The sequence below is a fragment of the Streptomyces sp. JJ38 genome, assembly GCF_019303475.1.
Classification (GTDB): domain Bacteria; phylum Actinomycetota; class Actinomycetes; order Streptomycetales; family Streptomycetaceae; genus Streptomyces.
On sequence record NZ_JABLSI010000026.1, the window covers coordinates 1 to 57,671 of the forward strand.

The 57,671-nt window shown below is 72.3% G+C and carries 47 protein-coding genes, 2 tRNA genes and 1 pseudogene (1 of these 50 running past the window's edge); 30 read left to right on the forward strand and 20 right to left on the reverse strand.

Annotated features, from left to right (window positions below; translation table 11 throughout):
* Nucleotides 1–308: 308 nt before the first annotated feature.
* The 5 genes from HPT28_RS15790 to HPT28_RS15810 form a co-directional block, all read right to left on the reverse strand.
* Nucleotides 309–2,840, reverse strand: coding sequence for a serine/threonine-protein kinase (locus HPT28_RS15790; RefSeq protein ID WP_219091727.1), 2,532 nt, complete (start codon nt 2,838–2,840; stop codon nt 309–311).
* On the reverse strand, nt 2,837–4,225 hold the full coding sequence (locus HPT28_RS15795; RefSeq protein WP_257578706.1) for a hypothetical protein: 1,389 nt from the start codon (nt 4,223–4,225) through the stop codon (nt 2,837–2,839). The genes HPT28_RS15790 and HPT28_RS15795 overlap by 4 nt, the downstream gene beginning before the upstream one ends.
* Before the next feature lie 84 nt (nt 4,226–4,309).
* Nucleotides 4,310–5,437, reverse strand: a complete 1,128-nt coding sequence (locus HPT28_RS15800) for a glutamate ABC transporter substrate-binding protein (protein WP_219091728.1) — start codon at nt 5,435–5,437, stop codon at nt 4,310–4,312.
* Nucleotides 5,438–5,454: 17 nt separating this feature from the next.
* Nucleotides 5,455–6,903, reverse strand: a complete 1,449-nt coding sequence (locus HPT28_RS15805) for a hypothetical protein (protein ID WP_308119289.1) — start codon at nt 6,901–6,903, stop codon at nt 5,455–5,457.
* A gap of 171 nt (nt 6,904–7,074) precedes the next feature.
* Entirely contained in the window at nt 7,075–7,614 is a 540-nt protein-coding gene (locus tag HPT28_RS15810) for an HNH endonuclease (RefSeq protein ID WP_219091729.1), read from the reverse strand.
* Between the two features lie 208 nt (nt 7,615–7,822).
* Between HPT28_RS15810 and HPT28_RS15815 the strand changes: the two genes are divergently transcribed.
* From HPT28_RS15815 to HPT28_RS15855, 9 genes and pseudogenes are all read left to right on the forward strand, one after another.
* A complete protein-coding gene (locus tag HPT28_RS15815; RefSeq protein WP_219091774.1) occupies nt 7,823–8,785 on the forward strand; it encodes a mechanosensitive ion channel family protein in 963 nt (320 codons plus the stop codon).
* Nucleotides 8,786–8,902: 117 nt separating this feature from the next.
* Nucleotides 8,903–10,198 (forward strand): 6-phospho-beta-glucosidase, encoded by a 1,296-nt coding sequence (locus tag HPT28_RS15820; RefSeq protein WP_219091730.1) that lies wholly within the window; start codon nt 8,903–8,905, stop codon nt 10,196–10,198.
* Nucleotides 10,189–11,226 (forward strand): N-acetylglucosamine kinase, encoded by a 1,038-nt coding sequence (locus HPT28_RS15825; protein ID WP_219091731.1) that lies wholly within the window; start codon nt 10,189–10,191, stop codon nt 11,224–11,226. The genes HPT28_RS15820 and HPT28_RS15825 overlap by 10 nt, the downstream gene beginning before the upstream one ends.
* A 37-nt stretch (nt 11,227–11,263) precedes the next feature.
* On the forward strand, nt 11,264–12,013 hold the full coding sequence (locus tag HPT28_RS15830) for a sulfite exporter TauE/SafE family protein (protein ID WP_257578718.1): 750 nt from the start codon (nt 11,264–11,266) through the stop codon (nt 12,011–12,013).
* 47 nt (nt 12,014–12,060) lie between these two features.
* Entirely contained in the window at nt 12,061–12,606 is a 546-nt protein-coding gene (locus HPT28_RS15835) for a MarR family winged helix-turn-helix transcriptional regulator (protein ID WP_219091732.1), read from the forward strand.
* Between the two features lie 241 nt (nt 12,607–12,847).
* Complete coding sequence (locus HPT28_RS15840; protein ID WP_219091733.1) at nt 12,848–13,126, forward strand: hypothetical protein; 279 nt, start codon at nt 12,848–12,850, stop codon at nt 13,124–13,126.
* On the forward strand, nt 13,126–15,249 hold the full coding sequence (gene malQ, locus HPT28_RS15845) for a 4-alpha-glucanotransferase (RefSeq protein WP_219091734.1): 2,124 nt from the start codon (nt 13,126–13,128) through the stop codon (nt 15,247–15,249). Before HPT28_RS15840 ends, malQ begins: the two co-directional genes overlap by 1 nt.
* A 59-nt stretch (nt 15,250–15,308) precedes the next feature.
* Nucleotides 15,309–15,545 (forward strand): hypothetical protein, encoded by a 237-nt coding sequence (locus HPT28_RS15850; RefSeq protein ID WP_219091735.1) that lies wholly within the window; start codon nt 15,309–15,311, stop codon nt 15,543–15,545.
* A gap of 192 nt (nt 15,546–15,737) precedes the next feature.
* Nucleotides 15,738–15,995, forward strand: a pseudogene (locus HPT28_RS15855) (PQQ-binding-like beta-propeller repeat protein); the annotation flags it as partial.
* Nucleotides 15,996–16,001: 6 nt separating this feature from the next.
* Here HPT28_RS15855 and pepN (HPT28_RS15860) read toward each other — a convergent pair.
* The 3 genes from pepN (HPT28_RS15860) to pepN (HPT28_RS15870) form a co-directional block, all read right to left on the reverse strand.
* Nucleotides 16,002–18,572, reverse strand: a complete 2,571-nt coding sequence (gene pepN, locus HPT28_RS15860) for an aminopeptidase N (protein WP_219091737.1) — start codon at nt 18,570–18,572, stop codon at nt 16,002–16,004.
* Between the two features lie 84 nt (nt 18,573–18,656).
* Complete coding sequence (locus HPT28_RS15865; protein WP_219091738.1) at nt 18,657–19,664, reverse strand: hypothetical protein; 1,008 nt, start codon at nt 19,662–19,664, stop codon at nt 18,657–18,659.
* Between the two features lie 137 nt (nt 19,665–19,801).
* Nucleotides 19,802–22,405: an aminopeptidase N gene (pepN, locus tag HPT28_RS15870; protein WP_219091739.1), complete on the reverse strand. Its 2,604-nt coding sequence runs from the start codon at nt 22,403–22,405 to the stop codon at nt 19,802–19,804.
* A gap of 168 nt (nt 22,406–22,573) precedes the next feature.
* Between pepN (HPT28_RS15870) and HPT28_RS15875 the strand changes: the two genes are divergently transcribed.
* Nucleotides 22,574–23,203: a DsbA family protein gene (locus tag HPT28_RS15875; protein WP_219091740.1), complete on the forward strand. Its 630-nt coding sequence runs from the start codon at nt 22,574–22,576 to the stop codon at nt 23,201–23,203.
* Between the two features lie 148 nt (nt 23,204–23,351).
* Here HPT28_RS15875 and HPT28_RS15880 read toward each other — a convergent pair whose 3' ends face one another.
* Together HPT28_RS15880 and HPT28_RS15885 are read right to left on the reverse strand one after the other, a co-directional pair.
* Entirely contained in the window at nt 23,352–23,996 is a 645-nt protein-coding gene (locus HPT28_RS15880; protein ID WP_219091741.1) for a superoxide dismutase, read from the reverse strand.
* A gap of 141 nt (nt 23,997–24,137) precedes the next feature.
* Nucleotides 24,138–25,565, reverse strand: coding sequence for an amino acid permease (locus HPT28_RS15885; RefSeq protein WP_219091742.1), 1,428 nt, complete (start codon nt 25,563–25,565; stop codon nt 24,138–24,140).
* Between the two features lie 266 nt (nt 25,566–25,831).
* Here HPT28_RS15885 and HPT28_RS15890 point away from each other — a divergent pair, with 266 nt between their 5' ends.
* The gene (locus HPT28_RS15890) at nt 25,832–26,431 is read left to right on the forward strand and encodes a biotin transporter BioY (protein ID WP_219091743.1); all 600 of its coding nucleotides are present in this window, start codon (nt 25,832–25,834) and stop codon (nt 26,429–26,431) included.
* 71 nt (nt 26,432–26,502) lie between these two features.
* On the opposite strand, the gene HPT28_RS15895 is transcribed toward HPT28_RS15890, so the two are convergent.
* Nucleotides 26,503–29,133, reverse strand: a complete 2,631-nt coding sequence (locus HPT28_RS15895) for a valine--tRNA ligase (RefSeq protein WP_219091744.1) — start codon at nt 29,131–29,133, stop codon at nt 26,503–26,505.
* A 136-nt stretch (nt 29,134–29,269) separates the two neighbouring features.
* Between HPT28_RS15895 and HPT28_RS15900 the strand changes: the two genes are divergently transcribed.
* From HPT28_RS15900 to HPT28_RS15915, 4 genes are all read left to right on the forward strand, one after another.
* On the forward strand, nt 29,270–30,238 hold the full coding sequence (locus tag HPT28_RS15900; RefSeq protein WP_219091745.1) for a hypothetical protein: 969 nt from the start codon (nt 29,270–29,272) through the stop codon (nt 30,236–30,238).
* A gap of 148 nt (nt 30,239–30,386) precedes the next feature.
* Nucleotides 30,387–31,328: a hypothetical protein gene (locus HPT28_RS15905; protein ID WP_219091746.1), complete on the forward strand. Its 942-nt coding sequence runs from the start codon at nt 30,387–30,389 to the stop codon at nt 31,326–31,328.
* A 153-nt stretch (nt 31,329–31,481) separates the two neighbouring features.
* A complete protein-coding gene (locus HPT28_RS15910; protein WP_219091747.1) occupies nt 31,482–32,447 on the forward strand; it encodes a hypothetical protein in 966 nt (321 codons plus the stop codon).
* Nucleotides 32,448–32,590: 143 nt separating this feature from the next.
* Complete coding sequence (locus HPT28_RS15915) at nt 32,591–33,799, forward strand: VanZ family protein (protein ID WP_308119291.1); 1,209 nt, start codon at nt 32,591–32,593, stop codon at nt 33,797–33,799.
* A gap of 120 nt (nt 33,800–33,919) precedes the next feature.
* On the opposite strand, the gene clpX is transcribed toward HPT28_RS15915, so the two are convergent.
* The 5 genes from clpX to HPT28_RS15940 form a co-directional block, all read right to left on the reverse strand.
* Entirely contained in the window at nt 33,920–35,206 is a 1,287-nt protein-coding gene (clpX, locus tag HPT28_RS15920) for an ATP-dependent Clp protease ATP-binding subunit ClpX (protein ID WP_219091748.1), read from the reverse strand.
* 150 nt (nt 35,207–35,356) lie between these two features.
* Nucleotides 35,357–36,037 carry an ATP-dependent Clp protease proteolytic subunit gene (locus HPT28_RS15925; RefSeq protein ID WP_219091749.1) on the reverse strand — a complete coding sequence of 227 codons (681 nt, stop codon included), beginning with the start codon at nt 36,035–36,037 and terminating at the stop codon, nt 35,357–35,359.
* Nucleotides 36,038–36,122: 85 nt separating this feature from the next.
* Nucleotides 36,123–36,728: an ATP-dependent Clp protease proteolytic subunit gene (locus HPT28_RS15930; RefSeq protein ID WP_219091777.1), complete on the reverse strand. Its 606-nt coding sequence runs from the start codon at nt 36,726–36,728 to the stop codon at nt 36,123–36,125.
* 266 nt (nt 36,729–36,994) lie between these two features.
* Nucleotides 36,995–38,407 (reverse strand): trigger factor, encoded by a 1,413-nt coding sequence (gene tig, locus HPT28_RS15935; protein ID WP_219091750.1) that lies wholly within the window; start codon nt 38,405–38,407, stop codon nt 36,995–36,997.
* Between the two features lie 262 nt (nt 38,408–38,669).
* Nucleotides 38,670–38,746 (reverse strand) — tRNA-Pro (locus HPT28_RS15940).
* Between the two features lie 115 nt (nt 38,747–38,861).
* Between HPT28_RS15940 and HPT28_RS15945 the strand changes: the two genes are divergently transcribed.
* Nucleotides 38,862–38,932 (forward strand) — tRNA-Gly (locus HPT28_RS15945).
* A 64-nt stretch (nt 38,933–38,996) separates the two neighbouring features.
* Here HPT28_RS15945 and HPT28_RS15950 read toward each other — a convergent pair.
* Nucleotides 38,997–39,191, reverse strand: a complete 195-nt coding sequence (locus HPT28_RS15950; RefSeq protein WP_219091751.1) for a hypothetical protein — start codon at nt 39,189–39,191, stop codon at nt 38,997–38,999.
* Nucleotides 39,192–39,533: 342 nt separating this feature from the next.
* On the opposite strand from HPT28_RS15950, the gene HPT28_RS15955 reads away from it, so the two are divergent.
* Nucleotides 39,534–40,694: an acyltransferase family protein gene (locus HPT28_RS15955; RefSeq protein WP_257578709.1), complete on the forward strand. Its 1,161-nt coding sequence runs from the start codon at nt 39,534–39,536 to the stop codon at nt 40,692–40,694.
* A 7-nt stretch (nt 40,695–40,701) separates the two neighbouring features.
* Here the strand turns inward: HPT28_RS15955 and HPT28_RS15960 are convergent, their stop codons facing one another.
* Nucleotides 40,702–41,856, reverse strand: coding sequence for a PP2C family protein-serine/threonine phosphatase (locus HPT28_RS15960; protein ID WP_219091753.1), 1,155 nt, complete (start codon nt 41,854–41,856; stop codon nt 40,702–40,704).
* A gap of 113 nt (nt 41,857–41,969) precedes the next feature.
* Here HPT28_RS15960 and HPT28_RS15965 point away from each other — a divergent pair, with 113 nt between their 5' ends.
* The gene (locus tag HPT28_RS15965; protein ID WP_219091754.1) at nt 41,970–43,202 is read left to right on the forward strand and encodes a GNAT family N-acetyltransferase; all 1,233 of its coding nucleotides are present in this window, start codon (nt 41,970–41,972) and stop codon (nt 43,200–43,202) included.
* Here HPT28_RS15965 and HPT28_RS15970 read toward each other — a convergent pair.
* Both HPT28_RS15970 and HPT28_RS15975 read right to left on the reverse strand, forming a co-directional pair.
* Nucleotides 43,190–44,011, reverse strand: a complete 822-nt coding sequence (locus tag HPT28_RS15970; RefSeq protein WP_219091755.1) for an Fpg/Nei family DNA glycosylase — start codon at nt 44,009–44,011, stop codon at nt 43,190–43,192. The two genes, HPT28_RS15965 and HPT28_RS15970, sit on opposite strands and share 13 nt — an antisense overlap.
* A 56-nt stretch (nt 44,012–44,067) precedes the next feature.
* On the reverse strand, nt 44,068–44,556 hold the full coding sequence (locus HPT28_RS15975; RefSeq protein WP_219091756.1) for a ribose-5-phosphate isomerase: 489 nt from the start codon (nt 44,554–44,556) through the stop codon (nt 44,068–44,070).
* Between the two features lie 167 nt (nt 44,557–44,723).
* Here HPT28_RS15975 and HPT28_RS15980 point away from each other — a divergent pair, with 167 nt between their 5' ends.
* The 12 genes from HPT28_RS15980 to HPT28_RS16030 all read left to right on the forward strand — a co-directional run.
* On the forward strand, nt 44,724–46,274 hold the full coding sequence (locus HPT28_RS15980) for a folylpolyglutamate synthase/dihydrofolate synthase family protein (RefSeq protein ID WP_219091757.1): 1,551 nt from the start codon (nt 44,724–44,726) through the stop codon (nt 46,272–46,274).
* Nucleotides 46,274–46,603, forward strand: a complete 330-nt coding sequence (locus tag HPT28_RS15985) for a DUF4233 domain-containing protein (protein ID WP_219091758.1) — start codon at nt 46,274–46,276, stop codon at nt 46,601–46,603. Before HPT28_RS15980 ends, HPT28_RS15985 begins: the two co-directional genes overlap by 1 nt.
* Nucleotides 46,604–46,805: 202 nt before the next feature.
* Nucleotides 46,806–47,219 carry a nucleoside-diphosphate kinase gene (gene ndk, locus HPT28_RS15990; protein WP_219091759.1) on the forward strand — a complete coding sequence of 138 codons (414 nt, stop codon included), beginning with the start codon at nt 46,806–46,808 and terminating at the stop codon, nt 47,217–47,219.
* 314 nt (nt 47,220–47,533) lie between these two features.
* A complete protein-coding gene (locus HPT28_RS15995; RefSeq protein WP_219091778.1) occupies nt 47,534–48,553 on the forward strand; it encodes a rod shape-determining protein in 1,020 nt (339 codons plus the stop codon).
* Between the two features lie 131 nt (nt 48,554–48,684).
* A complete protein-coding gene (gene mreC / locus HPT28_RS16000) occupies nt 48,685–49,791 on the forward strand; it encodes a rod shape-determining protein MreC (RefSeq protein WP_219091760.1) in 1,107 nt (368 codons plus the stop codon).
* A gap of 3 nt (nt 49,792–49,794) precedes the next feature.
* Nucleotides 49,795–50,544: a rod shape-determining protein MreD gene (gene mreD, locus HPT28_RS16005; protein ID WP_219091761.1), complete on the forward strand. Its 750-nt coding sequence runs from the start codon at nt 49,795–49,797 to the stop codon at nt 50,542–50,544.
* 16 nt (nt 50,545–50,560) lie between these two features.
* Complete coding sequence (mrdA, locus tag HPT28_RS16010) at nt 50,561–52,717, forward strand: penicillin-binding protein 2 (RefSeq protein ID WP_219091762.1); 2,157 nt, start codon at nt 50,561–50,563, stop codon at nt 52,715–52,717.
* Nucleotides 52,717–53,904, forward strand: coding sequence for a rod shape-determining protein RodA (rodA, locus tag HPT28_RS16015; protein WP_219091763.1), 1,188 nt, complete (start codon nt 52,717–52,719; stop codon nt 53,902–53,904). Before mrdA ends, rodA begins: the two co-directional genes overlap by 1 nt.
* 169 nt (nt 53,905–54,073) lie before the next feature.
* On the forward strand, nt 54,074–55,999 hold the full coding sequence (locus HPT28_RS16020; protein WP_219091764.1) for a TIGR03960 family B12-binding radical SAM protein: 1,926 nt from the start codon (nt 54,074–54,076) through the stop codon (nt 55,997–55,999).
* Between the two features lie 503 nt (nt 56,000–56,502).
* Complete coding sequence (locus tag HPT28_RS27005; protein WP_257578711.1) at nt 56,503–56,709, forward strand: hypothetical protein; 207 nt, start codon at nt 56,503–56,505, stop codon at nt 56,707–56,709.
* Nucleotides 56,693–57,214 (forward strand): DUF6879 family protein, encoded by a 522-nt coding sequence (locus tag HPT28_RS16025; protein ID WP_219091765.1) that lies wholly within the window; start codon nt 56,693–56,695, stop codon nt 57,212–57,214. Before HPT28_RS27005 ends, HPT28_RS16025 begins: the two co-directional genes overlap by 17 nt.
* Nucleotides 57,204–57,671, forward strand: partial view of a helix-turn-helix transcriptional regulator gene (locus HPT28_RS16030; protein WP_219091766.1) — the 5' portion only. It continues 366 nt past the right edge of the window; 468 of the gene's 834 nt are visible here — the first part of the coding sequence; it begins with the start codon at nt 57,204–57,206; its stop codon lies beyond the right edge, outside the window. Before HPT28_RS16025 ends, HPT28_RS16030 begins: the two co-directional genes overlap by 11 nt.

A 57,671-nucleotide genomic window follows, 5' to 3' on the forward strand; every position in this document is an offset into this window, starting at 1 on the left:
GTCGAAGCGCGCGGGCGGCTGGGGCGGGGGCGCCGTCGGGGGCGCCGTCGGGGGCGGGCCCGGTGCCGGTGACCGCTCCGGGGCGGTCGGCGTGGCCGGATCGGCCGGGCCGCTCGGATCGGCCGGAGGCGTCGTCGAGGCCGGGGCGGCCGTGTGTGCCTGAGGTGCCGTCGGCGCCGGAGGCGACGGGGCGGCCGTCGGCGGCGGGGCGGAGAGGTTCACCCCGCAGCCGCCGCAGAAGCGGTCGTCCTCCTCCAGCGGCTCGGCACAACTGGGGCACGTGGAGCATTGGTCGAGCTGCGGCATCCTCACACCCACGTCCTGGGGCGGAGACGGTTGGCCCGTTCCACCCACGAAATTCTCTCGCTCCCGCTCTGCGCCAGCCGGGCCAGCCGTCTGCAGGAGCCCTCCAGTCCCAGACGCAGCCCGGTCTCGGTCGGTTCGCTACCGAGGAGTACCGGATTCCGCGCGGGTGCGCCGGGGGCGGCGGGGCGTCCGGCGAGCACCCACTCCAGGGCCCGGCCCAGCACCTCGGTGGCCAGCCGCTCCCGGCGCGGTGCGTCCAGCCCGAGCGTCTCCAGCCGTTCCAACTCGCCTGCGGCGGCCTGGACGTCGGGCAGCAGCGGCTCGCCGGGCGCGCGCTGGCGCAGCCGTGCGGAGATCGCCGCCACCCGGGCCGCGACGTGGTGGATGGAGGACTCGGGCACGGACTCCAGCGCCGTGACGGCCCCCGCCCGGTCCCCGGCGGCCAGCCGCACCCGGGCCAGCCCGAACGCGGCGCTGACGTAGTTCGGGTCGCTGGACCACACCAGCCGGTAGAACTCCTCGGCGTTGTCCAGCTGGCCGAGCAGTTCGGCGCTCACGGCCAGGGCGAGCTTGGGCGCGGGCTCGCCGGGGAACGCGTCGTAGACGGCGTCGAAGGCGACGGCCGCTGTCTCCCGGTCCCCGTTGACCAGGGCGGCCACGCCCCGGTACCAGACCACCCGCCAGTCGTCGGGGTGCCGTTCGGCCAGCTGGGCCAGGTCCGCGAGGCCCACCGGCATCGCCGGGCCGGCCGCGGAGGCCAGTTCGAGCTGGGCTCGCAGGGCGCGCAGCCGCAGCTCCACCGAGTCGGCCGGGGCGGCGCGCAGGGCCGCGTAGAGGTCGGCGGGCGCGGCGCCGGTGAGCCCGGCGAGGAACCCGGCGTTGGGGTCGGTCGGGTCCACGGCGGGGACGGGCAGGGCCAGCGCTGCCGCCCTCGGGTCCAGCGGGCTGATGGCCACCGGTCCGCTCGGCGGCTCGGTGGGAGCGGGCACCGGGCGGCGGCGTCCTCCCCGGCGGGGGCGCGCGCCGGGCAGGTCGGCTTCCTCGTCGTCCGCCGGGAGCAACTCCGTGTTCACGACCCGTAGTTCCGGTCGGAACAGGGTGGACACCGCCGGGCAGGGCCGACCGCTGCGCAACGCGACGATCTCCCGCAGCACCCCGGTCAGCTGTTCGGCCATCTCGGCGGCCGAACCGAACCGGCGTTGCGGATCGGGGTCGGTGGCCCGCACCAGGAAGCGGTAGTAGGACTCGTACTGCCGGAAGACGTCGACGGTCTCCGGGTCCGGCAGGCTGTCCACGTACATGTTGGTGTAGCCGCGGAAGTCGAAGGTCAGCACCGCCAGGGTGCGGGCGACGGTGTAGAGGTCCGAGGCCACCGAGGGGCCGAACTCGGCGACCTCCGGCGCCTGGTAGCCCACGGTCCCGTACACGGCGCTCTCGTCGTCGTCCATCCGGCGCACCGCGCCGAGGTCGATGAGCTTGAGCTGGTCGTGCTGCTGGATGGCGTTGTCGACCTTGAAGTCGCAGTAGAGCAGGTTGCGGCTGTGCAGGTGGCCGATCGCCTCCAGTGCCTCGATGCCGAACGCGCAGGCCTGGTCCACGGGCATCGGGTCCCGGCGGCCGTCGGGCCCGCGCCGCTCCTCCGCGAGCTGCTTGAGCGACTTGCCGCCGACGTACTCCATCACGATGTAGCCGTCGAGGCTGCCGGTGCGCTGGTCGAGGTGCTCGACGAAGTTGTAGATGCGGACGATGCCCGCGTGCTCGATCTCGGCGAGGAAGCGCCGCTCGGAGATGGCGGCCACCATGGCGTCCTGGTCTCCGGTGTCCAGCAGGCCCTTGAGCACCACCCAGCGGTTGGAGACGGCCCGGTCCACGGCGAGGTAGATCCAGCCGAGACCGCCGTGGGCGAGGCAGCCCGCCACCTCGTACTGTCCGTGGACGACGTCACCCGGGTTCAGCTTGGGCACGAAGGAGTAGGGCTGGCCACACTTGGTGCAGAAGCCCTCGGTGCGGCCGGGGCGGCCCGCGCGGGAGCGGCCGACGGGGCTGCCGCAGTCGGGGTTGCCGCAGAACCGCTTGCGCTCGGGCACCTCGGCGCTCTCCAGCACGGCCGAGGCCGGATCGGCCCTCGGCACCTCCGGCACCGTCACCAGGCCCGCGCCCAGCCGGTGCCGCGAGGACGCGCCCGAGGAGGACCCCCGGGAGCTGCGCACCGAGAGCGACGGCGCCCGCAGCGAGCCCGTCACCGAGCGGGAGAGCCGGCCGGACACCGAGCGCCGGGAGGACTGCGACCGTGCGGAGGCCCGCCCGGACGACGGCCCGGAGGAACGTTCCGACCGCCCGGAGGCGCCGAGCCGCCCGGACCCGGAGGAGCCCGAGTGGGCCTCGGAGCGGACCGACGGCGTCGAGCCCGGCCGCTGGGCGGTGGGGGCGACGACGGGCGACAGCCCGCAGGTGTCGCAGTACAGCTCGCCTCCGCCGACGTCCTCGTACGTCCCCTCGCAGTTCCGCTGCTGGCACGTCCGCTGCCCGCTCATCGACCGCCCTTCCCCGTCACGTCGTTCGTTCCGGCGCCCGCGCCGGTGTTCCCGGTGGCACCGCCGTCCCCGGTGGCACCGCCGTCCCCGGTGGGCCGGGCGCCGTCAGCCGGGCCCGCGTCCTTCGGCGGGCGCTGCGCCAGCCCCTCCACGGCGGCCCGCTGGTAGCGCAGGACCGCCTGCTCCGCGGCCCGCAGGTCGCAGGGAGCGCTCCACAGCATCCGCCGGGCGCTGTCGTAACGTTCGGTCAGCAGCGGGTCCTCCGCCAGCCCGTGCCGGGCGACCTTGGCCCGATAGCCGTCGAGCCGCCCGCGCAGCTCCGCCCGGACGGCCAGCGGAGCCGTCACCGCCGCGAGCTGCTCCCTGGCCCGCTCCAGCTCCTCGTCGGCCCGCTGCTCCAGGCTGTCCAGCAGGGGCGACAGCCGGTGCCACCGGGCGTGTCTGCGGTACTCGGCGGCGGTGGCGAGCTGCTCGTGCAGGGCCGTCGCCGGGCCGCTGACCGCGGGCACCTCGGAAGCGGCGATCTTGGCCAGCACCTCGCCCCGGGCCGTACGGGCCTCGGCGAGGGTGCGGTCGGCCCGGGAGAGGACGTCGCGCAGCCGTAGCAGCCGCTGGTCGGCGTCCTGCCGCACGGCGAGGACGGCTTCGATCTCCCGGCGCACGTCCTCCAGCGAGCGGGCGGCACGGTCGTACCGCTCGGTGTCCGGACGGCCCCCGCCGGGCGCGCTGCTGCCCCCGGCGGGCAGCCAGAAGGCCAGCGGATCGCAGATCACCTCGCCACGCAGCGCGGTGAGTTCGGAGGTGATCCGCTCCAGTTCGTCCCCGGCCGGATGCTCGCCGGCCCGGACGCCGACGGAGTGCGCGAGCGAACGGATGCGGCCCAGCTCGGCGGCGAGCAGGTCGATGCGGGCGGGCAGCGCCGACCACACCGCGTCGGCGGCCACCACCACCTCCAGCGCGCGGGCGTACCCGGCGTTCATGCGGTCCACGAGCTCGGCCATGCTCAGCCGCTCGGCCAGCCGGCCGCCGCGCGCGCCGCCGTCCCCGGATACCGTCACGCCCTCGCCGCGCAGCAGCTCGGACAGCGCGATCAGGTCGTCCCGCCCCGGCCAGCGGCGTCTGCCCCGGATCTCACGGGCGGTGCGCAGCGCCTCGGTGTACCGCTCGAACTGGCTCCACAGCAGTCCGATCGTCGCTTCGGCGGCGGCCCAGCGGTGCTTGGTGGCGCCGGTCAGGTCGGCGCCCTCCAGCAGCCTGCGCCCCGCGTGGTCCTGGAGGGCGAGCAGGGACGACTCGATCGCCTCGTGCTCCGCGCCGAGCCGGGCCAACGCCCGGTCCACCTCGTCCCGGCTCAGCACCGGTCCGGAGGATTCCGTGGACCCCATCGATCACCTCGCTGTTCTCGTCCGGCCCGCCCGTTCCCGGTGTCCGGCCACCTGTCCGCTGCCCCGCCGGTGCCGTACCGGGCCTCAGTCCCGGTACTGCGGGGCGGGTGGACGCGGCTCCCGGTCGGGCATGACGTCCGCCAGCCAGCGGTCGTACGACGTTCGCCAGGCGCTGTCGGCGCCACCGGAACGGAAGTCGTCGAGCACCTTGTTGACCCGGCGCACCAGGTCCTCGTCCTCGAGGTTCATCGCCACGCCGTAGGGCTCGGTGGTGAACGGCTCGCCCACGAGCTCGACCGTCGGGTCCTGTGCGGCCAGCCCCGCGGCGAGCGCGCTGTCGGTCACCACCGCGTCCACCTCGCCGAGCTGGAGCCGCACCAGGCAGTCCAACTGGTTGGGAACCAGCACCTGTTCGGCGCCGAAGTCCCGCTCGCGGATCGCCGCCGCGGCCGTGGAGCCCTTGGCCGAGCACGTACGCCGGTTCGCCAGCGAGGAGTCGTGCCCGGTGATCTCCGAGCTGCGCGGCGCCAGCACCTGCTGACCCGCGACGAAGTAGGCGGTGGAGAAGGCGACCTGCTTCCGCCGCTCGCAGTTGATGGTCATGGTGCGCACGACCATGTCCACCTCCCGGTTCCGGATCGCCGGGATGCGTTGGTCGGTGGGGATCGTCCGGTAGACGATCTTCGCGTCGGGGCCGAGGAGGTCCCGCCCGAGGGCCTGGACGAGGTCGATGTCGAAGCCGTCGATCGAGCCCGTCTGCGGATTGCGGTAGCCCCACAGGTAGTTGTTCTGGTCGACGCCGACGATGAGGTGACCGCGCTGCTGGATGCGCTCGACCGCCTCGCCCGCCGCGTCCGAGGGGCGCAGGCTGGCCGCCGCCGGGGTGCCGTCCTGGCAGGTCTCCGGCGCGGCGGGGACGTTCGGGACGTTCGGGGCGGTCGGCGGCCGGGCCGCCGCCTCGTGCGAGGGTCGGCCGTCCGCCGCGCCCCCGGCCGACGTTCCCATCCGGGCCGCCTCGCCCGGCAGGCCAGCCGCCAGGAGGGCGGCCAGCGCGGGGGCGAGGGCCGCGAGCCCCACCACCAGGGCCCGCCGGGGCCGCCGGGCCACCACGGTGGTCCCGGCGCGGCTGCCGTCGTGTATCCCGTGGGCCGGCCTCGTGCCGGAGGGACCCTTGCCCCGTCCCGCGTCGTCCGTACGCCCGGTCGTCGTCATCGCACCGTCCTCCCCGCTCACCGGTACTCCGCCAGCCTGCGGCCGATGCCGGCCACCGAACCCGCCGCCCCCAGCAGCGTCAGCAGCCCGGTGCCCACCGCGAGCCCCGTCAGGGCCGAACGGCCCGACTCGGCCGCGCCGGTGAACTGCCCCTGCTCGTGTCTGATCGCCTCGCGCAGCGCGGCGTCCACCTTGTCGAACGCCTGCCCGGTGCTCTCCCCGGTGCCGATGGCCTTGGCCACCGCCGCGGCGTACTCGCCGGAGTTGTCCAACTCCCGCACCTCGGCGTGGCGTTCGTTCCACTCCCGGGCCTGCTCCAGCGCCTCGTCGACGGCCGCGCGGCCCGTCTCGTCGTCCGCGAGCAGGGCGGCTTTCTCCAGCAGTGCCCTGCCCGGCCGCTGCGCCTTCTCGCCGGCGAGCCGCAGCATGCTCTCCCGGTACGTCTCCTCGTAGGCGGCGCCCGCGCCGCGGGCCACCAGTGTCATGTTCTCGTCCCCGCGCGCCTCCAGCGCGGCCACCAGGGACTCGTTGAGCGCCTGGAGCGAGCGCCCGGCGTCCCGCTCCGCGTCGCCGAGCCTGGCCCAGGCGATGCCGTGGCCGACAACCAGCCACCCGAGGACGACGAGCACCGTGGCGGTGGCGCCGAGCAGTCCCCGGTTGAAGACCCGGTTCGTGCGCACGTAGTGGCGGCGCTGCGCCCAGCCGAGGGCGCCCAGCACCAGCACTCCGAGCAGCAGGGCCTGCCACGGCCAGGACCTGGCTTCGTCGTGATCCCGCTGGTAGCGGGCCGACTCCGTCTCGTAGAGGGTGCGGGCCGCCGGGAGCAGCGTCGTGCGCATCCGCTCGTCGGCGTAGCGCAGGTAGGCACCCCCGATCGGCAGCCCCTGCCGGTTGTTGGCCCGGGCGGCCTCCACCAGGCCGGTGTAGACGGGCAGTTCGCGGTTGAGGGTGCTGAGCTGCTGCCGGGCCGTCTTGGACCCCTCGCCGCTGGCGGCGGCCCGGGTGATCAGCTCGGCGGCCTGCCGGATGTCGTCGTCGTACCGCTCGCCCACCGCACGGGGCTCCTCGCCGCCGGCCAGAAAGCCGCTCGCGGCCGTGGTGTTGGCGTCGGCCAGCAGCCGGTGGATCTCGGCGGCGTCGGCGCTGAGCGGCTGGCTGCTGCCGATGACGGCGTCGGCCGCCGAGGAACGGAGGGTGACCTGAAGGGAGGTCAGCAGGCCGAAGGTCAGGATCAGGACGACGAGGACGGCCCCGATGACCCGCAGCCGCCCCGGTTCCGTCGTGGCCGCGGCCCGCAGCCGCCGCCAGTTCTCCGTCCACGCGGTGTGCCGGGCCGGGGCGGCGGGTTGCCCGGGTGCCGGTGTGGACTGCCCCGCGACGCCGGAGTGCGGCCCCGCCTGGGGCGGCACGGCCGACGGAGCCGTCGGCGGTGCGAGAGCCGGCTGCACGCTCGGCGGCTGCGTCACGGTACGGGACCTCCCCCTCGGTCACACATCATGCCTCCCCCGTCACGGCGAGCAGTATGACGGGTGAAGGTCACTTCCCGCACGGCCGTACCCGTGCGGACGGGGGATCGTGACGACACGGTTGCACGCTCCGGAGCCCGCGAGGGCCCCGGAACACGACGAAGGCCCGGCTCAGACGGGGGTTCTGCCGTCGATCCGGGCCAGTGCGTCGTCCGCGCCGTACGGCCGCAGGTAGGGCAGCCAGCGCGGGTCCCTATGCCCGGTGCCGATGATGCGCCAGGCCAGCCCCGTGGGCGGGGCTGGCTGATGGCGCAGCCGCCAGCCCAGCTCGGCGATGTGGCGGTCGGCCTTGATGTGGTTGCAGCGTCGGCAGGCCGCGACGACGTTGTCCCACACGTGCTGCCCGCCGCGGCTGCGCGGGATGACGTGGTCGACACTCGTCGCCGTCTGCCCGCAGTACGCGCAGCGCCCGCCGTCACGCGCGAACAGCGCCCGCCGGGTCAGCGGCACCGGGCCGCGGTAGGGCATCCGCACGAACCGCTTCAGCCGCACCACGCTGGGAGCCGGTACGACGTGGGTCGCGCTGTGCATCAGGGCGCCGGAGTCCTCCAGGCTGACGGCCTTGTCGTTGAGGACGAGGATGAGCGCGCGGCGGAGCGGTACGACACCGAGCGGCTCGTACGACGCGTTGAGGACCAGGACATGCGGCACGGTGCCTCCTTGTACGTCTGCGGCACGTGGCTTGTGCCGGGACGATCTCCCCTCAGTGTGTCCCGCGCGGGGGGCGTGGCGCCACCACGATCGCGTAACGCACCGCGCGTGTTCTCCACCACATCCCCTGCCGAGGTGGTCTCCCGCCGCCGATCGGCCGTGTCCGGGCGGTGGGCACCCGCATACTCTGGGAGACGTGGCCGAGACGATGGACGAGCGGATCAGGGAAGCCGAACGGCACGCCGACGAGGCGGCCGGCTGGCTCCAGAACAACTGGGAGGCCTGGTTGGGCGCCGGGCTGCGCATCCTCCTCATCCTGGTCATCGCCCTCGTCCTGCGGGCGGTGGTGCGGCGCACCATCACGCGGCTGGTCGACCGGATGAACCGGTCCCGGGAGGACGGGGACGCGGCCGGCGGCGGGCTCGGCAGCCTCCTCATCAACGCGGAGCGGCGCCGACAGCGCTCGGCGGCCATCGGCTCGGTGCTGCGCAGCGTCGCCTCGTTCCTCATCCTCGGCACGGCCGCGCTCACGGTGCTGTCGGTTTTCGACATCAACCTCGGGCCGCTGCTGGCCAGCGCCGGTGTGGCGGGCGTGGCGATCGGCTTCGGCGCCCGCAACCTCGTCACCGACGTCCTGACCGGCATGTTCATCCTGCTGGAGGACCAGTACGGGGTCGGGGACCGCGTCGACGCCGGTGAGGCCGTGGGCACGGTGCTGGAGATCGGGCTGCGGGTGACCAAGCTGCGCGGGGACGACGGCGAGATCTGGTACGTACGCAACGGCGAGATCAAACGCGTCGGCAACCTCAGCCAGGGCTGGGCGACCGCCACCGTGGACGTGCAGGTCCGGGCCGATGAGGACCTGGACACGGTCCGCGAGGCGATCACCGAGGCCGGGCGGGCGATGGCCGGGAGCGAGCCCTGGGACGAGAAGCTGTGGGGCCCGGTCGAGGTACTCGGTCTGGACGCGGTGGGCATGGAGTCGATGACCGTGCGGGTCTCGGTGCGGACGATGCCGGGTGAGGCCGCGCCCGCCGCGCGCGAGCTGCGCTGGCGGGTCAAGCGGGCCCTCGACGCGCAGGGCATCCCGCTCGTCGACGACGAGGGGCTGGCCCAGGAGGCCGCGGCCGAGGCGGCGTCACGGCTGTCCCTGCGCAAGACCGGTGTCTGACGGGCCCGGCCGGGCGCGGACGAGGCACCACCGGGTGCGGGCAGGATCTCCCGGGCCGGGCGAGGGGGTGTCGCGGAGGCGTTGACCCCGCAGTGGTCTAGTCCTATCGTGCCAGGGGTGAAACTCGCAGTGGTGGGGGGCGGTTCCACCTACACCCCCGAACTCGTCGACGGATTCGCCCGGCTGCGCGACACCCTGCCGGTCACCGAACTGGTCCTCATCGACCCCGACGCCGACCGGCTCGCCCGGGTCGGCGGGCTGGCGCGGCGCATCCTCGCCCGCCAGGGCCACCCCGGCCGGGTCGTCCTCACCGAGGACGCGGCCGCGGGGGCCGAGGGCGCCGACGCCGTCCTCGTCCAGCTCCGGGTCGGCGGCCAGGCAGCCCGGCGGCAGGACGAGACCTGGCCGCTCGAATGTGGCTGCGTCGGTCAGGAGACGACCGGGGCGGGCGGGCTCGCCAAGGCCCTGCGCACCGTGCCCGTCGTCCTCCGGCTCGCCGAGACCGTGCGCCGGGTCGCCCCGGACGCCTGGATCATCGACTTCACCAATCCCGTCGGGATCGTCACCCGCGCCCTGCTGGACGCCGGCCACCGTGCCGTCGGGCTGTGCAACGTCGCCATCGGCCTCCAGCGCACCTTCGCCGAGCTGCTCCGCCTCCCGCCCGGGGAACTGCACCTGGAGCACTACGGGCTCAACCACCTCACCTGGGAGCTGGCCGTGCGGCACGGCGGCCCGCAGGGCCCCGACCTCCTGCCCGGACTGCTCGCCGAACACGGGCGGACGCTCGCCGAGCGGCTGCGGCTGCCCCGCCCGCTGCTGGACCGGCTCGGCGTCGTCCCCTCCTACTACCTGCGCTACTTCTACGCGCACGACGAGGTCGTGGCCGAGCTGGGGGAGCGGCCCTCGCGGGCCGAGGAGGTGGCGGCCATGGAGGAGAAGCTGCTGGAGATGTACGCGGACCCGGCACTGGACACCAAGCCGGAACTGCTGGCCAGCCGCGGTGGGGCCTTCTACTCGGAGGCCGCCGTCGCCCTGGCCGCCGCCCTCCTCGGCGGCGGCGGTCCGGCGCAGGGCCCTGGCGGCTCGGACGCCAACGCCGTCCAGGCCGTCAACGTGCGCAACGACGGCACGCTGCCCTTCCTCCCGGACGAGGCCGTCGTCGAGGTGCCCGCCCACGTCACGCCCCGGGGCGCCGAACCGCTGCCCGCCCCCGGCATCCCGCCGCTGTACGCCGGCCTCATCGCCCACACCGCCGCCTTTGAGCGCCTGGCCTTGGACGCCGCCCTGCACGGCGGCCGGGACCGGGTCTTCGCCGCCCTCCTCGCCCACCCGCTGATCGGCCAGTACGAGCGGGCGGAGGGCCTGACCGACCGGCTCATCGCACACAACCGGGCGCATCTGCCATGGGCCTGAGCGCGCGCGGCGGTGCGGCCGCCGCGGGCGGAGGCGCCGTCCTCGCCGTCGATGCCGGAAACAGCAAGACGGACGTCCTGCTCGCGGGCGTGGACGGCGAGATCCTCGGCACCGCCCGGGGGCCCGGCTTCCGGCCCGCCCCGGCCCGGCCTGACGCCGCGGGGGAGGCCGTGGCGGAGCTGGCCGGGCCCGTCCGGGCCGCGCTGGCCGCGGCCCCGCCGGGCGCGGACGTCGTCCACATCGCGGCCTGCCTGGCCAACGCCGACCTGCCCCGCGAGGAGCGGGCCCTGGGTGCCGCCGTCGCCGCCGCCGGCTGGGCCCGCACCGCCGAGGTGGTCAACGACACCTTCGCCGTGCTCCGGGCGGGCCTGCCCGACGACGACTCGGTGCGGCACGGCGTCGCCGTCGTGTGCGGGGCGGGGATCAACTGCGTGGGCCGCGCCCCGGACGGCCGCGTGCACCGGTTTCCCGCCCTCGGCAGGCTCTCCGGGGACTGGGGCGGCGGCGCCGGGCTGGCCGAGGCCGCGCTGTGGCACGCCGCCCGGGCGGCGGACGGACGCGGCGCCCCGACCGGGCTCGCCCGGGCGCTCCCCGCCCACTTCGGGCTGGCCGGGATGCCCGAGCTGATCGAGGCCCTGCACCTGGGGGAGCTGCCCGCCGAACGGCGGTACGAGCTGACGCCCGTGCTGTTCGCCGTGGCCGCCGAGGGCGACGCGCTCGCGGGCCGGCTCGTGGAGCGGCAGGCCGAGGAGATCGTCGCCATGGCCCGCGTCACGCTCGACCGGCTCGGCCTGCTCGGCACGCCCACCCCCGTGTTCCTCGGGGGCGGGGTGGCCGCCGCGCGCCACCCCGCGCTGCACGAGCGCGTCCTGCGGGGGCTCGCTGAGGCGGCGCCCCGGGCGGAGGTCACCGTGGTGGAGGCGCCGCCCGTGCTGGGGGCCGCCCTGCTCGCCCTGGACGCCGCGGACGCCCGCCCCGAGGCCCGTGCCCGGCTGCGCCGCCGCCTGGGCGGGGCGCGGGGCCGGTGACCGGCCGCCCCGGCACGGGGCATAGCCTCATCGCGTGCTGACCGGTTCGACGTTCCCGCTGCTCCTGGGCGGCATCGTGTTCTTCGGCGCGGCCGTCCAGCGGCTGGCCGGAATCGGTTTCGGCCTCGTCGCGGCGCCCTTTCTCGTCCTGCTCGTCGGCCCGATGGACGGCGTCACGATGGCCAACTGCGCGGGCATCGCCATCAGCGGCCTGGGGCTGCTGGCCACCTGGCGCGGCGTGCGGCTGCGCTCGATGGTCCCCCTGGTCGCCGCGGCGGCGCTGACCGTCCCGCTGGGTGCGGCCGTCGCCCGCGCTCTGCCCGAGCCGGCGCTGCTGACGGCCATGGGCGCGCTGCTGAGCGCCCTGGTGCTGCTCCTGGTCCGCGGCGTGCGGCTGCCCTCCCTGCGGGGCCGGGCGGGGGCGGTCGCGGCCGGGGCGGCCAGCGGCTTCATGAACTCCTCGGCCGGCCTCGGCGGCCCCGCCGTCTCGCTGTACGCGGTCAACGCCGGCTGGTCGGCCCGCGAGTTCGTACCCAACGCGCAGTTCTACGGGCTGCTGGTCAACATCTTCTCGCTCGCGGCCAAGGGCGCGCCCGGGCTGTCCGGCGAGGAGTGGCTGGTCGCCGGGGTCACCCTGGCGGCCGGACTCGTCGCCGGGCACCTGATCGCGGCCCGCACCCCGGAGGGGCGGGCCCGCCGGGTCATCCTCGCGCTGGCGCTCGGCGGTGGGCTGGTCACGCTGGGCAAGGGCCTGTGGCTGCTGCTGCCCACGCTGCCGGTGGGCTGAGCTCGGCCGTTGACTTCAACTCAGGTTCACTTCCTACGTTCGGTGGCATGACACGACCTTCCGCCACCACGCCCTCGACGACCCCTTCAACCACCACGACGTTCACGGCTCCCCGGGCCGTGTCCGCCGACGTCCCCGAGTTCACGGAGGCCGAGCTGCTCCAGCAGCCCCTCGGCTACTGGACAGGCGCCGCGAGCGCCGCGATCACCGGGTTCCTCAACGCCAACCTCGCCCGCGAGGGCGTCCAGCAGCCGCACTGGTGGACGCTGAACCGCGCCCGCGAGTCCGCCGAGGGGCTGACCCGGACGGAGCTGGTCGAAGTGATCGGCGCGAGCCGCCCCTACGTCGACGTCTCCGTCCTCGGCACCGCCGTCGACGAGCTGCTGGAGCGCGGACTGCTCGCGGAGGCCGGAGGCAGGCTGCGCGTCACCGAAGCCGGTGACGCCCTGGTCGGCCACCTGTGGACGGACGTGCTGACCCCGGCCCTGCGGCAGGTGCGGGACGGCATCGACGACGCGGAGTACGTCGCCGTCATCCGGCTGCTGCGCCGCCTGATCCGCAACGTCGAGGGGGACGCCGGCTTCCGGCTGTGAGCCCGTACCGGGGCGGCGCGCGGACGTCCGCCGCGCGTCGCCCCGGCCCCCTGCCGTAAAATCTTGGGTGTCCTGGCCCCGACACCGCGCGCTGTGCGCTCGTGGCGTCGCCCGAACGGCAAATTGCCGGTGCTATCGTGACGTGACCTGCGCCACGTTCCGGTGCCGATGACGGATGCCCACGCAGGCAGTGGGTAGGCCACCGAATGTCCAGCTTGCCGTCCACGAACGGAGGCCCGCCGTGGCCACGTCCGCTGACCTTCTCACCGCCCTGATCACCCTGCCCAGACAGCAGGACAGGGCGGAGGAGGGTGATCCCTCCAAACAGGCCCTGCTGTCCGATCCGGACTCCGGCCTCGACGGCTCCTGCTCCTGCGGCTGCTACGAGGCGCCGCTGACCAGTGAGCCCCCGCTCGCCGACGTCGCCCCGCTGACGAGCGAGCCCCCCATCGCCGCCGAGCTCCCGCTGACCAGCGAGCCGACCGGCGCCGGCTTCGGCACGGAGTCCACGGAGATCTGATGGGCCGCCTGGCGCGGCTGGCCGCGGCACACGGTGTCGCCACCTCCTATGCCCCCGGCCCCGGCCGGGTGGTCGAGGTGCCGGAGGACTCGGTCGTCGCCGTGCTCGCGGCCCTGGGCGTCGACGCCTCGACGCCCGAAGCCGTCCGCCAGGCCCTGGAGACACACGAGCTGCAGGCCGCCGCCAGGCTGCTGCCGCCCACCGTCGTCCTGCGCTCGGGGCAGGACGAGGCCCCGCACGACACCGGCCCGGGGCTGCCCGGCCTCCCGGCGCTGCCGCCGGGCACCGTGCTCCGGGTCGAGACGGAGGACGGCGCCCAGTACGACGCCGGCCCCGGCCTCCCCGTCAGCGTCCCCGCCGCCGTGCCCCCGGGTGTCCACACGCTCCGCGCGGAGGCCCCGGACGGGCGCTCGGCGCGGGCGCCCCTCATCGTCGCCCCCCGGCGGTTACCGCGTCCGCGGGGCCGCACGCACGGCCTCATGGTCCAGCTCTACTCCATGCTCTCCGGCCGCTCGTGGGGCATGGGCGACCTGGCGGACCTGGCCGACCTCGCGGCCTGGGCCGGGCGGACCACGGGCGCCGGATTCGTCCAGCTCAACCCGCTGCACGCCGCCGTCCCCGCCGCCGAGGGCGAGGGCACCGACCCGTCGCCCTACCGGCCCTCCTCCCGGCGCTTCGCCGACCCGGTCCACCTGCGCGTCGAGGACGTCCCCGAGTACGCCTACCTCACGGGCGCCGAGCGCGACCGCATGGAGCGGCTGACGGAACGCGCCGCCCGGCTGCGCGAGGGCGTCCTGCACAAGGGCGCCCACATCGACCGCGACGCCGTGTGGGCGCTCAAGCTCGACGCCCTGGAACTGCTGCGCACCGTTCCGCTGAGCCCCGGGCGCCGGGCCGACTACTGCGCCTACCTCGCCGACGGCGGCCAGGAGCTGGAAGACCACGCCCTGTGGTGCACGCTCGCCGAACTCCACGGGCCAAACTGGCGCTCCTGGCCCGCCGGGCTGGACGACCCGCGCTCCGCCCGCACCGCCCGCGCCCGCACCCAGCACCTGGAGCGGGTGGACTTCCACTGCTGGCTCTCCTGGCTCGTCGACGGCCAGCTCGCCCGCGCCCAGGAGGCCGCGCGGGGTGCCGGGATGTCCGTCGGCCTCGTGCACGACCTGGCCGTCGGCGTCCATCCGTCCGGCTCCGACGCCTGGGCGCAGCAGGACGCCCTGGCCGCCGGGATGTCCGTCGGGGCCCCGCCCGACGCCTTCAACGCCGCAGGCCAGTGCTGGGGGCTGCCCCCCTGGCGGCCGGACGCGCTCGCCCGCACCGGCTACCGCCCCTACCGTGAGCTGCTGCGCGGCCTGCTGGCCCATGCCGGGGCCCTGCGCGTCGACCACGTCATGGGGCACTTCCGCCAGTGGTGGGTGCCCGAGGGCCGCCCGCCCGCCGAGGGCACCTACGTGCGCTACGACGCCCAGGCCATGCTCGGGGTGCTGACGCTGGAGGCCCACCGGGCCGGTGCCGCGGTGATCGGGGAGGACCTGGGCACCGTGGAGGACGGCGTGCGGGAGGAACTCGCCGATCGGGGCGTCCTCGGCACCTCGGTGCTGTGGTTCGAGCGGGACTACACGGGGGACGGCAAGCCGCTGGCCCCAGGCCGCTGGCGCGCGTCCTGCCTCGCGACCGCCACCACGCACGACCTGCCCAGCACCGCCGCCCGGCTCGCCGGGGACCACGTCGCGCTACAGCACCGGCTCGGGCTGCTGGAGGGGTCGCCGCGCGCCGCCCGCGCGGCCGCCGCCGCCGAGCGCGCGGAGTGGCTGGCCCTGTTCGCCCGGCTGGGGCTGCTGGCCCCGGGGCACGCGGAGGAGGAGGCCGCGATCCGGGCCGTCTACCGGTTCCTGGCCACCACCCCGGCGTGGCTGGTCGGCGTCTGGCTGCCGGACGGTGTCGGCGACCGGCGCCCGCAGAACGTCCCGGGCACGTCGCTGGAGTACCCGAACTGGCGGCTGCCCATCGCGGACGGCACCGGGCGGCCCGTCGCGCTGGAGGAGCTGCTCGCCTCGCCCCGGCTGCACACGCTGCTCACCGGGCTGCGCACCGCGCTGGAGGAGGGCGGCGTCCGGGAGTAGCCGGCCCGGAACCCGACCCCGGATGAGCGGGGCGCAGCGTCGTTCGCTACGTTAAGAACGTGGTCAAGACTGAGACTGTTGCTGCGCGTGCCGGAATCGTCGGCGTCGCCACGACGCTGATGCTGCTGACGTCCTCCCCCGCCTTCGCCCTGACGCGAGACGACGGAGACGACCCGGGCACGGGGCTGAGCGTCGCCGAGACGCTGGGCCTCTACGTGGGTGCCCCGCTGCTGCTGTTCCTGCTGATCTGCGGCCTCGTCATGGTGGGCGACAAGTCCCGCAAGAAGGAGAGCTGACCTCCCAGCACCTCCGTCGAGGGCGCCTCCCGGCCGTGCCGCCGGGAGGCGTCCTCGACGTGTGTACGGGGGCGGACGCCGGACCGCGCTGCGGCGTCCGGGCGGGCCTCGCCCCGGCCCTCGCCGCCCCCACGCCCCCACGCCACGCACCACACGCGCGTACCGCCCGCCCCTGCCCCCGGCCGGCGGCGCTGGACCTCCGCCACGCCGTCATCCGTGACGGACCAGGTGGCCGTGGTGAACGGGACCGTCTACGGCGGGAGCTTCGGCGGCACGGTGTCCGCGGTCGACGCCGCGTCCGGGAACCTGCTCCGGCAGACCAACACCAAGAGCCGTGTCCCGGCCGCGCCGGCAGCCGAGTTCACCCGCAACGCACCGCGGCGCGGAGGCGTGGCCCGCGATGGGCACGCCTCCGCGCCGCGGGCGGCGGACACGCCGCCGCCCGGTTGAGGGCCGTCAGGCCGCCGCGGCGCGGTCTGCGGCCTGGGCACGCAGCGCCCGCGCCACGCCGGCGCGGGACTCGCCGACCAGCCGGCGCAGCGCCGCGCTGCTGTCGTCCGCGGCGGCCAGCCACGCGTCGGTCGCGTCCAGCGTCTCCTGGGCGACCTGGAGCGTCGGGTAGAGCCCGATCGCGATCTGCTGCGCCATCTCGTGGCTGCGCGAACTCCACACCTCGGCCAGCACCTCGAAGTACTTCGCGGTGTAGGGCTCCAGAAGCTCCCGCTGGTCGGTCTGGACGAAGCCCGCGATGACGGCCTCCTGCACCGCGTTGGGCAGCTTGTCGGACTCGACGACCTCGGCCCACGCGGCGGCCTTCGCCTCGGCCGTGGGACGGGCGGCCCGGGCGGTGGCCGCGTGCCGCTCGCCCGCCGAGGTGGGGTCGCGCTTGAGCTCCGCGTCGATGGCCTCGTCGCCCGCCCGGCCGGTGACCGCCAGCCGCAGCAGCAGGGCCCAGCGCAGGTCCGTGTCGACGTCCAGACCCGCCACGCTCGCGCTGCCGTCCAGCAGCCCCTCCAGCAGGCCGAGCTGCTCGTCGGTGCGGGCCGTGGCGGCCAGCGCCCGGGCCCAGGCGAGCTGGTGGTCGCTGCCCGGCTCGGCCGTCCGCAGGTGCTCAAGGGCGGCCTGCGACCAGCGGGCGAGCCCCTCCGCGCGCCACTCGGGCGCCGCGTACAGGTCGAGGGCGAGCTTGACCTGCCGGTGCAGCGACTGGACGACGCCGATGTCCGACTCCTTGCCGACGCCCGACAGCACCAGCTCCAGGTAGTCGCGGGCGGCCAGCTCGCCGTCGCGGGTCATGTCCCAGGCGGCGGACCAGCACAGCGCACGCGGCAGCGACTCCGTGAAGTCGCCCAGGTGCTCGGTGACCGTCTCCAGGGACCGCGCGTCCAGCCGCACCTTGGCGTAGGACAGGTCGTCGTCGTTGAGCAGGATCACCGCGGGGCGGGCCCGTCCGGCCAGCTGGGGGACGTCGGTCAGCTCGCCGTCGACGTCCAGCTCCACGCGCTCGTCGCGCACCAGGACGCCGTCGCGCAGCTCGTAGAGGCCGATCGCGATGCGGTGCGGACGCAGCCGCGGCTCGCCCACCGCGCCCTCGGGCAGCGCCGGGGCCTCCTGGCGGACGGCGAACCCGCGCAGCGTGCCGTCCTCGGCGACGTCGATCTCGGGGCGCAGCACGTTGATGCCCGCCGTCTCCAGCCAGGCCTCGGACCAGGCGGCCAGGTCCCGGCCGGAGGTCTCCTCCAGGGCGTCCAACAGGTCGGACAGCCGGGTGTTGCCCCACGCGTGGCGCTTGAAGTAGGCCTGCACGCCACGGAAGAACGCGTCCATGCCGACATAGGCGACGAGCTGCTTGAGTACCGCCGCGCCCTTGGCGTAGGTGATGCCGTCGAAGTTGACCAGCACGTCGTCCAGATCCCGGATCTCGGCCATGATCGGGTGCGTGGAGGGCAGCTGGTCCTGGCGGTAGGCCCACGTCTTCATCTGGTTGGCGAACGTCGTCCACGCCTGCGGCCACCGGCTGCCGGGGGCGTACGCCTGGCAGGCGATGGAGGTGTAGGTGGCGAACGACTCGTTCAGCCACAGGTCGTTCCACCACTCCATGGTGACCAGGTCGCCGAACCACATGTGCGCCAGCTCGTGCAGGATGGTCTCGGCGCGCACCTCGTAGGCCGCGTCCGTCACCTTGGACCGGAAGACGTACTGGTCGCGGATCGTGACCGCGCCCGCGTTCTCCATCGCGCCCGCGTTGAACTCCGGCACGAAGAGCTGGTCGTACTTCTCGAAGGGGTAGGGGAAGTCGAACTTCTCCTGGAACCAGTCGAAGCCCTGCCGCGTCACCTCGAAGATCGCCTCCGCGTCGAGGTACTCCGCGAGCGAGGGGCGGCAGTACAGGCCGAGCGGGACGCTGCGGCCGTCGCCCTCCCAGGTGCTGTGCACGCTGTGGTACGGGCCCACGATCAGTGCCGTCACGTAGGTGGACATGCGCGGCGTCGGGGCGAAGGACCACACGGTCCCGGTGGGCTCGGGCGTCGGTGAGTTGGAGATCACCGTCCACCCCTGGGGAGCGGTCACGGTGAACCGGAAGGACGCCTTGAGGTCCGGCTGCTCGAAGCAGGCGAACACCCGCCGCGCGTCCGGCACCTCGAACTGTGTGTACAGATAGGCCTGCTGGTCGACGGGGTCGACGAAACGGTGCAGGCCCTCCCCGGTGTTGGTGTAGGCGCAGTCCGCGACGACGGTCAGCTCGTTGGCCCCCGCCACCACCGACGGCAGCGCGATGCGGGAGTCGGCGAACACCTCGGCCACGTCGAGCGCCTCGCCGTTCAGCCGCACCTCGTGCACGGTCGGCGCGACGAGGTCGGCGAACGTGCTCGTGGCCTCGCTCGCCTCGAACCGCACCGTGGTCACCGAGCGGAACGTGCCCCCTTCCTGCGCTCCGGAGAGGTCGAGGTCCACGGCGTACGCGTCCACGGTCAGGACACGCGCCCGCTCCTGCGCCTCGTCACGGGTCAGATTCGTCCCAGGCACCTGGTGTCTCCCTCACGGTTGTCTCGGGCTTCGTTGCTCCGGCGGTCCGGACATCCTTCCACGCCCGCCCCGCCAGCGCGCAGCTCACCTGGGCCGGACCACGACGTAGCCCGCCGGATCGCGCTCGTCGCACGTCATCAGAGCCGTGCGCACCACCGCCGCCTGCGCCCGCGGTGCGTCGCGCAGCCGCAGCGGGCACAGCCGGACGACGGCCACGCCGAGCCGCTCCAACGTCTGTCGCCTGCGCGCGTACTCCAGCTCCGCGATGTCGGCGTCCTCGGGGTACGCCGCCCCCGCCCACCGCCCGGCGCGGGCGTCCAGCTCGACGGCGACTCCCTGGGCGGGCCAGTACGCGTCCACCCATCCCAGTGAGCCGCCCTCCGGCAGCCGCAGCTCCACGTTCCAGCACGGGTCGGGCAGCCCGTGCTCGCGCACGGCCGCGTACAGCCGCTCCTCGGCCACCGCCCGGCCCTCGGCCAGCAGCGCGTCCACGGTGTCCACGACCTGCGGCCGGGACAGCGCCCGCGCCCGGGCCAGCTCCCGCACCAGCGCCTGCGCCTCGCAGTACCCGCCGCGCACGGCCTCGGTCAGCAGCCGCCGGACGGCGACGGCGTCGGTGAGCCGGCCCACCGCGTCGGCCACCGCCCGGGCCACCGGTGCCACCGGCACCCCGGTGACGTCCTGCGGCTCGGGCACCGCCTGCGAGCGCATGATCCGCGCCCATCCGGCCGACCGCAGCCGGCGGGTGTGCGGCACCAGAAGGTCGATGCGCTCCAGAGCGGCCAGCGGCGGAGCCCCGGCCAGCCCGTGCAGCGCCAGCGCCGCGAGGCCGGTGACCATCACCGGGCCCGGCGCGGGCTCCCGCCGAGCGTACAGCAGGACCGCGTGCAGCCGCTCCTCGCTCGTCGCCGGACCGGGGTGCAGCAGGTACACGCCCGGCAGCGGCCGCTGCCACGGGCCGCCGCCACGGCAGCGCTCCTGGGCGAGCGAGGCCGTCACGCCCTGCTCGCGCAGGGCGCGGGTGGTCACGACGCGGCGCCGGACGTCGGACAGGTCGCTGAGGGGGCGGGGAGTGAGGGGAGTCTCGTTCATGCCGAGGCGATTCCCGGCCCCTCCCCGCCCCCTAACGGCTGTTACCGGCCTGTCGATGAATCCGGACAAGACCGCCCTAAAGTACGGGTGTTCGACTGCCGATTAGGGCAGCCGCCGCAGGACGGCCGGACGGCGCCTCAACGGCCCGCCCGCGCGTCGCAGGCCTGCCCGGCCAGGGCCCGGGCCAGGTCGTCCCTGGCCTCCAACACCAGCCGGCGCAGCGCGGGCGGCGCCTCGGCGTGCTCGGCCAACCAGGCGTCGGTGGCCGCCAGCGTGCCCGGCGTGCTCAGCAGCGCCGGGTACAGGCCGCGCACGACCGACATCCCGATCTCGATCGACCGCTCCGCCCACACGCGCTCCAGCACCGCGAAGTACCGCTCCACGTACGGCTCCAGCAGCTCCCGCTGACCGGCCTGGGCGAAGCCGCTGATCGTGGCGTCCACCAGCGCGTTGGACAGCACGTCCGACTCGACGACCTCCGCCCACGCCCCGGCCTTCACCTCGGCGGACGGCCTGGCCGCCAGGCAGCGCACCTGGTGCCGCTTGCCGGACGCCGTGTCGTCCCGGGCCAGCTCGGCGTCGATCACCGCCGCATCGGCCCGGCCCGCCGCCGCGAGGCGACCGACGAACGTCCACCGCAGCTCCTGGTCGACGTCCAGGCCCTCGACGCGTGCGGAGCCGGCCAGCAGGCCCTCCAACAGCGCCAGGTGACCCTCGCTCCCGGCCACCGCGGCCAGGAACCGCGCCCAGGAGAGCTGGTGCCCGCTGCCGGGCTTCGCGGCGCGCAGCTCGCGCTCCGCGCTCTCACCCAGCTCCCGCGCCGCCTCGGCCCGGTACTCCGGCGTCACGTAGTGGTCGAGGGCGGTCAGCGTCCAGGCGTGCAGCATCTGGAGCACGCCGACGTCGCTCTCCGTCCCCGCGAAGCGCAGCACCAGCCGGAGGAAGTCCCGGGCGGGCAGCAGCGCGTCCCGGGTGAGGTTCCACACGGCCGACCAGCACAGGGCGCGGGCCAGCGGATCCTCCACGTCGCCCAGGTGCTCGCGCAGCGTGGCCAGCGACTCCGGGTCCAGCCGGGTCTTGCAGAAGGTGAGGTCGTCGTCGTTGACGAGAACCAGCTCGGGGCGCTCGGCCCCGGCCAGCTCGGTGACGACGGTGCGCTCGCCCGTCACGTCCAGCTCCGCGCGGGCGTACCGCGTCAGCGGGGCCCCCTCGCCCGCCCGCCGGTACAGGCCGACGGCGACGCGGTGCGGGCGCAGCGCCGGGCGCTCGGCGGGGGCGCTCTGCAGGACGGACAGTTCGGCGATCCGCCCGTCCTCGCCGTAGCGCACCCGCGGGGTCAGGGAGTTGACGCCGGCCGTCTGGAGCCAGGCACGGGCCCACTCGCCCATGTCCCGCCCGGAGGTCTCGCTCAGCACCGCGAGCAGGTGCTCCAGCCGGGTGTTGCCGTAGGCGTGGCGTTTGAAGTAGCGGCGCGCGCCCTCCAGGAAGGCGTCCCGGCCCGCGTAGGCGACGAGCTGCTTGAGCACCGAGGCGCCCTTGGCGTAGGTGATGCCGTCGAAGTTGAGCTTGGCGTCCTCCAGGTCGTGGATGTCCGCCGTGATGGGGTGGGTGGAGGGCAGCTGGTCGGCCCGGTAGGCCCACGCCTTGCGCCGGTTGGCGAAGGTGATCCAGCCCGAGTCGAAGCGCGTGGCCTCCACCTGCGCGAAGGTGCCCATGAAGTCGGCGAAGGACTCCTTCAGCCACAGGTCGTCCCACCACTCCATGGTGACCAGGTCGCCGAACCACATGTGCGCCATCTCGTGCAGGATGACGTTGGCCCGGCCCTCGTAGGAGGCCTCGGTCACCTTGCCGCGGAAGACGAACTCCTCCCGGAAGGTGACACACCCCGGGTTCTCCATGGCGCCGAGGTTGTACTCGGGCACGAAGGCCTGGTCGTACTTCCCGAACGGGTACGGGTAGTCGAAGTGGTCGTGGAAGAAGTCCAGCCCCTCCTTGGTGACCCGGAAGATGTCGTCGGCGTCGAAGTGCTTGGCCAGCCCGCGGCGGCACAGCGCGCCCAGCGGGATCGTCAGCTCGGTGCCGTCGGGCAGGCGGCGCCGGTAGACGTCGGCGACCTGGTGGTAGGGGCCCGCGACGACCGCCGTGATGTAGGTGGAGATCGGCTTGGTGCGCTCGAAGCGCCAGGTGGCGGAGCCGTCGTCGTGCTCGGTGGGGGCGCCGGTGCGGTCCCCGTTGCTGAGCACCGTCCAGGAGGCGGGGGCGGTGACGACGAAGTCGAAGGGCGCCTTCAGGTCGGGCTGTTCGAAGTTGGCGAAGACGCGGCGGGCGTCGGCGGGCTCGTACTGGGTGTACAGGTAGGTCTCCCCGTCCTCCGGGTCGAGGAAGTGGTGCAGCCCCTCACCGGTGCGGCTGTAGGCGCAGGCCGCGTCCACCGTCAGCTCGTTCTCGGCGGCGAGCGGGCCGATCTGGACGCGGGTGCCGTCGAAGACCCGGTCCACCGGCAGCGACTCGCCGTTGAGGGTGACCGAGTGGACGTGCGGGGCGAGCAGGTCCACGAAGGTGCTCGCGCCCGGCCGCGAGCTGCGGAAGCGGATCGTGGTGGTGGAGCGGAACGTGCGCGGGCCCTCGCTCGGCGCCGGCCGCACGGCGTCGCGGACGTCGAGGGCCACCTCGTAGCCGTCCACGGTGAGCAGCTCGGCCCGCTCCCGGGCTTCGTCGCGGGTCAGGTTCTCTCCGGGCACGGGCCGACTCCTTGTGACACCTGGGTTTCGCATATCGAACAACGGGGGTCAGCATGCCATGCGGGGCGCCCCCGTGGGCAGGGCGCGTCTCCTCCCGGATCCGGGAATGCGACATGCGCCACACGGCGTTACCCGGGGTGGTAGCGCCCTTAAGACCGAGGAGAGAACGTGTCCGAGAAGACGCCCGCCGACTTCTGGTTCGACCCGCTGTGCCCCTGGGCCTGGATCACGTCCCGCTGGATGCTGGAGGTGGAGCAGGTCCGTCCCGTCTCCGTCCGCTGGCACGTCATGAGCCTGGCCGTGCTCAACGAGAACAAGCTGGACGAACTGCCCGAGGGGTACCGGGAGCTCCTGAAGACGGCGTGGGGCCCGGTCCGCGTGTGCGTCGCGGCGGAGCAGAAGTACGGCTCGGAGGTGCTCGGCCAGCTCTACACCGCGCTGGGCACCCGGTTCCACGTACGGGGCGAGGAGCGCTCCGCCGAGACGGTCCGGGCGGCTCTGGCGGAGGCCGGGCTCGACCCCGAGCTGGCGCGGGCGATGGAGAGCGGCGAGTACGACGAGGCGCTGCGCGCGTCGCACGCCGAGGGCATCGGCCTCGTCGGCCAGGACGTGGGCACGCCGGTGATCGCCGTGCCCGGTGCGGAGGGGGAGCCGCTGGGCTTCTTCGGCCCCGTCGTGACGCCGGCGCCCAAGGGGGAGGCGGCGGGCCGGCTGTGGGACGGCACGCTGCTGGTGGCCTCCACGCCCGGCTTCTACGAGATCAAGCGCACCCGGGAAGCGGATCCGCGGTTCGACTGATCCGCACGGGGCACCGAAACGGGGTACCGAAACGGAGCGAACAGGGGCCTTCGCCGCGCGTCACGTCCACGCGGCGAAGGCCCCTTCACACCTGCCCGGTGAGCGGTGAGAAGACGATCACGAGGGCAGGAGCCGGTGTGCCGGTGCCTCAGGGCGCCAGCAGCAGGTTGTTGGCGCGCTCCTTGGCGGCCGTGTAGCGGGCGGCGACGTCCTGCCAGTTGACGACGCGCCACATGGCCTCGACGAAGTCGACCTTCTGGTTGCGGTACTGCAGGTAGAAGGCGTGCTCCCAGGCGTCGAAGACGAGGATCGGCACCGAGCCCTGGCCGACGTTGCCCTGGTGGTCGTAGACCTGCTCCACGATCAGCCGGCCCGTGACGGGTTCGTAGGCGAGCACGCCCCAGCCCGACCCCTGGGTGGTGGCCGCGGCCTTGGAGAGCTGGGCCTTGAACTTCGCGAAGGAGCCGAAGGACTCCGCGATCGCGTCGGCCAGCTCGCCCGTGCCGTCCTTGTCCAGCGGCTCGCCGCCGCCGTCACCCGTCATGTTCTGCCAGTAGATCGAGTGCAGGATGTGCCCGGACAGGTGGAAGGCCAGGTTCTTCTCCAGCCCGTTGATGCCGCCCCAGCTCTCCTTGTCGCGGGCCTCCGCGAGCTGTTCCAGGGTGTCGTTCGCGCCCTTCACGTAGGCGGCGTGGTGCTTGTCGTGGTGCAGCTCGATGATCTCACCGCTGATGACGGGCTCCAGCGCCGAGTAGTCATACGGGAGTTCCGGCAGTGTGTACAGCGTGCCCATGCTTAATCCCCTCGCACCGCTCTTGCATATGACTTGCAATTAGAGGTTAGCAGCGACAAACGGCGACAGGCGTCCGGGCATGCGCAAGGGCGGCCCCGTGGCGGGGCCGCCCTTGCGGAGAGGTGTGGGGTGTCGGCTCGGCTAGCTGTGCGTGGCCCGGGCCGCGAGGCGCTGCCGCGCCAGGCCCACGAGGGCCAGCGCGAGCGTCAGCCCGCCGGTGGAGGCGAGCTGCACCCGGGTCGAGCCGTCGCGCAGCATCAGCAGCAGGATGCCGACGATGGCGGCGAGCGCCACCCAGGTCAGCACCGGGAACGCCCACATGCGCACGACCAGCCGCTCGGGTGCCTCCCGCTCCAGCCTCCGGCGCGTGCGCAGTTGCGAGACCGCGATGAAGCCCCACACGACGAGCACCGCGGCGCCCACCATGTTGAGCAGCCACTGGAAGACCGTCTGGGGCCACCAGAAGCTCAGCAGCACGGCGAAGAAGCCGAACGCGGACGACGCGACCACCGCGTGTCGCGGCACGCCGCCGGAGATCCGCCCGAGGAACCGCGGGCCCTCGCCTCGGCGCACGAGCGAGTAGGCCATCCGGGAGGCCCCGTAGATGTTCGCGTTCATCGCCGACAGCAGCGCCACCAGCACGACGATCTTCATGACCTCACCGGCCGCCGGCACCCCGATGTGGTCCAGCACGGCCGCGTACGGGCCGCTGAGCAGCGACTCGTCGTCCCACGGGATGAGCGTGACGATGACGGCCATCGAGCCCACGTAGAACACGGCGATGCGCCACATCGCCGTCCGCACCGCCTTGGCGACGCCGCGCACCGGGTCCTTGGACTCGGCCGCCGCGATCGTCACCGTCTCCAGACCGCCGTAGGCGAACACCGAGGCGAGCAGGCCCACGATGAGGCCGTCCGTGCCCTGGGGGAGGAAGCCGCCGTTGCCGGTGAGGTTCGCCGTCCCCGGCGCGTCCGTCCCCGGCAGCAGCCCGAGGATCGCGGCCCCGCCGATCAGCAGGAACGCCACGATCGCGAACACCTTCAGCGCGGCGAACCAGAACTCGTACTCGCCGAAGTTCCGTACCGAGGCCAGGTTCGTCGTGCAGAAGACGGCCATGAACAGGGCCACCCACATCCACATCTCGGTGCCCGGCAGCCAGGTGAGCATGATCTCCGCCGCCGCGATGGCCTCGGCGGCGACGGCGACGCACAGCAGCACCCAGAAGATCCAGCCGGCGGTGAAGCCCGCCCACGGGCCGAGCGCCCGCTCCGCGTGCACCGAGAAGGAGCCGGAGGCCGGGTGCGCGGCCGACATCTCGCCGAGCATGCGCATCACCAGCATGACCAGCAGCCCCGAGGCCGCGAACGCCAGCACGATCGCCGGACCCGCCGCGGCGATGCCCTTCCCGGAGCCGACGAACAGCCCGGCGCCGATGACCCCGCCCAGGGCGATCATCGACAGGTGGCGCTGCTTCAGACCGTGCGAGAGGGAGCCGGGTGCCTCGGTGCCGTCCGCCACGGGCGCGGACTGCGCGCGGGCGGAGGCCTCTTGGGTGGGGGAGGAAGCCATGGGGGTCCAATGGGGGGTGGGGGGACGGACGGGAGCCCGACGGAATGGTGCATTCCGGAGCCTGGTCAGTGTGAGGGACTTCTCAACCGCGCTTCAATGGCGCAGATCACTGTCCGCTGAACGGACGGCGCGAGATGACCGGGATGGCGTGCGAACCGGATAACTGTAGCGGCCAATTACTGTCGCCAACGTCACCGTACGCGCCCGGAACACTTCGGATAGCGTCGACGCGTCCCCTCCGTCCCCCTCGTACCAGGAGGCTCACGATGAGCACCGCCGCAGCGGGCCCGCGCCCCGGCGCCGTTCTCGCCGACGTCCTGCCCGCCACCACGCTCAGCCGCTCCGTCGCCCGCGACGCCGCCCTGATCCTCGGTGGCGCCGCGCTCACCGGCCTCGCCGCACAGCTCGCCGTCCCCCTCCCCGGCACGCCCGTCCCCGTCACCGGGCAGACCTTCGCGGCCCTCCTCGTCGGCGCCGGGCTCGGCGCCCAGCGCGCCCTGCTCTCCATCGGCCTGTACGTCCTCGCGGGCACCGCCGGGGTGCCGTGGTTCACCGAGGGCGGCCACGGCGCGGCCATGCCCTCCTTCGGCTACCTCCTCGGCATGCTGCTCGCGGCCGTCGTCGTCGGCGCCCTCGCCCGGAGGGGCGGCGACCGCGGAGTGCTGCGCACGGCCGGCACGATGGTGGTCGGCAGCGCGATCATCTACGCCGTCGGCGTCCCCTACCTGGCCCTGGCCGCCGACTACTCGGCCGGGGAGGCGGTCGCCAAGGGCCTCGTGCCCTTCCTCGTCGGCGACGCGCTCAAGGCCGCGCTCGCGATGGCCGCCCTGCCCACCGCCTGGCGGCTGGTCGACCGCGGCGCCTGAGCCGGAACGCGCCACGAGACGAGGGAGCCCGGTACCACGCGGTACCGGGCTCCCTCGCGCGCGTGTGCGGCTCAGCCGGCCGGCAGCTGCGCGAGCTGTGCCTCGATCCGGGCGATGTCCGCCTCCGCCGTGTCCCGCCGGGTGCGGATCTTCTCGACGACGTGGTCCGGAGCCTTGCCGAGGAAGCCCTCGTTGCCCAGCTTCGCCGTCGTCTGCGCCAGCTCCTTGCGCGCCGCCTCCAGGTCCTTCGTCAGCCGACGCCGCTCGGCGGCGAAGTCGATCGCCCCGGACAGGTCGAGCGACACCGTGGCCCCGGCCACCGGGAGCGAGGCCGTGGCGGAGAACTCCGCGCCGGCCGGCTGGAGCCGCAGGAGCGCACGCATGGCCTCCTCGTGCGCGACCAGCGGCGTACCCGCCAACTCCAGCTTCGCCGGAACCCGCTGCCCCGGCTGGAGGCCCTGGTCCGCGCGGAACCGGCGGACCTCCGTGACGGCCTGCTGGAGCGTTCCGATCTCCCGCTCCGCCGCCTCGTCCCGGAAGCCGCTGTCGGACGGCCAGTCCGCGACGACGAGCGACTCGCCGCCGGTCAGCGTCGTCCACAGCGTCTCCGTGACGAACGGGACGACGGGGTGCAGCAGCCGCAGCATGACGTCCAGCACCTCGCCCAGGACCCGCCCGGACACCTCGGCGGCCCGGCCGCCCGCGGCGAACGTCGTCTTGGACAGCTCGACGTACCAGTCGAAGACCTCGTCCCAGGCGAAGTGGTACAGCCCGTCGGAGAGCTTGGCGAACTGGTAGTCGTCGTAGAACGCGTCCGTCTCCGCGACGACCGTGTTCAGCCGGGAGAGGATCCACCGGTCGGCGGCCGACATCTCCGCGGCGTCCGGCAGCGGGCCCTCGACCGTGGCGCCGTTCATGAGCGCGAACCGGGTGGCGTTCCAGATCTTGTTGCAGAAGTTCCGGGACGCCTGCACCCAGTCCTCGCCGATCGGCACGTCCACACCCGGGTTGGCCCCGCGGGCGAGGGTGAACCGCAGCGCGTCGGAGCCGTAGGTGTCCATCCAGTCCAGCGGATTGACCGCGTTGCCGAAGGACTTGGACATCTTCTTGCCGAACTGGTCGCGCACCATGCCGTGCAGGGCGATCGTGTGGAACGGCGGGGTGCCGTCCATCGCGTACAGACCGAACATCATCATCCGGGCGACCCAGAAGAAGAGGATGTCGTAGCCCGTGACCAGAACGGAGTTCGGATAGAACTTCTCCAGGCTCTCCGTCTTCTCCGGCCAGCCCAGCGTGGAGAACGGCCACAGCCCGGAGGAGAACCAGGTGTCCAGGACGTCGGTCTCCTGGTGCCAGCCCTCGCCCGTCGGCGGCTCCTCGTCAGGCCCGACGCAGACCGTCTCGCCGTTGGGTCCGTACCAGACCGGAATGCGGTGCCCCCACCACAACTGCCGCGAGATGCACCAGTCGAGCAGGTTGTCCACCCAGCCGAAGTACCGGGACTCCATCTCCTTCGGGTGGATCGCCACCCGGCCGTCGCGCACCGCGTCCCCGGCCGCCTGCGCCAGCGGGCCGACCTTGACCCACCACTGCATCGACAGCCGCGGCTCGATCGTCGTCTTGCAGCGCGAGCAGTGCCCGACCGAGTGCTGGTACGGGCGCTTCTCCGCGACGATCCGGCCCTCCGCTCGCAGGGCGCCGACGACGGCCGAGCGGGCCTCCAGCCGGTCCAGCCCCAGGAACGGGCCGTGCGCGGTGATGACCGCGTGCTCGTCCATGATCGTCAGGCTCGGCAGGCCGTGCCGCTGGCCGATCTCGAAGTCGTTCGGGTCGTGCGCGGGCGTCACCTTGACGGCACCGCTGCCGAACTCCGGGTCCACGTGCTCGTCCGCGACGACCGGGATGGACCGGTCCGTCAGCGGCAGCCTGATCTCCCGGCCCACCAGGTGCCGGTAGCGCTCGTCGTCCGGGTGGACGGCGACGGCCGTGTCACCGAGCATCGTCTCCGCCCGGGTCGTCGCGACGACGATCGAGTCCTCGCCCTCGCCGTACCGGATCGAGACCAACTCGCCGTCCTGGTCCGCGTACTCCACCTCGATGTCCGAGATCGCGGTGAGGCAGCGCGGGCACCAGTTGATGATCCGCTCGGCCCGGTAGATCAGGCCGTCGTCGTAGAGGCGCTTGAAAATGGTCTGGACGGCCTTGGACAGGCCCTCGTCCATCGTGAAGCGCTCCCGCGACCAGGCGACACCGTCGCCCAGGCGGCGCATCTGCCCGGAGATCTGGCCGCCGGACTCCGCCTTCCACCGCCAGACCCGCTCGGTGAACGCCTCCCGGCCCAGGTCGTGCCGGGACTTGCCCTCCTTGGCCAGCTCCCGCTCGACCACGTTCTGCGTGGCGATGCCCGCGTGGTCCATGCCCGGCTGCCACAGCGTCTCGAAGCCCTGCATGCGCTTGCGTCGCGTGAGGGCGTCGATCAGCGTGTGCTCGAAGGCGTGCCCGAGGTGCAGACTGCCGGTGACGTTCGGCGGCGGGATGACGACGGCGAACGGCGGCTTCTCGCTCTTCGCGTCCGCCTCGAAGTAACCCCGCTCTACCCAGCGCTCGTACAGCTCTCCTTCTACCTCGGCCGGCGCGTACTGGGTCGGCAGATCGGCAGGTGCGCTGTGGGGGCCCTGGGGGCCGTGCTGAGTTTCGGTCACGGCGGCCAGTCTACGGCTGCGTATGTCGTGGTCTCGAACCGGTTTGGAGCCCCGGTTCGGTGTGCTCCGGTCCAGCCGCGATGATGTACGGACCGCGTACGCACGTGCGGTCCGCACGTCCAGGGGAGGAACCACTGTGAGCCAGAACGAGCCGACGCCGGAGAAGCCGCCCGAGCCGCCGGCCCCCGGTCCTGCCACGCCGCCGCCCTCGGAGCCGGCCGTTCCGCCGGCCCCGCCCGGCTACGTCCCGGCCCCGCAGCCCCCGGCCTCCTCCGGCGGCAAGGGCAAGGTCATCGGTATCGCGGCCGGCGCCCTCGCGCTCGTCGCGGCCGTGGTCGTGGGCGTCCTGCTGCTCACCGGCGGCGAGGACGACACCGAGGCCGGCGGCGACCGCAGGGACAGCTCGGACACCGGCGGCAAGGGCGACGAGAAGAACGAGGACAAGCCCGACAACCCGGGGGAGACCGACGGGCTTGAGGACGGCCCCGACCCCGACGAGCCGAAGCCCGAGGACGACCCCGCCGTCCCGCCGGCCGACGGCACGCCCTACAAGCTGGTCCTGCCCCAGAAGGTGCTCGGCGAGTACAGCCTGATGCAGGACGAGAGCGCGTTCGACGCGGAAGACGAGGACTTCCAGGAGGCCGTCGACGCCATGCGGGTCGAGGACGGCGAAGGCGTCCAGGGCATGTACTCCACCGTGGACGTGAACGACCCCTCCGCGTTCGAGGACCCGACCGCGCTCGAGGACATGAGGATGCTCATGGTCTTCGGCTCCTGGGGCTCGGTCGCGGACCCGGAGGCCTCGGTGGACGGCTTCTTCGACGAGATGAAGCGGCAGGTGACGGCGGACGGCGAGGCGGACACCCTGGTGGGTGAGCCCCGTGCCGTGCAGCCCGGGGGCCTTGACGGCGCGGTTATGAAGTGCCAGGTCATGCGCAACGAGGGGTCTGAGGAAGACACCCAGGACATCCCGCTGTGTGCTTGGGCCGACAGCAGCACGGTGGTCGTGTCCATGCCGATCAAGGCGCAGGGATCGATCAGTGTCCAGGACGGAGCGCAGATCGCGGCGGGCCTCCGTGCGGAGCTCCGCGTCAAGGTGGAGTGACCGCCCTGCCGCACCCGGGCGGAACCGCTCCAGAGGTAAGGGTTCTGGAGCGGTTCCCTTATCGGATGCGGGACTTCCGGCACGTCTCGGCCAGGATGTGAGGAACGCGTCAATGCATGCGTGAAGCATGCGCACGGAGGGAAGCGTTGTGAGTTACCACCAGCCGCCGCCGCAGGGCCCGTACGGTCAGCAGCCCCAGCAGCCGGGCCCCTACGGGGCCCCCGCGCCCCAACAGCACTACGGGCAGCCCGGCGGCGCTCAGCCCGGCTACGGGTACCCGGGGCAGCAGCCCCCGCCCCAGCCGGGCTACGGCTACCCGGGTCAGCCCGGCCAGCCTGCACCCGCTGCCCCGCCGTACGGTCAGCCGCAGCAGCCCGGCGGCTACGTCCCGCCGCCCCCGCCCCCCAAGAGGAACACCGGCAAGGTCGTCGGCCTGGCTCTCGGCGCCGTCGTTCTCGTCGGCGCCCTCGTCGGCGGCTTCATCTTCCTCATGGGCGACGACGGCGGAGCGGGCGAGGCGGCCGACGACGGCCCGCACAAGCTGGTCGCCCCGGAGGCCGTCGACGCGTACGAGCTGCAGGACGGCGGCGGCGGTCTCATGGGGGAGAACGACTTCGAGGACATGCTGGACACCCTCGGCATCCCCGACGCCGAGTCGGTCGAGGGCGAGTACAACACCGTGGACACGAGCAACCCCGACTCGCTCAACGAGGGCAGCCTCGCCACGATGAAGATCGCCTCGTTCTCCGGCCTCTACGGTTCCGTGGAGAACCCCGAGCGGGCCGTGGACGACTTCTTCAGCGCGATGCGGGGGCAGGCGTCCAAGGACCCCGAGAAGGGCGAACTCGTGGGCGACCCCCAGGGCGTCACCCCCGACGGGGCTGACGGCGCGGTCATGAAGTGCCAGGAGTTCCGGGTCAAGGCCAGCGCGGACGTGCCCAGGGACATGAGCACCGCGGTGTGCATGTGGGCCGACTACAGCACCGTGGGCATGGTGCTGCCCGTGAACCCCATCGGCTCCACGTCCGTCGACGACGCCGCGAGCATCACGGGGAAGTTCCGCAAGGAGGCCCGCGTCCCGCTCGGGTGACGGCGGAACAGACGCTCGACGGCGTGGGGCGGGCCAGGGGTTCCGGGCCCGCCCCACGCGTACGGGTACGGGATGTGACGCGGCGGGCGCGTTCCGCGAAGATGGACCCACGCGTCAGCGCATGTACACGGCATGCGCGGGGAGGGGAGCGTCATGAGCCAGCACCATCCGCCGCCACAGGGGCCGTACGGGCCGCCGCCGCAGCCGAACCCCTACGGCGCCCCGCAGCCGCCGCCGCAGCCCTACGGGCAGCAGCATCCCGGGCAGCCGTATCCGCCGCCGCAGGGTCCCGGGCAGCAACCGGGCTACGGGTATGGCGGCCAGCCCGCCGGGTACCCGGGACAGGCCGCTCAGCCGCTCCACGGCGTCCACCCCGGCTACCAGACGGGCGGGTATCCGCCCCCGGAGCCCCGGCGCGGCGGCGCGGGGAAGGCGATCGCGCTGACGGTGGGCGCGCTCGTCGTGGTCGGTGCCGTCATCGGCGGCATCGTGTTCCTGACCGGCGGCGGTGACGGCGGCGGGGCCGACATCGCCGACGACGGCCCGCACCGGCTCGTCGCGCCCGAGAGCGTGGGGGACTATCGGCTCTCGGAGGACGAGGACGCCGCTGCGGAAGCCGGTACCGAGGACGAGAAGTTCATGGCCGTCATGCAGAGCCTCGGGGTCTCGGACGGCACTTCGGTGCGCGGGACGTACGGCACCCTGAGCGAGGAGGACGCGGCCGAGCCGGGTGACTCCGCCTCGGACAACCCGCTGACCAGCATGAAGATGGCCTTCTTCGGTGGGGTCTGGGGCGAGGTGGACGACCCCGAGCGGGCCGTGGACGACTTCTTCCGCTTCGTCAGGAGCGAGGCGGCCAAGGACGAGGGCAGCACCACCGAGTTCGTCGGCGATCCGCGCGCGTTCACACCCGAGGGCTTCGAGGGCGCCGTGATGAAGTGTCAGGAGATCAGGGACGAGCAGGACGGCGTGAAGTTCGCGGCACCGCTGTGCGTCTGGGGGGACTACAGCACGGTGGGGATGGTCGTGCCCATCCCGGTGTTCGGCTCGATGTCCATTGAGGCGGGAGCCCAGCTCGCCGCCGACTTCCGCGCTGAGGCCCGCGTCGAGGTGGCGTAGCGCCTGTCGCGACGACGGCGGTGGGGCGGGCGGCGTGCTGCCCGCCCTACGCTGGGGCCCGTCGACCAGACCCGGTGCCGGGTGGCCCGCTGCCCTCCCGTTGACGGTCTCCGCTCACCGGGCCCCGCCGTCCGCGGCCTGACGTGCCGCAGAAAGCGTCCGTCGTGTTCCGTACCTATCTGCTGCCGATCGAAGCCGCCGTCTCGCTGTTCCCCCTCGTCACCGCGCTGATCATGGCCCCGGTCGCCGTCCGCGGCTACCGCAGGCGCGGTCGGGCCGGGGGCTGGCCGGTCCTGGTCTTCTACAGCTTCGTCTTCTACCTGATCGCAGCACTGCTGCAGACGGTCATGCCGCTGCCGGTCGACACGGACGGATTCTGCTCCACCGCCCGGTACGCGGAGCACCCGCAGCTGGAACCGTTCGCCTTCTACACCAGCATCTCCCTGGCCTCGGGAGGAGACTGGTCACCCGCCACCCTGCTCACCCTCGTGCCCACGTGGACCAGCCTGCTCAACGCCGTCCTGCTCCTCCCCCTGGGCGTGTACCTGCGCTACCACCTGCGGCAGGGCCTGCTGTCGACCGGTGTACTGGCCTTCGCCACCTCACTGTTCTTCGAGACCACGCAGTACACCGGGCTGTGGTTCGTCTACGCCTGTCCCTACCGCCAGTTCAACGTGGACGACCTCATCCTCAACACCGGGGGAGCGGTCGTCGGCTGGCTGCTGGCGGGACCCTTGGTCCGGGTACTCCCCGTCAACGATCCGGAGCGCGAACGTGCCCGGTACGGGCTCCGGGTCACCTTCCCCCGGCGTGCCATGGCGTTCCTGGCCGACCTGGCGGGCTGGCTTGTCACATGGACGCTGGCCGCGGGACTGCTGGCCGTCGCCACCGACCCGGCGACCGGCCGCGCGTACGCCTTCGCGATCGGCACCGGTCTCGGCCTGTTCTGGTTCTGGCTGGTGCCCCTTGCCTTCGCATCCACCCTGGGGAAGCGCGCTGTGCTGCTGCGTGTCGCCCGCCCGGATGGCACCCGGCCCGGCGCGCTGCGCGTCACCGTGCGCACCTGGTGTCTCCACGCTCCACTGGCGCTGGCATGGCTGGCCCTGGCGGAGCGCACGGGAGCACTCGACACGCCGGAGCCGGCCGGGGCCCTCCTCCCGTACGTCGCGGCGGTCTCCGCCGTCGTCGTGTGGGGCTGGTCGTCTCTGGCGGTCCTGCTGCGTCGCGACGGCCGGGCTCCCTACGAGCGCTGGTCCGGCACGGTCAACATCGCCATCCCCAGCAGGGGGGACCGACGTCCGGCCGCTGACCGCGACCGGGAGCGCGATCCGGCCGACAGCACGGCCGGCTAGGAGACACGGTGCCGACGGCGGTCCCGGGAAACCTCCGCGGGGGGCCCGGGGGGCCCGGGGGGCCGCCGCCGCGGCCCGCTGAGCCGCGCGGAGACGCGGCTCAGCGCCTGCACCGGGTGGCTAGGCCGACTTCTCGCGGGGGCCGGACTCGTTGCCGCGGTGGCGCGGCACCAGCGTGGGGTTCACGTTCGAGTGGACGACGTCCGCGGTGATGACGACGCGGGCCACGTCCTTGCGGGAGGGCACCTCGTACATCACGGACATCAGGACCTCTTCCATGATGGCCCGCAGCCCGCGTGCCCCGGTGCCGCGCAGGATCGCCTGGTCCGCGATGGCCTCCAGCGCCGGGCGGTCGAACTCCAGCTCCACGCCGTCGAGTTCGAACAGGCGCTGGTACTGCTTGATGAGCGCGTTGCGCGGCTCGATGAGAATCTTGAGCAGCGCCTCGCGGTCGAGGTTGTGCACCGAGGTGATGACCGGGAGACGTCCGATGAACTCGGGAATCATCCCGAACTTCACCAGGTCCTCCGGCATCACCTCCTCGAAGTGGTTCGCCGACTCGATCTCGCGCTTGGAGCGGATCGTCGCGCCGAAGCCGATGCCCTTCGCGCCCGCCCGCGCCTCGATGATCTTCTCCAGCCCGGCGAACGCGCCGCCCACGATGAACAGCACGTTCGTCGTGTCGATCTGGATGAACTCCTGATGGGGATGCTTCCGGCCGCCCTGCGGCGGCACCGAGGCCGTCGTGCCCTCCAGGATCTTCAGCAGCGCCTGCTGCACGCCCTCGCCCGAGACGTCCCGGGTGATCGAGGGGTTCTCACTCTTCCGGGCGACCTTGTCGATCTCGTCGATGTAGATGATCCCGGTCTCGGCCTTCTTGACGTCGTAGTCGGCCGCCTGGATCAGCTTGAGCAGGATGTTCTCGACGTCCTCGCCGACGTACCCGGCCTCCGTCAGCGCCGTGGCGTCGGCGATGGCGAACGGGACGTTCAGCATGCGGGCGAGTGTCTGTGCGAGCAGTGTCTTGCCCGAACCGGTGGGGCCGAGCAGCAGGATGTTGGACTTGGCCAGCTCGATGCCGTCGTCCCGGCCCTGCGGCCCGCCGTTCTCCCCGGCCTGCACCCGCTTGTAGTGGTTGTAGACGGCGACGGAGAGCGCCTTCTTCGCGGCCTCCTGGCCGACCACGTAGCCCTCGAGGAACTCGTAGATCTCCCGGGGCTTGGGCAGCTCGTCCCAGCGCACCTCGGAGGACTCGGCGAGTTCCTCCTCGATGATCTCGTTACAGAGGTCGATGCACTCGTCGCAGATGTACACACCAGGGCCCGCGATGAGCTTCTTCACCTGCTTCTGGCTCTTGCCGCAGAACGAGCACTTGAGCAGATCGCCGCCATCACCGATGCGTGCCACGAGGTGCTTCCCCTTCGCCTGTCACCGCCGGGGCCCCGGCGATTCCTGGTCCTTGCTCTTCGAAGGTACCTTGCCCAGGCCCTCGAATGGGCCCCCCTTGGCAACGATGAAGCCCAAGGGGGGCACCCTGGTACCGAGTGAGCGGGCGGATCAGCCCGCCAGCCCGACCGAGCTCTTGCGGGTCGAGACGATCTGGTCCACCAGACCGTACGCGAGTGCCTCCTCCGCGGTGAGGATCTTGTCGCGCTCGATGTCGTCGCGAATCTGCTCGATCGCCTTCGTGGAGTGCTTCGCGAGCATCTCCTCCAGCTGCGTCCGCATGCGCTGGATCTCGTTCGCGGCGATCTCCAGGTCGGAGACCTGGCCGCGGCCCGTCTCGCTGTACGGCTGGTGGATCAGGATACGGGCGTTGGGCAGCGCCATCCGCTTGCCGGGCGTGCCGGCGGCCAGCAGGACGGCGGCGGCGGAGGCCGCCTGGCCCATGCACACGGTCTGCACGTCGGGCTTCACGAACTGCATCGTGTCGTAGATGGCCGTCAGCGCGGTGAACGAGCCGCCGGGGGAGTTGATGTAGATCGAGATGTCGCGGTCCGGGTCCATCGACTCCAGGCACAGGAGCTGCGCCATGACGTCGTTGGCGGAGGCGTCGTCGATCTGCACGCCGAGGAAGATCACCCGCTCCTCGAAGAGCTTCGCGTACGGGTCGTACTCGCGTACGCCCTGCGAGGTGCGCTCGACGAAGCGGGGCACGACGTAGCGGGCATCGGGGGAGGGGCCGGAGTAGCGGCCGTCGGGACGCTCGTAGAGACCGGCGCCGGGGAAGTTGTTCATCGGGTGTCCACCGTCCTGGTGATCCTCGTGAGGAGGGGGGAGGCTGCGAGTTGCGGGAAAGCCCTGCGGGGGCGGTGAACGGCGCTCAGGCGCCCGTCCCACCGCCGCCGGGAATGTCGGCCGCGGACCCGATCACGGCGTCCAGCAGGCCGTACTCGCGGGCCTCCTCGGCGCTGAACCAGCGGTCCCGGTCCGCGTCGCGGTTCCACTGCTCGACCGTCTGGCCGGTGTGCTGGGCCGAGAGCGTGGCCATCTTCTTCTTGGTGCGCAGGAGCTGCTCGGCGTGGATCTTGATGTCCGAGGCCGAACCCGCGAGACCCGCGGACGGCTGGTGGATCAGGATCTCGGCGTTCGGCAGGGCGAAGCGCTTGCCCGGGGCACCCGCGCTCAGCAGGAACTGGCCCATCGAGGCGGCGAGGCCCATCGCGATCGTCACCACGTCGTTCTTGATGTACTGCATGGTGTCGTAGATCGCCATGCCGGCCGTGATCGAGCCGCCGGGGCTGTTGATGTAGAGGTAGATGTCCTTGTCCGGGTCGGCGGCAAGGAGCAGAAGCTGTGCGGTGATCTTGTTGGCGATCTCGTCGTCCACCGGCTGGCCGAGGAAGATGATCCGCTCGTTGAGCAGCCGGTTGTAGACCTGGTCGCCGAGCCCGCCACCGAAGTTGGGCTCACCGGCGGCGGAAGGCATCGGAAGCGTCACGTGTCCACCTGCTCGTGTCCGGACGGCTGGGCCGCCGATAAGGGCGCTCCATGTGCCGTCACTAGCGTCTTCGTGTACATGGACCCTAACGCGCTGGTCCCGCACCGCCATCCCGCTCTGAGAACTGTTCGCTGTGAGCGCAGGCTGCGTTCCGGCAGGTCGGGCGGGGAAGGGCGGGGTCGTTGCGCCGTACGCGAACGGGCCCGTGCGCGCTCGTGCACACGGGCCCGTTCGCCGGGTCCCAACAGGGCCGGTCAGCCCTCGTTCTTCTCCTCGTCGGCCTTCTCCTCGGCCTTCTCGGAGGCGGTCTCGGCGGACTCCTCGGCGGACGCCTCGACCGTCTCGGCCGTCTCGTCCTCCTCGTCCAGCTCCACGACCTCGCCGTTGCTGTCCTTCACGGTGACGGACTCGACGACCAGGGCCAGCGCCTTGCCGCGGGCGACCTCGCCGACGAGCATCGGCACCTGGCCGCCCTCGACGACGGCCTGGGCGAAGGCGTCGGGGGTCATGCCGGAGGACTGCGCACGCCGCATGAGGTGCTCGGTGAGCTCCTCCTGGCTGACGTTCAGCTTCTCCTTGGACACCAGCTCGTCCAGGACGAACTGGGTCTTGATGCCCTTGACCGCCTGCTCCCTGAGCTCCTCGTCGAACTCCTCCTCGCTCTTCTCCTGGAGCTTGAGGTAGGTCGCGAGGTCCATGCCCATCTGGCCGAGCTGGTGGTTGACCAGGTTGTGCTTGCGGGTGTTGATCTCGTCCTCGAGGAGCTTGTCGGGGACGGGCACCTCGACCAGGCCGATCAGCTCGTCCAGCACCTTCTGCTGGGCCTCGGTCGCCTGGTCGTACTTCTTGCCCTGCTCCAGCCGCTTGCGGCTGTCCTCGCGCAGCTCGGCGATGGTGTCGAACTGGCTGGCGAGCTGGGCGAAGTCGTCGTCCAGCTCGGGCAGCTCACGGGCCGAGACGGTCTCGACGTCGACCTTGACCTCGGCCTCCTGGCCGGCCGCGGAGCCGCCCTTGAGGGTGGAGGTGAAGGTGGCGGTGCCGCCGGCCTCCAGGCCGGTGACCGCGGCGTCGATGCCCTCCAGCAGCTCACCGGAGCCGATGGTGTAGTCGATGCCCTTGGCCACGCCGTCCTCAAGCACCTCGCCGTCGACCTTGGCCTCCAGGTCGATCTTGACGACGTCGCCCTCGGCGGCGGCGCGCTCGACGGCGGAGGTGGATGCGAAGCGCTCGCGGAGCTGCTCGACGGCCTTGTCCACGTCCTCGTCGCTGACCTCGACGGCGTCGACGGTGACCTCGATACCCGAGTAGTCCGGGATCTCGATCTCGGGCCGGACGTCCACCTCGGCGGTGAAGGCCAGCACCTCGTTGTCCTTGAGCTCGGTGATGTCGACCTCGGGCTGGCCGAGCGGGCTCAGCTCACCCTCCTCGACGGCGCTCTGGTACAGCTTCGGCAGCGCGTCGTTGACGGCCTCCTCCAGCACCGCACCCCGGCCGAAACGCTGGTCGATCACCCGGGCCGGGACCTTGCCCTTACGGAAGCCGGGCACCGTGACCTGCTGGTTGATCTTCTTGTACGCCGCGTCGAGGCTGGGCTTGAGCTCCTCGAAGGGCACCTCGACAGTGAGCCGAACCCGGGTCGGGTTCAGGTTCTCCACGGCGCTCTTCACGGTCGGTCTCCTTGGGGCTGACTGCTCGGGATGGTCGTCCTCGGACGCGTTGCTGACCGCGTTCTTCGGACGCTCTGTGTACGTGCCGTCCGGACCGGCTCGCCCGGCCCGGCGTCACTCTGGCGCCCCGCATCCCGACGAGATTCCGGCGGGATGCCGACCAGGGCTGGTCAGGACCGGCTGGATCCGACTGGACCCGGCAGGCGGGGCATCCCGATGAGGAACACGGACACGACACAGGCACGCGCGTCTTCATACTACGTGGTCGGGGTGGCCGGATTCGAACCGACGACCTTCCGCTCCCAAAGCGGACGCGCTACCAAGCTGCGCCACACCCCGCCGGTGCGACACGTAGGGTACATGCCGTACGATGCACTGCGTGCCGCGCGGCGATCATCGGCTCGGGTCGGAAGACACGTCGACGACCTGCTCCATGACCGCTGACGAGGTGCTCGCGGGCGTAGCTCAATGGTAGAGCCCCAGTCTTCCAAACTGGCTACGCGGGTTCGATTCCCGTCGCCCGCTCGCGCTGCCGACAGCCCGGACCGTCATGGTCCGGGCTGTCGCCGTTTCTCCCGCCCGTCGCCTGTCAGAGCGTGATCGAGCTGATGGACTCCGCCAGTGAGTCCAGGAAGTTCTCGATGGTCGGCGCCATGCCGCTGGAGGCGAGGAAGAAGCCGAAGAGCGCGGCGACGATCGCCGGGCCCGTCTTGATGGAGCCGCCGCGGATCATCACCACGAGGACGACCGCGAGCAACACGACCACAGACAGCGAAATGGCCACAACAGATCACACCTTCGTTCGGAACGCCTCGCCGCCGGCCTGAGGGGTGGGCCCGCGCGCCCGCACCCTCGGCGGCACCCCCATCGTGCCACCAACCGGGTGACCGTAGGAGCCCGTTGGTGTGCCGTCGGTGTGAAGTCCGCTGTGACGGCGGGTTGCTGGACGCGGAGGCGGGTGCCGCATGTCACGCTCCAGGCAGTAAATCGGATCAAATGCCGTAAATCTGACCCTGTCGCGTCTCGATAGTCACCGTGTGAGCACGAAGTGAAGAATTTCCATGCACGGAGGCAACCTTGCATCCGCCATTTCCGTCTGAGTACTTTCACGCCTATGGTGCGGTGGATGTTTCACGCTGCTTCCCGGCGCTCGGCATCGCCGGCCGCCCTCCGCGAGACGCCTGACACGCCGTGGTCGACGGCCCCGGCCGAGCCCGCGCCCGCCGCGGGGAGCGAGCGCAGACCGGTCAAGCGTCGGGACCCGTTCCTCGACAACGCCAAGTTCCTGACGATCGTGCTCGTGGGCATGGGGCACGCCTGGGCTCCGCTGACGTCCGAGAGCCGGGCCGTCGCGGCGCTCTACATCGCGGTCTACGCCTTCCACATGCCGGCGTTCGCGCTGATCGCCGGCTACCTCTCCCGGAGCTTCCAGGGACGGCCCGAGCAGGTCAGGCGGCTGATCACCGGGGTTGCCGTGCCCTACGTGGTCTTCGAGGTCGTCTACACCCTCTTCATGCGCCAGCTCGGCGAGCCGGACCGGCCGCTGTCCCTCTTCAGCCCCGGGTACGCCCTGTGGTTCCTGTGCGCGCTGTTCGTCTGGCGGCTGAGCGCCCCCATCTGGCGGACCCTGCGCTGGCCGTTGCCCGTGGCGCTCGGAATCGCCGCAGCGGCCGCCGCGACGCCGGGTATCGGGGACGAGCTCAACCTGATGCGGGTTCTGCAGTTCCTGCCCTTCTTCGTGCTCGGCCTCCAGCTCCGGCCGGAGCACTTCGAGCTGGTCAAGCGACCGGGGGCGCGGGCGGTCGCCCTGCCCGTGCTGCTCGGCGCCGTCGCCGTCGCCTACTGGGCGGTGCCCCGGATGAACCACGAGTGGATGCTGCACAACCGCTCCGCCCAGGAGCTGGGCTCGCCCTGGTGGGTGGGGGTGGTGATGACGTTCGCCCTCTTCGGCTGCGCGGTGCTCCTGACCGCCTGCATGCTCGCCGTGACGCCGCGCAGGGCGGTGTGGTTCACGGCGCTGGGCGCCGGGACGATCTGCGGCTACCTCCTGCACGTCTACCCGATCCAGCTGGCCCGGCAGTTCGACTGGTACGCGTTCCCCGGCGCGGCCTCGCCGACCGGCTACGTCGTCATCACGCTGCTCGCCTTCGCGATGATGACGGTGCTGTGCACCCCGGCCGTCCACCGGGCGGTGCGGCCCCTCGTGGAGCCCAGGATGGCGTGGTTCTTCGACCGGAACCCCGCGCCACGTTCACCCGAAAGGGTGAGTGCCTCGGGGGCGCGCTGACCGCCGGTCAGTTCCGGCAGAGCAGCAGCAGGGCCCGGTCGTCGTTGACGTCCCGGGCCACCCGCTCGATCAGGTGCCACGCGGCGCCGCGGAACCCGGTGGCGATGTGGGTCTCCGCGGCGCCCGTCAGCCGGTCGATGCCCTCGGTCAGGTCCCGGTCGGCTGCCTCCACCAGGCCGTCGGTGAAGAGCATGAGGACGTCACCGCGGCGCAGCCGCCCCTTCACGGGGTGGAACTCGGCGCCGTCCAGCACACCCAGCAGCGGCCCGTCCGCGGCCTGCTCCTCCCACTTGCCCGACCCGGCGCTCAGCTGCATCGCCGGCAGGTGCCCGGCCGACATCAGCTCGAAGTCGCCGGTGTCCAGGTCGAGCACGAGGTGGACGGAGGTGGCGAAGCCCTCCTGCCACTCCTGACGCAGCAGGTAGGCGTTGGCGGCGGGCAGGAACCCCGGTGGCGGCAGGGAGCCCAGCAGGCCGCCGAAGGCCCCGGAGAGCTGGAGGGCGCGCGAGGCGGCGTCCATGCCCTTGCCGGAGACGTCGGTGAGGACGATCTCCAGGGTGCGACGGTTCGCCCCCGTGCGGGCGGCGACCACGAAGTCGCCGGAGAAGGACTGGCCCCCGGCCGGACGCAGGGACATCTCGCCGTGCCAGCCGCGCGGCAGCTTGGGCAGCCTGCTCTGCACGCCGAGACGTTCGCGCAGGTCGAAGAGCATGGTGCTGCCGCCGGTCCAGGGAACCCCGACGCGCATCCGGAACTGTGCGATCAGCAGTCCGGCCAGCCCGACCGCCGAGACCACGAGTACGCTGCCGGGCGTCACCCGGCCCGCGCCGTCGGTGTACGGGCCGAGCGCGACGGACTCGACGATGAGCGCCACCGCGGAGGCCGCGTACAGCGTCAGCAGGCTCACCGGGCGCAGCAGCAGCCCGCCCGCGATGACCGGCAGGACCAGCGTCTCCGGAGCCACCCACAGCGGCTGGACGACCGTGCCCCAGGTGAACAACGTCACGACGAGCAGGAGCACCCCGAAGACCAGCCAGTCCGAGCCGTGGCCGCGGAAGGAGTCGACGCCCGACCGGCGCAACCGCAGCCGGGCCCGGTGCCACGCCTTCCGGCCGCGGTCCACTCGGGCCGCCTGCCCAGCCGAACCGGTGCGACCTGCCATGGCTCGGGACCTTATCCGGGGTGTCCGGCCTGCGTCGATTCCCAACCTCAGTCCGAAGTATTCCTGTTCGAAAATCGGATGCTCGGATGGGAGCCGTTTGATAGGCAGGGGGCATGACGACTGAGGTCCGAGCGATGCGCTTCGACGAGTGGGACGCCTGGTTCGACACCGTGGCGCGGTCCTTCGGCGCGGACCCGGCGGAAGAGGAGGAGCGGCGCTCCTGGCGCAGCGTCCTGGAGGCCGAGCGGGCGCTGACAGCCGTGGACGGGACGGAGATCGTCGGCACCGCCACCAACTACAGCTTCCACCTGACGGTGCCGGGCGGCGCTTCCGTCCCCGCAGCGGCCCTCTCGGCCGTCGGTGTCGCCCCCACGCACCGGCGCCGCGGCGTCCTGACCGCCATGATGCGCCGCCAGCTCGACGACGTCCGGGCGGCCGGCGAGCCGCTGTCGATCCTCCGTGCCTCCGAGCCGGCGATCTACGGCCGGTTCGGCTACGGCGTGGCCAGCCGCTCCCTCGGCGCGACGGTCGACACCACACGGGTGAGCATCGCCGCCCCGCCCGGCACCGACGATGTCCGGCTGCGCCTGGCGGACCCGGAGAAGTCCCTGACGGACTGCGAGGCGCTCTACGCCCGCCAGGTGCCCGGCCGCCCCGGAATGCTGCGGCGCGTGTCCGCCGCGTGGGAGGGGCTCCAGACGTGGATCCGGCCCAGCGAGCGGGGCGGCTCCTCGCCCCTCCAGTGCGTGCTGGCCGAGCGTGGCGGCGAACTGGTCGGCTACGCCCGCTACACCGTCCGTCCGCGGTGGGAGGACGACGGGCCGCATGGCAGCGTCGGGCTGCGCGACCTGGAGGCCTCGGACCCGGCCGCGACGGCCGCCCTGTGGCGGTACCTGGCGGGGATCGACCTCACCGAGTCGATCGCGGTTCACGAGCGGCCCGTGGACGATCCGCTCCAGCATCTCGTCTCCGACCCGCGCCGCTGCCGGTTCCGGTTCATCGACCAGCTTCACCTCCGGCCCGTGGAGGTCGGCTCCGCCCTGGCCGCGCGGAGATACCGCGCCCCCCTCGACGTCGTCCTCGACGTCGAGGACGCGTTCTGCCCCTGGAACACCGGACGCTGGCGGCTGAGCGCCGACGAACGCGGCGCGGTGTGCGAGCGCACCGACGCCCCCGCCGAGCTCGCGCTGTCCGTGCGCGAGCTGGGCGCCGCCTATCTGGGCGGTGTGACGCTGGCCGAGCTGGCGGAGGCCGGGCTCGTGCGGGAGGAGCGGGCGGGGGCGCTCGCCGCGGCCTCGGTGGCGTTCGCCGGAACCCGGGCGCCCTGGGCGGCCTACGGCTTCTGACAGCCGGGGCACCAGAAGAGGTTGCGTCCGGCCAGCTCGGCCGTCTGGACGGGGGCCGCGCAGACGTGGCAGGGCAGGGCGGCCCGGCGGTAGACGTAGACCTCGCCCCCGTGGTCGTCGACGCGGGGCGGGCGCCCCATGGCCTCGGGAGTGTGCTCGGGACGGACGGTGTCGATGCGGCCCGTCCGCACGCCCTCGGGCATGAGGGCCACCAGGTCGTCCCACAGCCTTCGCCACAGCGTCGGCGTCAGCTCCCGCCCCGGCAGGTAGGGGTGGACGCCGTGCCGGAAGAGCACCTCGGCCCGGTAGACGTTGCCGACGCCCGCGACGATCTTCTGGTCCAGCAGCAGCGTGGCGATGGCCGTGCGGCTGCGGGCTATGCGCGCCCAGGCCCGCTGCGGGTCCGCGTCGGCGCGCAGCGGATCGGGGCCGAGCCGGGCGACGACGGCGGCCTTCTCCGCATCCGTGATCAGCTCGCACCGCGTCGGCCCCCGCAGGTCGGCGTAGGCCGCCTCGTCGGCGAGCCGCAGCCGGACGGTGGGCGGGGGCGCGGTGCCGGCCGGATCTCCGGGGGTACCGAAGAACACCTTGCCGAACAGGCCCAGGTGCACGTGCACCCAGCCCAGGCCCGGGCCGAAGCCCAGGAAGAGGTGCTTGCCGGTGGCGTCGGCGGAACACAGGGGGTGGCCGTCGAGGAGAGCGGCGGACCGGGCGAACGTGCCCTGCGGGCTGCTCGCCCGCACGGCACGGCCCGCGAAGCGGTCCCGGTAGTCGGCCGCCAGCCGGTGGATCGTGTGACCTTCGGGCATGCTCGGCTGCTGTGCTCCTCGGCGCTGCTCGGTGTTCCCCGGTGCTCCCGGCGTGCTCAGCCCTGCTGCGGGTGGTGCGCGGGGATCGGGGGCAGCTCGCGCGTCGTCTCGTAGTCGGCGAGCTGGTTGATGCGGCGCTCGTGCCGCTCGTCGCCGCTGAACGGCGTGCCGAGGAAGACCTCGACGAAGCGGGTGGCCTCCTCGGTGGAGTGCATCCGCCCGCCGATGCTGATCACGTTGGCGTTGTTGTGCTCCCGGCCCAGGGCGGCCGTCTGCTCGCTCCACGCGAGCACGGCCCGCACGCCGCGCACCTTGTTCGCCGCGATCTGCTCACCGTTGCCCGAGCCACCGACGACGACGCCCAGCGCGTCCGGGTCGGCGGCGGTGCGCTCGGCGGCGCGCAGGCAGAACGGGGGGTAGTCGTCGGCCGCGTCGTAGATGTGGGGGCCGCAGTCGACGGGCTCGTGCCCGTTGGCCTTCAGCCACTCCACCAGGTGGTTCTTCAGTTCGTAACCGGCGTGATCGGAGCCGAGGTAGACGCGCATGGGCAGGATTTTCGCACGGGACGGCGTCCCTCCGCGCTCCGGGGCGCCGCCCGCGCGGGGCGACGGTGCCGGGCGGCGGGGCACCCCCGCGCGGGGGCCGGGCGCCGCCCGCGCCCGGGCGGGACCGTGCTCCGTGGAGCAAGAGCCGCGCTCCGTAGACTGGCGGGGTGAGCGAGACCCCCGGCAACCCCGGCCCCCCAGGACACGCGGAAGGCGACCCGTTCGGGAGCGACCCGTTCGAGGAGTTCGAGGAGATCGTCGGGGAGGAGACCCAGCGCGATCCCGACCTCGCGGTGATCGAGGCGGGCAGCCGCACGCTGCGCACCCAGGCCGGTCCGCTCGCCGCCGCCGACGTGCCCACCCGCCCGGCCGACCCGGAGACCGACCGGGCGCTGCGCGAGGTGGAGGACGCGCTGCTCGGCCGCTGGCCGGAGACCCGGCTGGAGCCCAGCCTCGACCGCATCCGGGCGCTCATGGACGTCCTCGGCGAGCCCCAGCGCTCCTACCAGTCCGTGCACATCACCGGAACGAACGGCAAGACCAGCACCGCGCGCATGATCGACGCGCTGCTGCGCGCCTTCGAGCTGCGCACCGGCCGGTACAGCAGCCCGCACGTGCAGTCGATGACGGAGCGGATCTGTGTGGACGGCAGCCCGCTGTCCGCGGAGGCGTTCATCCACACCTACGAGGACGTCCAGCCGTTCATGGACCTGGTGGACGCCGCACAGGAGCACCGGCTGTCGTTCTTCGAGGCGCTGACGGGCATGGCCTACGCGGCGTTCGCCGACGCGCCCGTCGAGGTCGCCGTCGTCGAGGTCGGCATGGGCGGGAGCTGGGACGCGACCAACGTCATCGACGCGGCCGTCTCCGTCGTCACCCCGATCGCCCTCGACCACACCGACAAGCTGGGCGGCACGCCCGCCGAGATCGCCCGCGAGAAGTCCGGGATCATCGCCCCGGGCGCCACCCTCGTCATGGCGCAGCAGCCGGTCGAGGCCGCGGCCGTGCTGATGCGCCGGGCGGCCGAGCAGGGCGCGACCGTGGCCCGGGAGGGCCTGGAGTTCGGCGTGGTGAACCGGGAGGTCGCGGTCGGCGGGCAGCTGCTGACCCTGCGCGGCCTCGGCGGCGAGTACCCCGAGGTGTTCCTCCCGCTGCACGGCGCCCACATGGCCCACAACGCGGCCGTCGCCCTCGCCGCCGTCGAGGCGTTCTTCGGCGTCGGGGCGGAACAGGGGCGCAGCCTGGACATCGACACGATCCGCACGGCCTTCGCCGCCGTCACCTCGCCCGGCCGGCTCGAACTCGTCCGCGCCAGCCCCTCGGTGCTGCTGGACGCCGCCCACAACCCCGCCGGGGCCCGGGCGACGGCCGAGGCGGTCTCCGAGGCCTTCGGCTTCAGCCGGCTCGTCGGCGTCGTCGGGCCGAGCGGGGACAAGGACGTGCGCGGGGTGCTGGAGGCGCTCGAGCCGGTGCTCGCCGAGGTCGTCGTCACCCGGAACTCGACGCCGCGGGCGATGGACGTGGACGCGCTGGCCGCGCTGGCCGTCGAGGTGTTCGGCGAGGAGCGGGTGCAGGTCGAGCCGCGCCTCGACGACGCGCTGGAGGCCGCGATCACGCTGGCCGAGGAAGAGCACGAGTACGCGGGGGCCGGGGTGCTGGTGACCGGATCGGTGATCACGGTCGGCGAGGCCCGGCTGCTGCTCGGAAAGGACCGCTGATGCGAACGCTGTGCGCCTCCACCCTGATCGCGGAGTTCCTCGTCATCGGCTTCGCCGGCCTGGTGGCCATGCGGCTCACCGACTACTCCGCCACCGCGGTCTGGGTCGTCTCCGGTATCGCCATGGCCCTGTGTCTGCTGCTGTGCGGCATGCTGGGCAGGCCCGGCGGCCTCCAGCTCGGCTGGGTGCTCCAGTTCGGGCTGATCGCGAGCGGGTTCGTCGTCCCGACGATGTTCGTCCTCGGTGTCGTGTTCACCCTGCTGTGGTGGGGTTCGATCAAGGTCGGCTCCACGGTGGACCGCGCCAAGGCCGAACGCGCGGCCGCCTGAGCCCCGCCGACGGCCCGGCCGCGGCCCCCGCACGTCCCCCTGCGGGGCGCGGGGGGCTCGGCCGTTGTGTAGCCTCAGCGCGTCCGGGCGCGTCGGGCGCCGGTTTCCACGGCCTCGCCTGGGAACTCCTTCCGCCTGCCCGAACCTCCCGTCACCCCGGTGACCCGGACATCCGAAGACCTCCGAAAGCAAGGAGCGGCCCATGAGCCAGCGCACCCTCGTCCTCCTCAAGCCCGATGCGGTCCGGCGCGGCCTGGTGGGCGAGATCGTCGGCCGGATCGAAGCCAAGGCGGGTTGGACGATCACCGCGCTGGAGCTGCGGACCCTCGACCGGGCCACCCTGGAGCAGCACTACGCTGAGCACGAGGGGCGGCCGTTCTACCCGCCGCTGCTGGACTTCATGTCCTCGGGCCCGTCGGTCGTCATGGTCGTCGAGGGGGAGCGGGTCATCGAGGGCGTGCGTGCCCTGGCTGGCCCGACCGACCCGATCCAGGCCGCCCCGGGCTCCATTCGGGGGGACTTCGGGACAATTGTCCGGGAAAATCTCATTCACGCGTCGGATTCCGTCGAATCCGCCGAACGGGAGATGAAGATCTTCTATCCCGAGGCTGCCTGATTCGGTTTTCTGACGGCGCGTCAGACGGGTGCGGCCGGGCGCCGTACCCCGGGGGCGACCGGTCCGCCGGTCGCCTTCTGCATATCTTTCGGGTTCTGGGGGAACGAATCACCCAGACGCGACGTCATCAGGGGTAGGACCGGTCGTCGCCTGCACCACAATGGCGGAGGAACCCGCTCCTCGTCGTGCGCGTGAACGCGACTACGATGGAGGCTTCCGGAAGACCCTCCGCGATCCGCAGCTCTTCCTGCCCTTTTGCCTGCTCATCACTTCGCTCCTGCTGGAAGGCCAGACGTATCCTCATGGCGAACAACATGTCGTTCATCGGCCGTGACATGGCGATCGACCTCGGGACCGCGAATACGCTGGTGTATGTCAGAGGGCGCGGAATTGTCCTCAACGAACCCTCGGTCGTCGCCATCAACACCAACACCGGCGGCATTCTCGCCGTGGGTGCCGAAGCCAAGAAGATGATCGGGCGCACGCCGGGCAACATCGTCGCCGTCCGGCCGCTCAAGGACGGTGTGATCGCCGACTTCGAGATCACCGAACGGATGCTGCGGTACTTCATCCTGAAGGTGCATCGCCGCCGCTACCTCGCCCGGCCCCGCGTCGTGATCTGCGTGCCCTCGGGCATCACCGGCGTCGAGCGGCGGGCCGTCATCGAGGCGTCCACCCAGGCGGGCGCCCGGCAGGTCCACATCATCGAGGAGCCCATGGCCGCGGCCATCGGCTCCGGCCTCCCGGTGCACGAGGCCACCGGCAACATGGTCGTCGACATCGGCGGCGGCACCACCGAGGTCGCCGTCATCTCGCTCGGCGGCATCGTCACCGCCCAGTCGATCCGGGTCGCCGGTGACGAACTGGACAACGCGATCATCCAGTACGTCAAGAAGGAGTACAGCCTCCTCCTCGGCGAGCGCAGCGCGGAGTGGATCAAGATCACGATCGGTTCCGCCGCCGAGCTGGACGAGGACGAGCACACCGAGATCCGGGGCCGGGACCTGGTCAGCGGGCTGCCCAAGACGGTCGTGATCTCCGCAGGCGAGGTACGCAAGGCCATCGAGGAGCCGCTCAACTCCATCGTCGACGCCGTCAAGACGACCCTCGACAAGTGCCCCCCGGAGCTCTCCGGTGACGTCATGGACCGCGGCATCGTCCTCACCGGCGGCGGCGCGCTCCTGCGCGGCCTGGACGAGCGGCTCCGGCAGGAGACCGGCATGCCGATCCACATCGCCGAGGACCCGCTGGACTCCGTGGCCCTCGGCTCCGGCAAGTGCGTCGAGGAGTTCGAGGCCCTCCAGCAGGTCCTGGACGCGCAGCCGCGCAGGTGACCCGCGGGCGCCGCACCGAGGGCGTACGACGCGCCCCCGACCGGGCGACATCGGTGGACAGCCCACCGGAAACACCCGAAGGTCCTTAGGCATAACACGGTTCCGACAAGGGGAAGGCACGGCCGTCGCACGTGAGGGACTCCCGAGAAAGCCGGCTTCTGCTCATCCTCCTCGTGGCCATCGCGTTCGCACTGATCACGGTGGACATGAGGAGTGGTGAGGACTCGCCGCTCGACACCGCCCGGGAGGGCGCCGCGTCCGTCTTCGGACCGGTTGAGAACGCCGTCGCGGGGGCCGTCGACCCGGTGGGCAACGCCATAACGGCCGTCCGCGAGTCCGGCGACCGCCACGACCGGCTCGCCGCCCTGGAGCGGGAGAACGCGGAACTCAAGACGCGCCTCGGCTCCGACGAACGGCGCAAGTCCCGCGTCGCCCAGCTCGACAAGCTGCTGAAGACGGCCGCCGCGGGGCAGTACGGCGTCAAAGGCGCCCAGGTCGTCGCCATCGGCGCCGCCCAGGGCTTCTCCTGGACGATCACCATCGACGTCGGCAAGCGCGACGGCATCACGCCCGACATGACCGTGCTCAACGGCGACGGGCTCGTCGGCCGGGTCACCACCGTCGGCGCCACCACCTCCACCGTGCTGCTGGCCACCGACCCCGACTTCACCGTCGGCACCCGGCTGGAGGGCAACGACGAACTCGGCTTCGCCACCGGCCGCGGCGACAGCTGGCTCACCGTGCAGCTCCTCAACAGCAAGGCCGACGTGAACAAGGGCGACCGCCTGGTGACCTTCGGCTCCAGCAACGACCGGCCGTTCGTCCCCGGCGTCCCCGTCGGCAAGATCGTCGAGGTGCCCCCGGCCACCGGAGCGCTCACCCGCACCGTCCGCGTCGAGCCGTACGTCGGATTCAGCAGGCTCGACATCGTCGGCGTCGTCGTCGAGCCGCCGCGCGAGGACCCGCGCGACACGGTCCTGCCCGACCCGCCCAAGCCGGAACCCACACCCACCGTCACCGTCACCGTCGGGCCCGACGGCGAACCGCTCGAAGAGGGCGAGGAAGGCCAGGAGGGGCTGGAGGGCCAGGGCGGCCAGGACGAACTCGACCCGCGGGACCCGGACGCGGAACCGCCACCCGGAGGCGATCCGGGCGGGCCCGCCGCCCCGCAGGACGTGGGCGGGGACACCGAGGAAGTGGCCGGCGAGACCGACGCCGGCGAGCAGGGAGTGGAGTAGTCGATGCGCTTCAACCGCATGCTGCTGTCGGGGACCCTCCTCGTCGTCGCGCTCGTCGTCCAGGTCAGCGTCCTCGCCCGGCTGCAGCTCCCCGGGGCCACACCCGACCTGCTGCTCCTCACCGTCCTCGGCCTGGCCCTCGTCTACGGCCACACGAGCGGCGCCCTGATCGGCTTCACCGCCGGCCTGCTCGCCGACCTCGCCCCACCCGCCGACCACGCCGTCGGCCGCTACGCCCTCGTGCTCTGCGTCGTCGGCTACGCCGCCGGGCTCACCAAGCCCGAGACGGGCCAGCACCGCAGCGCCACCGCCCCCATGCTCGTCGTCGGCGTCGCGGCGCTCGCCTCCACGCTGCTCTACGCGGGCGTGGGCGCGCTCGTCGGGGACGGCGCCGCCCGCCACGTGGGGCTCGGCGGCCTGCTGCTCACCGCGACCCTCTACGACCTCCTGCTGGCACCCTTCACCGTGCCGCTCGTCATGATCCTGGCCCGCCGGGCCGACCCCGATCCGCTCGCCGACGCCGCCGGGGGGACCGGCACCGCGGCCGAGAGCTCCTACCGGCCGCTCGCCACCGCGACCGCCGGCTCCGGCGGACCGACGCGCCGCCTGTTCGGCAGACGCAGTCGCACCAGCGGCTGGTCCACGGGCCGGACACGCTGGACGTCCACCAGCGGAGGCGGGGGTGGCCGCGGGCTGCTGAACCGCTCAGCCCGCCTCCGGGCGGGACGCGTCAAGGGAGCCAAGCGGCTGTGACGGGAGGGGCAAACCTGTGAGCAACATTCCGGAGACGGGGCGCACCTCACGCGTCACCATCCGCCTGATCGCCATTCAGATCCTGGTCTTCTCGCTGCTTCTCACCCTCGGCGGGCGGCTGTGGTACCTCCAGATCCGCAACGGTGACGAGTTCCAGGAGGAGGCGGCGGGCAACCACGTCCAGCAGGTCGTCCAGCCCGCGCCGCGCGGCACCATCTACGACGCGCGCGGAGTGCCCATCGCCGACACCGAGACCCGGCTCGTCGTCTCGGCCAGCCGCACCGAGCTGATGAAGATGGACGACGACGGCGAGGCCGTCCTCGCCCGCGTCGCCGAGGTCCTGGAGATGACCGAGGAAGAGGTCGCCCAGAAGGTCCGGTTGTGCAACGCCGAGACGCCGCAGCCCTGCTGGAACGGCTCGCCCTACCAGCCGATCCCGATCACGGACGAGGCCACCACCCAGCAGGCCCTCACCATCCGCGAACGCGGCGAGGACTTCCCCGGCATCACCGCCGAGCCCGCCGCCGTCCGCCGGTACCCCGCGCCCTACAAGGCCGACACCGCGCAGGTGCTCGGCTACCTCTCGCCGGTCACCGACGAGGAGGTCGCGGAGGCCAAGGACACCGACTCCCCGCTCCTGCGCTCCGACCAGATCGGACGCTCCGGTCTCGAGCGCTCCTACGACACCGCGCTCCGCGGCGACTCGGGCGTGCTCCGCTACGAGGTCGACAAGCTCGGCCGCGTCCTCGGCATGGCCGACAGCGACGAGCCGGTGGCCGGCTCCTCGCTCGTCACCAGTATCGACTCCCGCGTGCAGGCCGTCGCGGAGTACCAGCTCAACCAGGCCATGGAGACCGCCCGCCAGCAGACGGACACCATCACCGGGCGGCCGTACGAGGCCGACGCCGGCGCCGTCGTCGTCATGGAGTCCAAGACCGGCCGGATCGTGGCCATGGCCTCCCAGCCCGACTACGACCCCAACGTGTGGGTCGGCGGCATCGACGCCAAGGAGTACGCCAAGCTCACCGGCGAGAACTCCAACTACCCGCTGCTCAACCGGGCCATCCAGGGACAGGCGGCCCCCGGCTCCATCTTCAAGGTCGTCTCCAGCATGGGCGCCGTCAACGCCGGCTACCCGTTCGACGACAAGTACCAGTGCTCGTCCTCCTACAGTCTGGGCAGCCACAGCTACGCCAACTTCGAGTCCACCGGGCACGGCCCCATCACGCTCGGCCGGGCGCTCGAGGTCTCCTGCAACACCGTCTTCTACCGGCTCGGCCACACGGAGTGGCGCAAGGACGGCGGCTCGGACGCCGGCCCCGGCGAGGCCAACGAGTACCTCTACAAGGCGGCCAAGGGCTTCGGCCTCAGCAAGAAGACCGGCATCGACCTGCCCAACGAGGTCACCGGTCGCATCCCCGACCGCCAGTGGAAGCAGGACTACTGGGAGGCCAACAAGGACAGCTGGTGCAAGCAGGCCAAGGCGGCCGAGAAGAAGGAGGGCAAGGAGGACTACGTCACCAAGCTCGCCCGGGAGAACTGCAAGATCGGCATGCAGCTCCGCGCCGGTGACAGCATCATCTACGCCATCGGGCAGGGCGACATCCTCGTCACCCCCATCCAGATGGCCACCGGCTACGCGGCCATCAGCAACGGCGGCACCCTCTACGACCCGACCGTCGGCAAGGCCGTCATCAGCCCCGACGGCCGCGACGTCGAGATGATCGAACCGCGCGCCCACGGCAAGCTCCCGGCCAGCGACAAGACGATCGCCCAGATCGACGAGGCCCTCAAGGGCGTCGCCACCCGGGGCACCGCCTCGTGGCGGTTCACCACCTGGCCGCACGACGAGATCCCGATGCACGCCAAGACCGGCACCGCCCAGGTCTACGGCAAGCAGACGACCTCCTGGCTGGCCACCTACACCGACGACTACACGATCGTCATGACCATCTCCCAGGCCGGCACCGGTTCCGGCGCCTCCGGCCCCGCCGTGCGCAACATCTACGACGCGATCTACGGCGTCCAGGACGACGGCTCCATCGACCCGAAGAAGGCGCTCCTGCCCAAGCCGCAGAAGGAGCTGCCGAAGATCGGGGCCAACGGCACCGTCCAGCCCGAGCGCACCGATCCCAAGCTGGTCAAGTTCTGGCGTGAGGCGGAGTTCCTCTGATGAGCGTCCACTCCTTCGACAGCGGCAGCGTCGGGCAGCCCAAGAGCCTGTGGGGGCGCCTCACAGCCCGCGACTCCCTGGCTCGCCGGCTCGACTGGCCGCTCATGCTCGTGCCGCTGCTGCTGTGCGCCGTCGGTTCGCTGCTCGTCTGGTCGGCCACCCGCAACCGCACCGAGCTGACCGGCGGGGACCCTCAGCAGTTCCTCTACAAGCACCTGGTCAACACCGCCATCGGCATCGCCCTGGCCATCGGCGTCGTCTGGCTGGGGCACCAGCGGCTGCGCTCCTTCATGCCGGCCCTGTACGTGCTCGCGCTGGTGCTCATCGGGCTCGTCTACACCCCGCTCGGCGCCACCATCAACGGTGAGCGCGCCTGGCTGAACCTCGCCCCCGGCCTGCAGATCCAGCCCTCGGAGTTCATCAAGGTCACGATCATCCTCGGCATGGCCGTCGTGCTGTCGGCCAAGGTCGACGCCGGGGACCGGGAGCACCCGGACCACCGCACCGTCGTCCAGGCCCTGGCCCTCGCCGCTCTGCCGGTCATCGTCGTCGGCGACCTCGGCCAGGTCATGGTGTGCGTCGTGATCATCCTGGGCGTCCTGCTCGCCTCGGGCGCCGCCAACCGCTGGGTGCTCGGGCTGATCGTCACGGGTGCCGCCGGGGCCGTCGCCGTCTGGCTCCTCGGACTGCTCGACGAGTACCAGCTCAACCGCTTCGCCGCCTTCGCCAACCCCGCGCTCGACCCCTCCGGCGTGGGCTACAACACCAACCAGGCGCGGATCGCCATCGGCTCCGGCGGGCTCTTCGGCACCGGCCTCTTCGAGGGCTCCCAGACGACCGGCCAGTTCGTGCCCGAGCAGCAGACGGACTTCATCTTCACCGTCGCGGGGGAGGAGCTGGGCTTCGTCGGCGGCGCCGGCATCCTGCTGCTCCTCGGCATCCTGATGTGGCGGGCGTGCCGCATCGCCCGGGGCGCCACCGACCTCTACAGCACCATCATCGCCGCCGGCATCGTCGCCTGGTTCGCCTTCCAGTCCTTCGAGAACATCGGCATGTCGCTCGGGATCATGCCCGTCGCCGGTCTGCCGCTGCCCTTCGTCTCCTACGGCGGTTCCTCGATGTTCGCGGTGTGGATCGCCATCGGCATGCTCCAGTCCGTCCGCATACAGCGCCCCCTGTCGGCCTGAGCCCGCCGGGCCCCCGGCCGGGCGCCGCGCGCCCCCGGCCGACGGGTTACGCTGGAGGATCGCCGGGGTGTGCCGGTCGGCCGTCGAGCCGCCCGCCCGCCCCGTCGTCCCGTACGAGCACGCAGCACAGCAGCCCAGCAGCACAACCCCGTCACCGAGGACGTCACCCATGCCTGTCGAGTCGGTCTTCCCGCGCCTGGAAGCCCTCCTCCCGCATGTCCAGAAGCCGATCCAGTACGTCGGCGGCGAGCTGAACTCCACGGTCAAGGAGTGGGACGAGGCCGAGGTCCGCTGGGCGCTCATGTACCCCGACGCCTACGAGGTCGGGCTGCCCAACCAGGGCGTCATGATCCTCTACGAGGTGCTCAACGAGCGCCCGGGCGTGCTGGCCGAGCGCACCTACAGCGTCTGGCCCGACCTGGAGGCCCTGATGCGCGAGCACGGTGTGCCCCAGTTCACCGTGGACGCGCACCGGCCCGTCGGCGCCTTCGACCTCTTCGGCGTCTCCTTCTCCACCGAGCTGGGCTACACCAACCTGCTCACCGCCCTCGACCTCGCCGGCATCCCGCTGGACGCCGCCGAGCGCACCGAGGACGACCCGATCGTGGTGGCCGGCGGCCACGCCGCCTTCAACCCCGAGCCCATCGCGGACTTCCTGGACTGCGCGGTGGTCGGCGACGGCGAGCAGGCCGTCCTGGAGATGACCGAGATCGTCCGCGCCTGGAAGGCCGAGGGCCGCCCGGGCGGCCGGGACGAGGTGCTGCTGCGGCTGGCGAAGACCGGCGGCGTCTACGTCCCCCGCTTCTACGACGTCGAATACCTCTCCGACGGCCGCATCGCCCGCGTCGTGCCGAACCGCTCCGGCGTCCCGTGGCGGGTGTCCAAGCACACCGTGATGGACCTGGACGAGTGGCCCTACCCCCAGCAGCCGCTCGTCCCGCTCGCCGAGACCGTGCACGAGCGGATGTCCGTGGAGATCTTCCGCGGCTGCACCCGCGGCTGCCGGTTCTGCCAGGCCGGCATGATCACCCGGCCCGTGCGGGAGCGCTCCATCACCGGCATCGGCGAGATGGTCGACAAGGGGCTGAAGAACACCGGCTTCGAGGAGGTCGGCCTGCTCTCGCTCTCCTCCGCCGACCACAGCGAGATCGGCGACGTCGCCAAGGGTCTCGCCGACCGCTACACCGAGGACAAGATCGGCCTCTCGCTGCCCTCCACCCGCGTCGACGCGTTCAACATCGACCTGGCCAACGAGCTCACCCGCAACGGGCGCCGCTCCGGCCTCACCTTCGCCCCCGAGGGCGGCAGCGAGCGCATCCGGAAGGTCATCAACAAGATGGTCTCCGAGGAGGACCTGATCCGTACCGTCGCCACCGCCTACGGCAACGGCTGGCGCCAGGTCAAGCTGTACTTCATGTGCGGCCTGCCCACCGAGACGGACGAGGACGTCCTCCAGATCGCCGACATGGCCACCCGGGTCATCGCCAAGGGCCGCGAGGTCTCCCGCTCGAACGACATCCGCTGCACCGTCTCCATCGGCGGGTTCGTGCCCAAGCCGCACACCCCCTTCCAGTGGGCCCCGCAGCTGTCCGCCGAGGAGACCGACGCGCGGCTGGAGAAGCTGCGCGACAAGATCCGCGGCGACAAGAAGTACGGCCGCTCGATCGGCTTCCGCTACCACGACGGCAAGCCCGGCATCGTCGAGGGACTCCTCTCGCGCGGCGACCGCCGCGTCGGCGACGTCATCCGCGCCGTCTACGAGGCCGGCGGCCGCTTCGACGGCTGGCGCGAGTACTTCAGCTACGACCTGTGGATGGACTGCGCGGAGAAGGCGCTGCCCGCCCACGGAGTCGACGTCGACTGGTACACGACCCGCGAGCGGGCCTACGAGGAGGTCCTGCCCTGGGACCACCTCGACTCCGGCCTGGACAAGGACTGGCTCTGGGAGGACTGGCAGGACGCCCTCGACGAGACCGAGGTCGAGGACTGCCGCTGGACCCCCTGCTTCGACTGCGGCGTCTGCCCCCAGATGGACACCTCCATCCAGATCGGCCCCACCGGCAAGAAGCTCCTCCCCCTCACGGTCAAGCAGTAGCAGTAACCAGCGGCGACGCCATCCAGTGGAAGGCTGAGGCGCGCTTGCCGACGTACCCGAGGCGGACCGCGCCGCAGCCCTGCGAGGGGTCGGCTTGAAGGAGCGCGAGCAGACTCCCCGCCGTGAGCGGCGCACGCCGCTTCTCGCCCCTCGGCAGGACTCGGGCATCGTCTCGGCGGTCGAGTGGCTGTAGCCAGTGACAGGCGGACGGGCAGCGAGTCCGGCCGCCTCTCGCTGGCTCTCAGGTACCGCCCGGAGGCCGCGTGAGCGGCCCGTACGCCTCCTGCGCCTCTCCTGGTCTTGGAGCACATTGCCCGGCAGGCACCTGCGTACGGTGCTGTGCGCGGGAGGCCCGGACGGCCGGGGTCGCCCGCTGATGAGGCGGTAGCGGGGCTGGTTTATGCGACAACGCAAATATTGGCGTCACCTCATAGACGGTCGTGGCCGTGTCTCCGTACCGTTGTGGCGCGCCCCGTGAGGGGGCGCGTGAGAGGGGGTTCACCATGGCTCGTGAGGAACTGACCCGACTTACCGGCACCGGCAATGGCGAGTGCAGCCAGAACGACTGCCCGAACGTGTACCGCACCGCATCCGGCACGCTCGTTGTGCAAGGAGTCGTGTCGGACGCCTTCAGCCCGCCGAGTGGTGAGGGCCTTGTTGAGATCCCTGAGTCCACGCTTCGGGAGGCTGTCCGTGCTCTTGGATGGTGAGGCTTGGCAGGCGAAGTTCCACGACTTCCAGTCGGAAGCGTGGCGGCTTGAGACGCTCCCCGCCTACAACGTTTCCCAGGAAGAGGATCAGATCCGGGCCTTCATGGCTGGTGAGCGCATCGACCCTCACGCCTACTCGAATGAGTACACCGAGGATCTGAAGCGGTTGCGCCGAGAGGGAAAGAGCAAGGGACGCGTGCACATCGTCACTCGGCCGCTCTCGGACTATCTGCGATTCGAGTTCATGTACTACCGGCCGCACGCCTGGGCGGGCGAGGATATCCGGATCATGGATGTGACCGACCGAGACAACCCGCTGGCTGGCGTTCAGGATTTCTGGATGTTCGACCGTGCAGAGGTCATCCTCATGAACTACGAGGTGGATGGGACACAGATCAACCGGGAAGTACACGAGGGGGACGTGAGTCCCTTTCTTGAGTACCAGCGCATCGCGTTGGCGGAGTCGGTTCCCTTCGAGGAGTACGTGAAGGGCCTTGACCTTTGATCCGGAATCGCTGGGCCAGTCGAAAGCTGATCTAGCCGAAACACTGAAGACGCTTCGCAAGCGGGCCGGACGCACTCAGGTCTGGCTCGCTAAGCGTTGCAGCATGTCTCAGACGAAGGTCAGCAATATCGAGAGTGCGAAGCTGACGCCGAGCCTCGTTGATGTGGATCTGATCCTTCGGGCTTTGGGTGCTCCGCCCGAACTCGTCTCACAGGTGGCTGCTCTCACTCGTATCGCCAATACGGAGTGGCAGGACGTGTGGTCGCAGAGGCGCACGGGACTGGAGAAAAAGCAGAACGAACTCGCCGGATTCGAGAGATCCTCTTCCGATCTTCGGTACTTCCTGCCCTCCATGGTGACCGGCCTGCTTGCGACACCCGAATACGTGAGGGCCAGCCTTGCCCATGTTCCCGGCGACCACAGCAGAGCGGTAGCGAAGAAGCTTGAGCGGCAGGCA

What these genes read in the sequence shown, in the direction of transcription:
- HPT28_RS15790 (WP_219091727.1), bottom strand. Translation starts at nt 2,840, where the DNA reads ATGAGCGGGCAGCGGACGTGCCAGCAGCGGAACTGCGAGGGGACGTAC.
- HPT28_RS15795 (WP_257578706.1), bottom strand. Translation starts at nt 4,225, where the DNA reads ATGGGGTCCACGGAATCCTCCGGACCGGTGCTGAGCCGGGACGAGGTG.
- HPT28_RS15800 (WP_219091728.1), bottom strand. Translation starts at nt 5,437, where the DNA reads ATGACGACGACCGGGCGTACGGACGACGCGGGACGGGGCAAGGGTCCC.
- HPT28_RS15815 (WP_219091774.1), top strand. Translation starts at nt 7,823, where the DNA reads ATGGACGAGCGGATCAGGGAAGCCGAACGGCACGCCGACGAGGCGGCC.
- HPT28_RS15825 (WP_219091731.1), top strand. Translation starts at nt 10,189, where the DNA reads ATGGGCCTGAGCGCGCGCGGCGGTGCGGCCGCCGCGGGCGGAGGCGCC.
- HPT28_RS15835 (WP_219091732.1), top strand. Translation starts at nt 12,061, where the DNA reads ATGACACGACCTTCCGCCACCACGCCCTCGACGACCCCTTCAACCACC.
- malQ (WP_219091734.1), top strand. Translation starts at nt 13,126, where the DNA reads ATGGGCCGCCTGGCGCGGCTGGCCGCGGCACACGGTGTCGCCACCTCC.
- HPT28_RS15865 (WP_219091738.1), bottom strand. Translation starts at nt 19,664, where the DNA reads ATGAACGAGACTCCCCTCACTCCCCGCCCCCTCAGCGACCTGTCCGAC.
- HPT28_RS15880 (WP_219091741.1), bottom strand. Translation starts at nt 23,996, where the DNA reads ATGGGCACGCTGTACACACTGCCGGAACTCCCGTATGACTACTCGGCG.
- HPT28_RS15885 (WP_219091742.1), bottom strand. Translation starts at nt 25,565, where the DNA reads ATGGCTTCCTCCCCCACCCAAGAGGCCTCCGCCCGCGCGCAGTCCGCG.
- HPT28_RS15890 (WP_219091743.1), top strand. Translation starts at nt 25,832, where the DNA reads ATGAGCACCGCCGCAGCGGGCCCGCGCCCCGGCGCCGTTCTCGCCGAC.
- HPT28_RS15910 (WP_219091747.1), top strand. Translation starts at nt 31,482, where the DNA reads ATGAGCCAGCACCATCCGCCGCCACAGGGGCCGTACGGGCCGCCGCCG.
- HPT28_RS15925 (WP_219091749.1), bottom strand. Translation starts at nt 36,037, where the DNA reads ATGAACAACTTCCCCGGCGCCGGTCTCTACGAGCGTCCCGACGGCCGC.
- HPT28_RS15930 (WP_219091777.1), bottom strand. Translation starts at nt 36,728, where the DNA reads ATGCCTTCCGCCGCCGGTGAGCCCAACTTCGGTGGCGGGCTCGGCGAC.
- HPT28_RS15955 (WP_257578709.1), top strand. Translation starts at nt 39,534, where the DNA reads ATGTTTCACGCTGCTTCCCGGCGCTCGGCATCGCCGGCCGCCCTCCGC.
- HPT28_RS15960 (WP_219091753.1), bottom strand. Translation starts at nt 41,856, where the DNA reads ATGGCAGGTCGCACCGGTTCGGCTGGGCAGGCGGCCCGAGTGGACCGC.
- HPT28_RS15965 (WP_219091754.1), top strand. Translation starts at nt 41,970, where the DNA reads ATGACGACTGAGGTCCGAGCGATGCGCTTCGACGAGTGGGACGCCTGG.
- HPT28_RS15970 (WP_219091755.1), bottom strand. Translation starts at nt 44,011, where the DNA reads ATGCCCGAAGGTCACACGATCCACCGGCTGGCGGCCGACTACCGGGAC.
- HPT28_RS15975 (WP_219091756.1), bottom strand. Translation starts at nt 44,556, where the DNA reads ATGCGCGTCTACCTCGGCTCCGATCACGCCGGTTACGAACTGAAGAAC.
- HPT28_RS15985 (WP_219091758.1), top strand. Translation starts at nt 46,274, where the DNA reads ATGCGAACGCTGTGCGCCTCCACCCTGATCGCGGAGTTCCTCGTCATC.
- ndk (WP_219091759.1), top strand. Translation starts at nt 46,806, where the DNA reads ATGAGCCAGCGCACCCTCGTCCTCCTCAAGCCCGATGCGGTCCGGCGC.
- HPT28_RS15995 (WP_219091778.1), top strand. Translation starts at nt 47,534, where the DNA reads ATGTCGTTCATCGGCCGTGACATGGCGATCGACCTCGGGACCGCGAAT.
- mreD (WP_219091761.1), top strand. Translation starts at nt 49,795, where the DNA reads ATGCGCTTCAACCGCATGCTGCTGTCGGGGACCCTCCTCGTCGTCGCG.
- rodA (WP_219091763.1), top strand. Translation starts at nt 52,717, where the DNA reads ATGAGCGTCCACTCCTTCGACAGCGGCAGCGTCGGGCAGCCCAAGAGC.
- HPT28_RS16020 (WP_219091764.1), top strand. Translation starts at nt 54,074, where the DNA reads ATGCCTGTCGAGTCGGTCTTCCCGCGCCTGGAAGCCCTCCTCCCGCAT.
- HPT28_RS27005 (WP_257578711.1), top strand. Translation starts at nt 56,503, where the DNA reads ATGGCTCGTGAGGAACTGACCCGACTTACCGGCACCGGCAATGGCGAG.